At 53.9% G+C, this 57,671-nt stretch carries 53 protein-coding genes and 5 pseudogenes (1 of these 58 running past the window's edge); 23 read left to right on the forward strand and 35 right to left on the reverse strand.

Features of this window, described 5'->3' with window-relative positions; translation table 11 throughout:
• Positions 1-135 precede the first annotated feature (135 nt).
• The 3 genes from WH277_RS18035 (at position 136) to WH277_RS18045 (ending at position 1,923) form a co-directional block, all read left to right on the forward strand.
• On the forward strand, positions 136-603 hold the full coding sequence (locus tag WH277_RS18035) for a hypothetical protein (RefSeq protein ID WP_339506154.1): 468 nt from the start codon (positions 136-138) through the stop codon (positions 601-603).
• A gap of 108 nt (positions 604-711) precedes the next feature.
• Positions 712-1,434: a GntR family transcriptional regulator gene (locus tag WH277_RS18040; RefSeq protein ID WP_159338145.1), complete on the forward strand. Its 723-nt coding sequence runs from the start codon at positions 712-714 to the stop codon at positions 1,432-1,434.
• Positions 1,435-1,509: 75 nt separating this feature from the next.
• Entirely contained in the window at positions 1,510-1,923 is a 414-nt protein-coding gene (locus tag WH277_RS18045; RefSeq protein ID WP_339506406.1) for a GFA family protein, read from the forward strand.
• Between the two features lie 52 nt (positions 1,924-1,975).
• On the opposite strand, the gene katG is transcribed toward WH277_RS18045, so the two are convergent.
• The 4 genes and pseudogenes from katG to WH277_RS18065 all read right to left on the reverse strand — a co-directional run bounded on the left by katG (position 1,976) and on the right by WH277_RS18065 (position 7,500).
• The gene (katG, locus tag WH277_RS18050; RefSeq protein ID WP_339506156.1) at positions 1,976-4,138 is read right to left on the reverse strand and encodes a catalase/peroxidase HPI; all 2,163 of its coding nucleotides are present in this window, start codon (positions 4,136-4,138) and stop codon (positions 1,976-1,978) included.
• Positions 4,139-4,288: 150 nt separating this feature from the next.
• Entirely contained in the window at positions 4,289-4,855 is a 567-nt protein-coding gene (gene satP / locus WH277_RS18055; protein ID WP_339506158.1) for an acetate uptake transporter, read from the reverse strand.
• Positions 4,856-5,049: 194 nt separating this feature from the next.
• The gene (locus WH277_RS18060; RefSeq protein ID WP_339506160.1) at positions 5,050-6,246 is read right to left on the reverse strand and encodes an MFS transporter; all 1,197 of its coding nucleotides are present in this window, start codon (positions 6,244-6,246) and stop codon (positions 5,050-5,052) included.
• 205 nt (positions 6,247-6,451) lie between these two features.
• Positions 6,452-7,500 (reverse strand): annotated as a pseudogene (locus WH277_RS18065) (metallophosphoesterase).
• A 148-nt stretch (positions 7,501-7,648) separates the two neighbouring features.
• Between WH277_RS18065 and WH277_RS18070 the strand changes: the two are divergent.
• Together WH277_RS18070 and WH277_RS18075 are read left to right on the forward strand one after the other, a co-directional pair.
• Entirely contained in the window at positions 7,649-8,182 is a 534-nt protein-coding gene (locus WH277_RS18070) for a GrpB family protein (RefSeq protein WP_159338140.1), read from the forward strand.
• 615 nt (positions 8,183-8,797) lie between these two features.
• Positions 8,798-10,066, forward strand: coding sequence for a methyl-accepting chemotaxis protein (locus WH277_RS18075; protein WP_339506161.1), 1,269 nt, complete (start codon positions 8,798-8,800; stop codon positions 10,064-10,066).
• Positions 10,067-10,234: 168 nt separating this feature from the next.
• On the opposite strand, the gene WH277_RS18080 is transcribed toward WH277_RS18075, so the two are convergent.
• The 5 genes and pseudogenes from WH277_RS18080 to WH277_RS18105 all read right to left on the reverse strand — a co-directional run bounded on the left by WH277_RS18080 (position 10,235) and on the right by WH277_RS18105 (position 14,448).
• On the reverse strand, positions 10,235-10,663 hold the full coding sequence (locus WH277_RS18080; protein ID WP_339506163.1) for a hypothetical protein: 429 nt from the start codon (positions 10,661-10,663) through the stop codon (positions 10,235-10,237).
• Positions 10,664-10,728: 65 nt separating this feature from the next.
• Positions 10,729-12,010: pseudogene (locus WH277_RS18085) on the reverse strand (M24 family metallopeptidase).
• Positions 12,011-12,033: 23 nt separating this feature from the next.
• Positions 12,034-12,969 (reverse strand): nucleoside recognition domain-containing protein, encoded by a 936-nt coding sequence (locus tag WH277_RS18095; protein ID WP_339506166.1) that lies wholly within the window; start codon positions 12,967-12,969, stop codon positions 12,034-12,036.
• A gap of 99 nt (positions 12,970-13,068) precedes the next feature.
• On the reverse strand, positions 13,069-14,106 hold the full coding sequence (locus tag WH277_RS18100; protein ID WP_339506167.1) for a hypothetical protein: 1,038 nt from the start codon (positions 14,104-14,106) through the stop codon (positions 13,069-13,071).
• A gap of 75 nt (positions 14,107-14,181) precedes the next feature.
• Positions 14,182-14,448, reverse strand: coding sequence for a hypothetical protein (locus tag WH277_RS18105; protein ID WP_339506168.1), 267 nt, complete (start codon positions 14,446-14,448; stop codon positions 14,182-14,184).
• A gap of 225 nt (positions 14,449-14,673) precedes the next feature.
• Between WH277_RS18105 and WH277_RS18110 the strand changes: the two genes are divergently transcribed.
• Both WH277_RS18110 and WH277_RS18115 read left to right on the forward strand, forming a co-directional pair.
• The gene (locus WH277_RS18110; protein ID WP_339506410.1) at positions 14,674-15,999 is read left to right on the forward strand and encodes a glycoside hydrolase family 10 protein; all 1,326 of its coding nucleotides are present in this window, start codon (positions 14,674-14,676) and stop codon (positions 15,997-15,999) included.
• Positions 16,000-16,237: 238 nt separating this feature from the next.
• Positions 16,238-16,597: a cupin domain-containing protein gene (locus WH277_RS18115; RefSeq protein WP_133846566.1), complete on the forward strand. Its 360-nt coding sequence runs from the start codon at positions 16,238-16,240 to the stop codon at positions 16,595-16,597.
• A 70-nt stretch (positions 16,598-16,667) separates the two neighbouring features.
• Here WH277_RS18115 and WH277_RS18120 read toward each other — a convergent pair whose 3' ends face one another.
• Positions 16,668-17,012 carry a GNAT family N-acetyltransferase gene (locus WH277_RS18120; protein WP_339506169.1) on the reverse strand — a complete coding sequence of 115 codons (345 nt, stop codon included), beginning with the start codon at positions 17,010-17,012 and terminating at the stop codon, positions 16,668-16,670.
• 293 nt (positions 17,013-17,305) lie between these two features.
• On the opposite strand from WH277_RS18120, the gene WH277_RS18125 reads away from it, so the two are divergent.
• From WH277_RS18125 to glgX, 3 genes are all read left to right on the forward strand, one after another.
• The gene (locus WH277_RS18125) at positions 17,306-19,006 is read left to right on the forward strand and encodes a malto-oligosyltrehalose trehalohydrolase (RefSeq protein WP_339506171.1); all 1,701 of its coding nucleotides are present in this window, start codon (positions 17,306-17,308) and stop codon (positions 19,004-19,006) included.
• Entirely contained in the window at positions 18,966-21,500 is a 2,535-nt protein-coding gene (gene treY, locus WH277_RS18130; protein WP_339506173.1) for a malto-oligosyltrehalose synthase, read from the forward strand. Before WH277_RS18125 ends, treY begins: the two co-directional genes overlap by 41 nt.
• Positions 21,501-21,563: 63 nt before the next feature.
• Positions 21,564-23,639, forward strand: coding sequence for a glycogen debranching protein GlgX (gene glgX / locus WH277_RS18135; RefSeq protein ID WP_339506175.1), 2,076 nt, complete (start codon positions 21,564-21,566; stop codon positions 23,637-23,639).
• Between the two features lie 35 nt (positions 23,640-23,674).
• Here glgX and WH277_RS18140 read toward each other — a convergent pair whose 3' ends face one another.
• Positions 23,675-23,884 (reverse strand): glycine zipper 2TM domain-containing protein, encoded by a 210-nt coding sequence (locus tag WH277_RS18140; protein ID WP_339506177.1) that lies wholly within the window; start codon positions 23,882-23,884, stop codon positions 23,675-23,677.
• A 426-nt stretch (positions 23,885-24,310) separates the two neighbouring features.
• On the opposite strand from WH277_RS18140, the gene WH277_RS18145 reads away from it, so the two are divergent.
• On the forward strand, positions 24,311-26,068 hold the full coding sequence (locus tag WH277_RS18145; RefSeq protein WP_339506179.1) for a glucose PTS transporter subunit IIA: 1,758 nt from the start codon (positions 24,311-24,313) through the stop codon (positions 26,066-26,068).
• Positions 26,069-26,999: 931 nt separating this feature from the next.
• Here WH277_RS18145 and WH277_RS18150 read toward each other — a convergent pair.
• The 4 genes from WH277_RS18150 to WH277_RS18165 form a co-directional block, all read right to left on the reverse strand.
• The gene (locus tag WH277_RS18150; protein ID WP_339506181.1) at positions 27,000-27,488 is read right to left on the reverse strand and encodes a hypothetical protein; all 489 of its coding nucleotides are present in this window, start codon (positions 27,486-27,488) and stop codon (positions 27,000-27,002) included.
• A complete protein-coding gene (locus tag WH277_RS18155) occupies positions 27,463-28,062 on the reverse strand; it encodes a peptidoglycan recognition protein family protein (RefSeq protein ID WP_339506183.1) in 600 nt (199 codons plus the stop codon). The genes WH277_RS18150 and WH277_RS18155 overlap by 26 nt, the downstream gene beginning before the upstream one ends.
• A gap of 22 nt (positions 28,063-28,084) precedes the next feature.
• Positions 28,085-28,567 (reverse strand): Hcp family type VI secretion system effector, encoded by a 483-nt coding sequence (locus WH277_RS18160; protein ID WP_339506184.1) that lies wholly within the window; start codon positions 28,565-28,567, stop codon positions 28,085-28,087.
• A 169-nt stretch (positions 28,568-28,736) separates the two neighbouring features.
• Positions 28,737-29,663, reverse strand: a complete 927-nt coding sequence (locus WH277_RS18165; protein WP_197931279.1) for a DMT family transporter — start codon at positions 29,661-29,663, stop codon at positions 28,737-28,739.
• A 137-nt stretch (positions 29,664-29,800) separates the two neighbouring features.
• Between WH277_RS18165 and WH277_RS18170 the strand changes: the two genes are divergently transcribed.
• Entirely contained in the window at positions 29,801-30,301 is a 501-nt protein-coding gene (locus WH277_RS18170) for an Lrp/AsnC family transcriptional regulator (protein ID WP_339506187.1), read from the forward strand.
• Between the two features lie 116 nt (positions 30,302-30,417).
• Here the strand turns inward: WH277_RS18170 and WH277_RS18175 are convergent, their stop codons facing one another.
• Positions 30,418-31,371 carry a GlxA family transcriptional regulator gene (locus WH277_RS18175; protein ID WP_339506189.1) on the reverse strand — a complete coding sequence of 318 codons (954 nt, stop codon included), beginning with the start codon at positions 31,369-31,371 and terminating at the stop codon, positions 30,418-30,420.
• Between the two features lie 28 nt (positions 31,372-31,399).
• A complete protein-coding gene (locus tag WH277_RS18180; protein ID WP_133846582.1) occupies positions 31,400-32,176 on the reverse strand; it encodes an MBL fold metallo-hydrolase in 777 nt (258 codons plus the stop codon).
• A gap of 342 nt (positions 32,177-32,518) precedes the next feature.
• Here WH277_RS18180 and fhuE point away from each other — a divergent pair, with 342 nt between their 5' ends.
• Entirely contained in the window at positions 32,519-34,705 is a 2,187-nt protein-coding gene (gene fhuE / locus WH277_RS18185; protein WP_159336674.1) for a ferric-rhodotorulic acid/ferric-coprogen receptor FhuE, read from the forward strand.
• A 49-nt stretch (positions 34,706-34,754) separates the two neighbouring features.
• Here fhuE and WH277_RS18190 read toward each other — a convergent pair whose 3' ends face one another.
• The 10 genes and pseudogenes from WH277_RS18190 to WH277_RS18230 form a co-directional block, all read right to left on the reverse strand.
• Complete coding sequence (locus WH277_RS18190; RefSeq protein WP_339506191.1) at positions 34,755-35,471, reverse strand: substrate-binding domain-containing protein; 717 nt, start codon at positions 35,469-35,471, stop codon at positions 34,755-34,757.
• A 17-nt stretch (positions 35,472-35,488) separates the two neighbouring features.
• On the reverse strand, positions 35,489-35,641 hold the full coding sequence (locus WH277_RS18195) for a hypothetical protein (protein ID WP_339506192.1): 153 nt from the start codon (positions 35,639-35,641) through the stop codon (positions 35,489-35,491).
• Positions 35,642-35,764: 123 nt separating this feature from the next.
• Positions 35,765-36,172: a Gfo/Idh/MocA family protein gene (locus WH277_RS18200; protein ID WP_339506193.1), complete on the reverse strand. Its 408-nt coding sequence runs from the start codon at positions 36,170-36,172 to the stop codon at positions 35,765-35,767.
• A gap of 23 nt (positions 36,173-36,195) precedes the next feature.
• The gene (locus WH277_RS18205) at positions 36,196-36,681 is read right to left on the reverse strand and encodes a Gfo/Idh/MocA family protein (RefSeq protein ID WP_339506194.1); all 486 of its coding nucleotides are present in this window, start codon (positions 36,679-36,681) and stop codon (positions 36,196-36,198) included.
• Between the two features lie 102 nt (positions 36,682-36,783).
• Positions 36,784-36,888 (reverse strand): annotated as a pseudogene (locus tag WH277_RS18210) (Gfo/Idh/MocA family protein); the annotation flags it as partial.
• Positions 36,869-37,207, reverse strand: coding sequence for a hypothetical protein (locus WH277_RS18215; protein WP_339506412.1), 339 nt, complete (start codon positions 37,205-37,207; stop codon positions 36,869-36,871). The pseudogene WH277_RS18210 and the gene WH277_RS18215, both read right to left, overlap by 20 nt.
• A 30-nt stretch (positions 37,208-37,237) precedes the next feature.
• On the reverse strand, positions 37,238-37,963 hold the full coding sequence (locus WH277_RS18220) for an HpcH/HpaI aldolase family protein (RefSeq protein ID WP_339506196.1): 726 nt from the start codon (positions 37,961-37,963) through the stop codon (positions 37,238-37,240).
• 10 nt (positions 37,964-37,973) lie between these two features.
• Positions 37,974-38,813, reverse strand: coding sequence for an aldehyde dehydrogenase family protein (locus WH277_RS18225; RefSeq protein WP_339506197.1), 840 nt, complete (start codon positions 38,811-38,813; stop codon positions 37,974-37,976).
• Positions 38,761-38,961: an aldehyde dehydrogenase family protein gene (locus tag WH277_RS28775; protein ID WP_445235331.1), complete on the reverse strand. Its 201-nt coding sequence runs from the start codon at positions 38,959-38,961 to the stop codon at positions 38,761-38,763. Before WH277_RS28775 ends, WH277_RS18225 begins: the two co-directional genes overlap by 53 nt.
• Positions 38,919-39,383 carry an aldehyde dehydrogenase family protein gene (locus tag WH277_RS18230; RefSeq protein ID WP_339506199.1) on the reverse strand — a complete coding sequence of 155 codons (465 nt, stop codon included), beginning with the start codon at positions 39,381-39,383 and terminating at the stop codon, positions 38,919-38,921. Before WH277_RS18230 ends, WH277_RS28775 begins: the two co-directional genes overlap by 43 nt.
• Positions 39,384-39,700: 317 nt before the next feature.
• On the opposite strand from WH277_RS18230, the gene WH277_RS18235 reads away from it, so the two are divergent.
• From WH277_RS18235 to WH277_RS18265, 7 genes are all read left to right on the forward strand, one after another.
• Positions 39,701-40,621, forward strand: coding sequence for a MurR/RpiR family transcriptional regulator (locus tag WH277_RS18235; protein ID WP_212812677.1), 921 nt, complete (start codon positions 39,701-39,703; stop codon positions 40,619-40,621).
• A gap of 150 nt (positions 40,622-40,771) precedes the next feature.
• Entirely contained in the window at positions 40,772-41,950 is a 1,179-nt protein-coding gene (locus WH277_RS18240; RefSeq protein ID WP_339506202.1) for a thiamine pyrophosphate-binding protein, read from the forward strand.
• Positions 41,947-42,327, forward strand: coding sequence for a thiamine pyrophosphate-dependent enzyme (locus WH277_RS18245; protein WP_339506204.1), 381 nt, complete (start codon positions 41,947-41,949; stop codon positions 42,325-42,327). Before WH277_RS18240 ends, WH277_RS18245 begins: the two co-directional genes overlap by 4 nt.
• 20 nt (positions 42,328-42,347) lie before the next feature.
• The gene (gene iolE / locus WH277_RS18250; RefSeq protein ID WP_445235332.1) at positions 42,348-43,265 is read left to right on the forward strand and encodes a myo-inosose-2 dehydratase; all 918 of its coding nucleotides are present in this window, start codon (positions 42,348-42,350) and stop codon (positions 43,263-43,265) included.
• Positions 43,266-43,399: 134 nt separating this feature from the next.
• On the forward strand, positions 43,400-43,687 hold the full coding sequence (locus WH277_RS18255) for a hypothetical protein (RefSeq protein ID WP_159336666.1): 288 nt from the start codon (positions 43,400-43,402) through the stop codon (positions 43,685-43,687).
• A gap of 459 nt (positions 43,688-44,146) precedes the next feature.
• On the forward strand, positions 44,147-45,403 hold the full coding sequence (locus WH277_RS18260) for an SfnB family sulfur acquisition oxidoreductase (protein ID WP_445235339.1): 1,257 nt from the start codon (positions 44,147-44,149) through the stop codon (positions 45,401-45,403).
• A 47-nt stretch (positions 45,404-45,450) separates the two neighbouring features.
• Positions 45,451-45,591 carry a hypothetical protein gene (locus WH277_RS18265; RefSeq protein WP_339506208.1) on the forward strand — a complete coding sequence of 47 codons (141 nt, stop codon included), beginning with the start codon at positions 45,451-45,453 and terminating at the stop codon, positions 45,589-45,591.
• A 43-nt stretch (positions 45,592-45,634) separates the two neighbouring features.
• On the opposite strand, the gene WH277_RS18270 is transcribed toward WH277_RS18265, so the two are convergent.
• The 4 genes and pseudogenes from WH277_RS18270 to WH277_RS18285 all read right to left on the reverse strand — a co-directional run bounded on the left by WH277_RS18270 (position 45,635) and on the right by WH277_RS18285 (position 48,817).
• On the reverse strand, positions 45,635-46,294 hold the full coding sequence (locus WH277_RS18270; protein WP_339506210.1) for a DUF2931 family protein: 660 nt from the start codon (positions 46,292-46,294) through the stop codon (positions 45,635-45,637).
• A 57-nt stretch (positions 46,295-46,351) separates the two neighbouring features.
• Positions 46,352-46,960: pseudogene (locus WH277_RS18275) on the reverse strand (DUF2931 family protein).
• Positions 46,951-47,187 carry a hypothetical protein gene (locus WH277_RS18280; RefSeq protein WP_339506212.1) on the reverse strand — a complete coding sequence of 79 codons (237 nt, stop codon included), beginning with the start codon at positions 47,185-47,187 and terminating at the stop codon, positions 46,951-46,953. Before WH277_RS18280 ends, WH277_RS18275 begins: the two are co-directional and overlap by 10 nt.
• A gap of 22 nt (positions 47,188-47,209) precedes the next feature.
• On the reverse strand, positions 47,210-48,817 hold the full coding sequence (locus WH277_RS18285; RefSeq protein ID WP_339506214.1) for a phospholipase effector Tle1 domain-containing protein: 1,608 nt from the start codon (positions 48,815-48,817) through the stop codon (positions 47,210-47,212).
• A gap of 224 nt (positions 48,818-49,041) precedes the next feature.
• Here WH277_RS18285 and WH277_RS18290 point away from each other — a divergent pair, with 224 nt between their 5' ends.
• The 3 genes from WH277_RS18290 to WH277_RS18300 all read left to right on the forward strand — a co-directional run bounded on the left by WH277_RS18290 (position 49,042) and on the right by WH277_RS18300 (position 52,644).
• Positions 49,042-50,058 (forward strand): lipoate--protein ligase A, encoded by a 1,017-nt coding sequence (locus WH277_RS18290; RefSeq protein WP_339506215.1) that lies wholly within the window; start codon positions 49,042-49,044, stop codon positions 50,056-50,058.
• A gap of 321 nt (positions 50,059-50,379) precedes the next feature.
• On the forward strand, positions 50,380-50,916 hold the full coding sequence (locus WH277_RS18295) for a hypothetical protein (RefSeq protein ID WP_339506217.1): 537 nt from the start codon (positions 50,380-50,382) through the stop codon (positions 50,914-50,916).
• A gap of 132 nt (positions 50,917-51,048) precedes the next feature.
• Positions 51,049-52,644, forward strand: coding sequence for a putative mucin/carbohydrate-binding domain-containing protein (locus WH277_RS18300; protein WP_339506218.1), 1,596 nt, complete (start codon positions 51,049-51,051; stop codon positions 52,642-52,644).
• 64 nt (positions 52,645-52,708) lie between these two features.
• Here the strand turns inward: WH277_RS18300 and WH277_RS18305 are convergent.
• The 4 genes and pseudogenes from WH277_RS18305 to WH277_RS18320 form a co-directional block, all read right to left on the reverse strand.
• Positions 52,709-56,120: pseudogene (locus tag WH277_RS18305) on the reverse strand (ATP-binding protein).
• A gap of 91 nt (positions 56,121-56,211) precedes the next feature.
• Positions 56,212-56,847, reverse strand: coding sequence for an urea amidolyase associated protein UAAP2 (locus tag WH277_RS18310; RefSeq protein WP_133842059.1), 636 nt, complete (start codon positions 56,845-56,847; stop codon positions 56,212-56,214).
• Positions 56,848-56,858: 11 nt separating this feature from the next.
• Positions 56,859-57,566, reverse strand: coding sequence for an urea amidolyase associated protein UAAP1 (locus WH277_RS18315; RefSeq protein ID WP_133842058.1), 708 nt, complete (start codon positions 57,564-57,566; stop codon positions 56,859-56,861).
• Positions 57,550-57,671, reverse strand: partial view of an ABC transporter ATP-binding protein gene (locus WH277_RS18320; protein ID WP_133842057.1) — the 3' portion only. Its footprint extends 697 nt past the window's final position; the window shows 122 of its 819 coding nt (coding positions 698-819); its start codon lies beyond the right edge, outside the window; its stop codon occupies positions 57,550-57,552. Before WH277_RS18320 ends, WH277_RS18315 begins: the two co-directional genes overlap by 17 nt.

Genomic DNA, 57,671 nt, shown 5'->3' on the forward strand with positions numbered 1-57,671 from the left:
CGCAACTCTGTGCGAATTAAATTACACCTTATAATTCGAAAGAAAATTCCTTACGTGAAATGACGATTGTGGTGCAGAAAGGGCATTATTTTGGTGCAAATAATCACCAGGAGCGCGCAGAAACAGACACCCTGGGTGCGTCAGACCCATATTAAAGATGCGTACATTGGACGCGCTCCGGGGGGACTGGATTTTCAGCCGCGCCCATGTGGCAGCGGCGTGGTGGATTTTGCTGCTATTCTGTCGATTCTGGCACAGGTCAACCCACAGCTGAATCTGTCGCTGGAAATCGCCCAATCGACCGACGATAATCGACGCCGTCCTCATCCGCGTCAGTGTATTCAGATTGACGATCCGCTCTGGCGCGCCGGGCATCCCGACCTGACGGCCAGCGAGCTGGAGGCGTATTTTGCCACCATTGATGCCTGTGCTCAGCGCGTTGCCGCTGGCGAGGTTGAAGACTGGGAAAGTTATGAACGTAGCCGCTACGGTTACCCAAGCTACGAGCATCAATCTTACGGGTTTAATGAAGCGATTCGTTTTATTCAGCAATCGGCAGCACATATCCGGGCCACCTGTCGCGCTCAGGGTATCGTGTTATAACCCGGTTACGTATCAATATCATTATCACGATATAGAAGGCAGTCACCGTTGTGTTGCGGTAACGTACTCAGCATGCGGTCAGGGTTCAGACAGAGGATGAACAAGCTAATGAAAAAAACGCGTGCCAGGGCGACACCGGTTGCTAGCGCCGACAGTCATGATGACGTATCCGAGCGGATTCGCGTCACGCTGGCGGCGGCAATTGGTGAAGGGGCGCTGAAGCCCGGCAGTAAAATTCTTGAGGAAGCTATCGCCGAACATTTCGGCGTGAGCCGGACGGTGGTGCGGGGCGCGCTGGGCGTGCTGGAAAGCGATCATCTGCTGGAGCGCAAAAGAAATCGCGGCACTTTTGTTGCCGAACCGAGCGTTGAGCAGGCCAGGCACTTGTTTGAAGCCCGGCGTCAGTTGGAGGGTATCCTGCTGGCGTTCGTGGTGGATCGGGCCACCCCAGAGCAGCTGGATAGCCTGGAAAAGCTGGCAGATGAAGAAGAACAGATCCATCATCATGGCGACGAGAAATCGAAAACAGTGTTGTCCGGCAAGTTCCATATCGTTCTGGCAGAGCTGGCCGGTAATCCCGTGCTGACCGAGATGCTGACGAAGATTGTTGCGCGGCTGTCGCTGGTGATGTCGCTGTATGAGGAGGATCGCAAAGATGATTGCGGTGCTGACCATCATCGCCAGATTGTCGCGGCGCTCAAAGCGAAAGATTTAGGTAAGGCCCGGGCGTTGATGGACCACCATCTTGCCGATATTGAGGGGCGGGTGCGGCTGACGGAAGGCCATGGTGACCGGCATTCCTTTATGTCGATGTTGGAAAATTTTTCCTGAGCCGACATCACAGTATTGTCACCAGGAGCGCAGATAATGTTAGCTGGCTCCTCAACTGATAACGGGATTATGACGATGACGGAGAACATTTCTGCTCAGTGCCACTGCGGCGCAGTGGCCTTTAACGTGACACTTATTGATGGCCTGAATAGCGCGCGGCGCTGCAACTGCACTTTTTGCCGGATGCGGGGCGCCGTGGTGGTGTTTGCGTCAGCAATCGATGTGATAAAGGGCAAAGAAGCGCTGACGGAGTATCGGTTTAACAGCCGGGAAGTGGCACACTATTTCTGTTCTGTCTGCGGCATCTATACCTTCCATCAGAGCCGCTCGAATCCTCATCAGTACGGGGTCAATGCGGCCTGCCTCGAAGGCGTATCGCCGTTTGATTTTACCGCTTTGAATGTCACTGACGGAGTAAATCATACGAAGGATGGCGGTGCAGGCGGGGTGGCGGGAGTATTATCGTACGTCCCCAGCGAGAGGAAATAACGCAGGCGTTGAGAAAAAGGGTAAGCGGCATGGATCCGCTTACCCGCAGGAATTACTGAACGTCGAAACGATCGAGATTCATGACTTTCGTCCAGGCAGCGACGAAATCGAGCACAAACTGATGCTGGTAACTGTCGCTGGCATACACTTCCGCCAGTGAACGCAGTATTGCGTTGGAACCAAACACCAGGTCTGCACGTGTTGCGGTGTATTTCAGCTGACCAGTGGTACGATCATGCCCTTCATAGTGTTCTTTAGCGTCATCACTTGCGCGCCAGACGGTGCCCATATCTAACAGATTGACAAAGAAATCATTGCTGAGCACACCCACCCGGTCGGTAAACACACCGTGCGGGGTGTTATCGACGTTCGCCCCGATAACACGCAGCCCACCGATTAACACCGTCAACTCAGGTGCGGTCAGCGTAAGTTGCTGCGCTTTGTCGATCAGCATATTTTCTGTCGATGCACTGCTTCTGCCACTTTTGTAGTTACGGAAACCGTCAGCAACCGGTTCAAGTACCGCAAAGGAAGCCACATCCGTTTGCTCAATGCGCGCATCCACCCGGCCAGGTAAGAAGGGCACATCAATCAGGACGCCCGCAGCTGCGGCCGCTTTTTCAACGCCCACGGTACCTGCCAGAACAATCGTGTCGGCGAGAGAGAGCTTCCCTGACTGCTGTTGAATCGCCTCAAGCTGAGGTAGCACACGACTGGCGATACGGTTAACTTCCCAGTGACGTTGCGGCTCAAGGGCCAGACGCGCACCGTTGGCACCACCGCGTTTATCGCCACCGCGGAAGGTGGAAGCAGAGGCCCACGCCACTGATACCAGCTCACTCACCGAAAGAGAGGAGTCCGCAATCCGCTTTTTCACCGCGGCAATATCCGCAGGCACCGGGTGATGCACCGCAGCAGGCAACGGATCCTGCCAGATAAAATCTTCCGCCGGGATTTCAGGCCCCAGATAGATACTTTTCGGCCCCAGATCGCGGTGGGTCAGTTTGAACCAGGCGCGGGCGAAGGCGTCATTGAACGCATTGTGATCGTTCAGGAAACGACGTGAGATTTTCTCAAACTCAGGGTCAAAACGTAACGTCAGGTCGGTTACCAGCATCGTCGGTTTACGTTTTTTCGTTGCATCAAACGGATCGGGGATCAGGTCTTCCGCATCTTTAGCTTCAAACTGGATCGCGCCCGCCGGGCTGCGGGTCTGCACCCACTCATATTTGAACAGGTTCTCGAAAAAGTAATGGCTCCAGTGCATTGGCGTCTGGCTCCAGATCACTTCCAGACCTGAGGTGATGCTGTCCGCGCCGATGCCCGAACCGTGAGTACTGACCCAGCCAAGTCCCTGCTGCTCAAGCGATGCCGCTTCAGGTTCAGCGCCAACGTGGGTCGCTTCGCCCGCGCCGTGGGTTTTGCCCAGCGTATGGCCACCGGCAATCAGGGCAACGATCTCTTCGTCATCCATCGCCATATTGCCGAAGGTTGCCCTGATGGCCGCCGCTGCCGAGGCCGGGTCGCCGCTGGCGTTCGGGCCTTCAGGGTTAACGTAAATCAGCCCCATTTCAGTGGCAGACAGAGGATTGCTGGCGAGACTTTCCGGGTGACGGTGCGTCAGCCATTCTTTTTCATCGCCCCAGTTCACGTCCAGATCGGGTTCCCAGACATCCTGGCGGCCCGCCGCAAAGCCAATCGTCTGGAAACCGGAGTTTTCCAATGCCACATTCCCCGCCAGAATAATCAGGTCAGCCCAGGAGATCTGTTGACCGTATTTTTGCTTCACCGGCCACAGCAGACGTCGTGCTTTATCCAGACTGACGTTATCCGGCCAGGAGTTGAGCGGGGCGAAACGCTGCTGACCGCGCCCGGCACCGCCACGACCATCCACCATGCGGTAGGTGCCAGCACTGTGCCAGGCCATACGAATAAACAGCCCGGCATAATTACCCCAGTCAGCGGGCCACCACGGCTGAGAATCGGTCAGTAATGCTTTGAGATCGGCTTTAAGGGCAGGGTAATCAAGCTTCTTGAATTCTTCAACGCCGAGGGGATTGGAACGGTTGGAATGCTGGCTCAGAAGATCGACTCTTAGCTGTTTTGGCCACCAGTCATTGCTACTGGTGCCACTGCCTGCAATGGGTTTGGCGGCTCCCGCGTGGAAAGGACACTGCGCGGCTGAAGCATTTGGGTTTTCCGACGATTGGCTCATTTCTCTATCCACCTTTTTATTGTGTGGTTTTAAAATAGTGCATTCTGAGCTTGCGGTACATCTGGATAACCCTATTAATGTGATAGAGAATAAGTACGTGGCTAACAAAGGGGCTGAGTGGCCACGTTGCCGATGGCCACTTAAAGTAAGTTAGTGTTTTTCACCCACAGGCAGGATGCTGCGACCGAATTGCTCATTCAGCACTTCAGCCATCGCCAGATAAAACGCGCTGCCTCCGCAGACAACACCAATCCAGCCAGCAACGTGAATGATCGCCGGGTTATCCACCAGATGGCCAATCGCCAGCAGGGCGAACAGCACGGTCAGGCTGAAGAACACACATTGAAGTGCGCGGTTGCCTGCCAGGGTGCCGAAGAACATGAATAACGTAAACACGCCCCACACACCCAGATACGCCCCGAGGAAATGCCCGTTTACTGCCTCTGTCAGACCCATTTTCGGCATCAGTAAAATCGCGACCAGCGTCAGCCAGAAGCAACCGTAAGAGGTAAATGCGGTTAAACCGAAGGTGTTCCCTTTTTTATATTCCAGCAGACCCGCGAATATTTGCGCGATGCCGCCATAAAAGATGCCCATTGCCAGGATAATAACATCCATTTGGAAAAACCCTATATTATGCAGGTTCAGCAAAATGGTGGTCATGCCAAAACCCATCAGGCCTAGCGGAGCCGGATTAGCTAACTTAACGGTGCCCATAAATCCCCAGAAATATTGATTAAGATGTTGAAAGGGTTCAACCCTCGCCAGCACTCCCTGGCAGGGCGCGAGATCATAATCAGAGCACATCAAAGCTTCTTTGATCTAAAGAGGGTGAAACTCACTATTTATATTCTTATATGCTGCTGGGTATCTCAGCCAGTGAAATAGGTGCGTATAAAATAGATTGAGACTCAGGCTATCGTTCTTTTCATCGCCAACCGATGCCCATGGCGGAAGAACAGCAACCCGGCTGCGGAGAAGCCTATCAGGGCAATAAACATGACCGGTGGAGGGGTATAGCTGAGTAAGAATCCACACAGTACGGGGTTAACGGCACCGCCGATATTGCTCAGGTTCTGTACACCGTAGTAACTGCCTTTCATATTATCGGGCGCGATGAAATCGATGAACATATATTCCACGGGGATTACAATCAGCTCGCCGAAACTGAAAATCACCATCGCTATCATCCACAGCAGTATCGAAGGCCCCGCGAGCATAAAGCCGGCCAGACCGAGGATAAAGAATAACGTGCCGAAAAATAACCATCTCAGCAGGTTGTCCTGTTTCATGCGGCTGCTCATCACGTACTGAAAGGCAATAACAATTACCGCGTTGGTGATCATAATGGCGCCAATCACTTTATAGGCGTAAGCGGCATCCGCGATAATAATCAGGTACTGCGACAGATATCCGGTGAACTGCCCAAAAACAATCGCACCGAAGGTGCTGCCCAGAGTGAAATAGATCAGGCAGCGATCACGCATCAAGATGGATAAAGTCTGGCGTAAGTCGGGTTTTTCCAGTGGTTTCAGCTCAACATCGTTACGCGCAGGGCTGTTGGGGATATTGCGTAATCCCACCATCAGCGCAATAACCGTGACCAGCGCCAGAGTGCCCGAAATCATAAACGGTAGCGTTGGGTCAAACCCCGCCAGCCAGACACCTAATGAAGAGCCAACGGCCCAGCCCACATTGATCAGCGTGTAGTTCATCGAGAATGCTTTGACACGTTTCTCGACGGGAAGCCACGCGGCAATGCAGGCTTTGATGGTGATGCTCAGTAGCGCATAGGATGCGTTGAGCAGGGCGATTACCACGACCACACTGCCGACCTCTGGCAGTAGCGGCAGCAAGAAAAAACTGAGGGCGAACAGACTGATAGAGAAACCAATCAACAAGCGGTGGCTGAATTTATCGACCAGGTAGCCACCGTAGAGACTGCTGAAAATACCGATAGCAAGGCTTGCCCCCATAATGATGCCGACACTTTTGGGCAGCAGATTATAGTGCTCGGTGAGGTAAATAGTCAGAAAGGGCAGCGTGACAATTGTCAGCACCAGTGAGCCAGCAAGCAGGGCAAGAATAATTGGCGGCATTCCTTTCATTTATTACATTCATCCATCAATTTATTAACAACCAGACCCGTTACTCTACTCTGTTATCAGGCATTTTTTGTATCGTAAAACCATAATGTTTCAAGGTGTTAACTGGAGAAAAAACTATAGAAATATCTTATTCCAGTGGGGAATACTGCGCTGACGTCAGGCGTTCCCGCTCTCCCTTTTTCAGGGCGTGAGCGGGGTGCCGGTATTACTTCTTACGCGTCAAGGTGATACGGGTCAGTTCCGATGGGCGACCGACCCTCACCGCCATACCGGGCCAAAGGCCGGTACCGTTATTCACGTACAGCTGCATGCCATCCACATCATAACGGCCTGAAACAAAACCATTATTGGGTTTGGCAAACAGCCGATCGAATCCCCAGATTAAGCCACCGTGCGTATGGCCTGAAAGCTGGATATCGACGCCCTGTGTGGCATTTTCACGCGCATTTTTGGGCTGATGATCGAGTAACACAATCGGTGCGTTTTCCGGTGCGCCTGCTAATGCTTGGGTGAGATCAGGACCATCAGCACCTCGTGCGGTGGCTGACGCATCGGTCAGGCCGGCGATCACCAGTTTTGCCTCTCCGCGGGCGATCACCTTGTGGCGGTTGAGCAGGGGATCTAACCCTAAGGAAGCCAGATGCTCCGTCCACGCCTGTTGTTCGAAGAAGTATTCGTGGTTGCCGGTGATGGCCAGTACGCCATCCGGGGCATGCAAACCGCGCAGCGGTTCGACATCGTTACGGCGGTTTTCCAGGGTGCCATCAATAACATCACCGGTGATGACGATCAGGTCCACATTCAGCGACATTGCCTGTTTCACCATGGACGCCGTCCAGCTGGCATTGAAAAGCCGGGTGATGTGCAAATCGGTGAGCTGGAGCAGTTGATAACCTTCAAATGCCTGCGGCAAATTGGCGACCTCAAGAGTGACATCTTTCAGCGCGGGAACGCGGGTGGCCTGTTGAACGCCGTACGTAGCCAGACTGAAATCAGTGCGACCACATCAATCACCAACTGCGTGAGCGCGAGGAACAGCACCGCACTGAACGCCCAGTTGAAGAGAATAATCACCATGCGCGGCATTTCAGGCGCAAAAATGCTGCCAGAGGTGAACCGGCTAACCAGCAGATACTGAGAAGCCAGCAGCACCAGCAGCGATAACAGGATTTTTAGAGCAATGGGCATGGAAAGCGGGATAAGAAAACGGGCGATAACATACCAACTCGGTATGCTGAAGATAAGGTGAAACATGTCAATATTCCCTTAAAAAGTGGTGCACGATAATGCAAAGATGAAATGAAAAGCATCTGTCACTGAACAATCTGAAAAGTTGTAGCATAGATCCCGTATTAATCTAAGTGCTAAGGTCATTACACAGAGCAAAAGGAGGAGGGTACTCATGCGGACCGTGACTGTGACCGCTTACGACAAGCGGTGGCCCGATCTATTCGAGGCAGAAAGCGCGCTATTACTGGCCACCCTGGGCAATATTATTTTCCGCATTCACCACATTGGCAGCACGTCAGTACCCGAGCTGGCAGCAAAACCCGTCATAGACATATTGTTAGAGGTGAATGGGCTGACAGAACTGGATAACGCCAATGCTGCAATGAAGCTCAATGGCTACACAGCCCGTGGTGAAAATGGCATCCCCAATCGTCGATATTTCACTAAAGGTGGCGATCAACGCAGTCATCAGGTTCATGCTTTTGCTGTAGGCGACAGCCAAATCATAAAGCATCTGGCGTTCCGGGATTATCTGATCAACAACAAGGACGCAGCAGAAGAGTATGCCGAAATAAAACGTGCTGCGGTGCTGGCAAGTGGCAACGATGTTCATCGTTACAGTGCTTTCAAGACGGCGTTTATTGAACACCATCTTCGGTTGGCACTTACTGGCGCTGAGTGTTCAGCCAGTCACACCAAGCCTTAGCTGTGAGTTTCATCAGTGGAGAGAGAGCTTCAGACGGCATCAGTGAACAGTAGAGGATAAACCGCGGATAAACATCAGATTCAACGTACCGCTACGTTGGTGCGCATAATGTATATTATGTTAAATTGAATATCAGGAGGCACTCCCGCTGGTTGCAACCGGCTCGCCTTCTTTTCCTGACTGAATCTACATCTACTCTTCTCTCAGTGCCAACGGTACACCAATGTGGCGCTACGTGAAAAGTTGGGGATAACTCCCCTTCTCTTTTCGTAGAATTCGCGTAGCGACGCCAACTCTGCAATGCCGTGCAATTATTTTCATTTTTCCCTGAACCTTTCCACGCATTTGCCGATACCCGTTAAGGACACCAGTTACGTGCCCGTCACCATACTTGTTAGAACACCAGGAATGCACAGACAATCATCCCGGCAAGCACCCTTTGGGTGTAAAGAGATACCATCTTTCGTGACTGACTGATGACCAAGTGTCCCGCCTGGAAAAACATTCAGCCCACTATGGGCTTGCCGAGAAGAATTCAGTTGCGATGGCGATGTCCACAAACCGGCCTGCGCGTATCTGGTTCATCGAGATGTTGATAACTTCCTGAGGTGTTCTATGTTTGGTATGAAAAAATCGAGTTTTTCACTGCCCTCGTCCAAAAGTAACGGCATCACCCGGGACATCAATGCAATAAAACAGCATGTGGCATGGATTGAGTTTTCGCCTGATGGAGAGATTCTCAACGCCAATCAACAATTTCTCGATGTCACTGGTTACTCACTGAGTGAGATTCAGGGAAAACATCACCGGATTTTTTGCAAACCGGATTACTGCCGTTCAGCAAGCTACAGTGCCTTTTGGCAGACTCTCGCAACAGGCGAATCGGTAACGGGTATCTTTGAACGTTTCAGCAAACAGCATCAGCGCTTTTATCTCAGCGCCACCTATTTCCCTGTTACCGATGATAACGGCATTGTTTATAAAGTGATTAAGGTCGCCTCCGATATCACCGCCCGCCATCATGAGTTAGAGCAAAAAGAAGCAGTGATCACTGCGCTGGACCTATCCATGGCGGTGATCGAATTCACGCCTGACGGTCAGATTCTTACGGCTAATAGCAACTTTCTTACCCATATGGGCTTTAACTTGTCTGATATTGTGGGCCAGCATCATCGCATCTTTTGCTATGAAAGTTTTTATCGTGAAAACCCCGATTTCTGGAAAAAAATTGGCAAAGGTCAGCACTTTGTTGGGCGCTTTGAACGTAAAACGGCCAGCGGTGAGCGCATTTGGTTAGAAGCCAGTTACAATCCCGTCTATGACGCTGATGGCCATGTTTGTAAGGTGATTAAGATCGCATCTGATATCACAACCCGTGTCGAAGCCGCAAAACGGGTGGCCGATATCGCCGTTACCACCTCAGAAGAAACCTCGCAAATCACGCATAATGCCAATGAGGTGCTGGAAGAAACGGTGCGTAACTCCGGGCTGGTTGCTGTTCAGGTAAATGCCGCAACCGAGATTGGCGCAAAGCTCAATGCTTCGGCCAAAAGTATTACTGAAGTCGTTGATACAATTAACGTTATTGCCGCACAAACCAATATTCTGGCACTGAATGCCGCCATTGAGTCAGCGCGGGCTGGCGAAGCCGGACGCGGATTTAGTGTCGTCGCTGCGGAAGTCCGCCGACAGGCTGCATCGACCGCCAGCGCCACGCAAAAAATAACGTCCGTCGTAGAAGTGAATGTGTATCAACAGTTGGATGCGGTAAAACAATTCGTGGTCACCGAACAGGATAAAATCAGCGACCTCTCGCGGAGCCTGAAGGAAATTAATCGCGGCGTGCACCAGTTTGTCAGCGTCATCCATCGGCTGGATGTGTAATACACCCTGTTCAGTCGACGGGTTTAGATGGCGGAGAAAGAGCAATGATGAGCGAATACGGCAACAAGCTTATCTGGCCAGCAGCCCTGTGCTGCTGGCTTTGCACCACGTCCGGACCCGGCTGACATCAATGAAGAAGTGCCCCATCTCCCATGTTAAAATAGTATATTAATCGCATCTCTTAAGTTTAATCAGACCATTTTTCGTATGATCTTGCACAAAATCTGGACCATCAACCCAAACATATTTTTTCTTACTTTTATCAAAGAAACCGTACCATCTGAACAATCCTGAACTGCCCTTAATGGTCATTTCAGCCACCGATTTCGTTGTGCTGAAACTATCCCACGCAAGGTTCATTCCACCTGTACCAAGATCAAGCGGCTTATCAAAATACACAGCAACCTGATTAGCGGAGATCTCTTTTGAATGGATTGAAATGATAATTTGATTGTCATTCACAATAAACGGACTGGGGATCTTACTTAACTGAATTGAAAAACCCTCGTCATCACAGGTCGTTCCCCATGTGCTGAGATGAGACTGTGCATAAGACGTAAATGACAGAAAAAATAAAACAGCAATTGAAATTTTCATTAATACTCTTCAAGATACTTCAATAAAATGACGATGTTCTATGCGAAACAATAAATCCGGAGCAGTTAGCGCTCAACAAACAGTGACTGATTCTTTGCCAGATAGAAAGGCCTCAGATAAGCCACGGTATTGGACAATGGCAGTATTTCCTCACTCAGGTTGATGCCAATTTCCTCACGCAGATAACGCCGTCTCGTCTCAATACGATTCCATAACGCCGGATAGTGTTTGCTGATCTCTGCCTGAAGCGTGATATCCGCAAGTACCACGCACTCTTCCGCGCTAACGCCTGTGTAACCCGCGACCGAAGGGATGATATCAATCTGCATGATCATGCCGCTTTTCAGCGGTTCATCCGACCCCTCATAGACCGGGGAAGACATCCACTCTTCATCTGAAACGAGGTGACCCGGATTCAGGTGCCAGCCATAGCGTTCTTTCGGTAATACACGTTCCACCAACTGGTAAAGCTCGTCGCCGGTCATGCCACAGTGAATATTTTCCAGCCAGGCGACAACCGCAGCGAAATACGGTTTAGCCATACGCTGCAACCACTCTTCCTGCCCGGCAGGCAATTCACTCTCATCGGCAATGACAAAACCGGTTCTGCTGGACAATCCGCCTTTAAAGCCAGTGGTCAATGATAACGGATCACCCTTCTGCACTTTCTTATAGCTCGGGTAAATATTGGCTTTATCGAAGCGGCTACCAGTGGCGGCAATGGATACCACCGTGTTGTCCTGGCCTTCAGCGGCCAGCAGCGCGCCGAGATCAACTTCACGGACGCCAACCTCAATCGCATTGATGGCATCAAGAATACAGTTTGATGCGAGGTTAGCGCCGTATTCATAGTGAGCAATTTCGTTTGCATTACAGGTCGCACGCGCCCCCGACCGTTCCCGGCCGCCGGAGTGAACATCTTCCAGCCCACCAGCCCTACCTTACTTTTATTGTTAAGCCCGGCGTCGGTGAAGATACTTTCCAGCGGCGCTTCGTTATCCATTGGCTGATTTGGCAGAGAGAAGTACGGGCTGTGTGCCAGCGTGACCGGCACGCGTGAAAAGCGCGCAAGCTTCAGGTTTTCATTGCCCAGCACCAGCGTACATTTGCCACTGGTTTCCAGAATTAGCAGGCCTTCTTCAAAACGCGGAATAAATCCCGTCAGATAGGCGAAGTTAGCGCCATGCTCTTTGTCTGCGTATATCAATCGAAGCCTTCGTTCTTCATCCCATCCAGGATTTTTGCTTTTCGCGCCAGAATCGTGTCATCTGTCAGGAGAACAGGCTCAACCTGGGTAAATTTCACCGGGGCGACGGTCGCTCCTAACGTAATTTTTTTGGAAACCATAATGTACTCCCTCAGGTTATGTATTAATGGTTAAGCAGCAGATGGATCACAGTGCGCAGCAGGATACCCAGCAAAACACCGGGAATAACGTAACGAAACAGCCTGACAAAGCGACTGGCAATACCCAGAAAAATACCGATGCCAGGCAGATCAAAGGTCTGAATCATTAAGCCAGCAGAGGCGTTAATCTGCTGAGGTGTTATCAGCCCTTTCTGTATCAACTCCGTCATCACGCCGTAATATGCGGTGCCCCCTGCCAGCATTTTGGTCAGTGCCGGCATAACAAAGATCTCCGGGATATTGAACATGCCGAGCAGCGGGGCAAGCAGTGCGGTCAGCCCTTCAATAGCCCCTGCCGCTTTCAGTATGCCCACCACCGTCAGCGACAGGAGAAGCATGGGAACGGATCCCAACGCCAGGCGAATTGCGTCTGAACCGGCACCGTTAATGACGGCGATCAGCCCCTGAGGCGCATTACCCTCCAGTCTCTCTTTTTCCGCCAGCGGCAGGGAATCCGTCGACAGCCTGCGCCCGCTAAGGTGATAGGTGAACGCCGCCGCAGCCAGCCCCCCGACGATTGAAATGATCACGGCTTCGCCCCAGTGCAGGCCAAAAGGGATAAGGGGATAAAACACGTTCCCCTGGCCCATGGCAAAAAGCATCGCCAGGGCTGCCGCGAGGTGACGGTCGGAAGTGCCGCGTTTCTCCATAATCGCCAGCGCCGCCAGCGGTGCGGCGAAACTAACAAAGTTCAGCTGGATCAGCGAAAAAATAGCCAGTCCAGTGATGCCAAATGGCCTGAATATCGGCGTCATCACACGCACAATCGCGTCAAGCACGCCCTTCTGTTCCAGATATCTCATGATAATCAGCATGACTACCATCACCGGGATCAGGGTGTAAAGTGCAACATCAACAGAGGTTCGCCCTGCCGACATAATAATGCCAATGATATCCATTAACGGGTTCCACAAGGGTATAAGAAGAGCCGACTGCCCACTATTCGTTAGCAACGGGATAAGATATAAAATCCCGCTCTACTTCAACTCTTTCAAGTCTTACCAAAATTTATACCAGGGCCGTGGTTTTGCCATACTATCGGTGTGAAGTCTTTCAGGAGTTGGTGCAATGGTACCCCTGTTCGCAATTATCGTCTCACACAGCACACCGATGCATTCTGTCAATGCTGTTTCGAACTCCCTGGTGACATCTCCAAGACCTGTCCTTGCATGAATAAACTCATGGATCAGTACGCCGGAAAAAACATCAACGGATGTAAGGCACTTTCTGGATATAATCACGCAGCATGTTTGTGGTTCCCAACAACCCTGAGTTTCTACAGATGAGAAAATATCTGGCCGTAGTGTTTCTGATATTTTAATATCTAATACCCTTGCAGGAACCCCGCCAAAGATATCAATAATTTCATTCTTCAATGAGAAAATCTTTCGTTCGTAAGGCGTCAGATCTCTTTCTTCAATAAATTCAAACTGAAAACTGTCATTATAGCTCTGAACATAGTTCGTAATATCATTTATCGAGTTACCTTCTTCATCCACTTTATCGGCAAGTCTGAGGCGAAGGTTATCCGGTATTGTAATAATTTTGGTGCCATTTTTAATGGCATCATCAACCATGTTGGGATGTAAAATACTTTCTGTCGCAGTGATAAACACGACATTACCATTTTTATTTAGCAGTGTAACTGCATGCTCCTGAACGTCTATCCATGAAAGCTCATCATGCATAGTGCCAGAGCTAAATCCGGACATATCTTCAGCAAGGAGATCCGCAACATAGTTATTTGATGAGGATAATAGGATCTTCTTCACGGTATCCGTGTACGCACTTCTCCCAACATGGGTTCGTTCACGATTAATCGCTTTCTTCAATTGTGAATTGATATGAGTAATATTGTATGAAAAGAGAAAGTTCTCCTCCCGGGCAACGAGAACTCCGTTGATGAAGATTTTTCCAACACCAGATGAATTACTGATAGTCTGCCCATATCTGGTCGTATCTATGATGCTATCATTACTGAAAGTGAGAAACATATCCTTTGCTGCATGCACCTCATCATCAGAAATACCGGCCAAGGTTATGATTGTGCCTTCAAACGCGGTGTCATCATCTTCTTCTTCAATAACTGCATAATATTGAGATCAAACGCTTTAATTGACATACCTGATTCCTAATCCATCAATGGACGTGTACCTTCGGAAATATGAGAATTCTTTGAACGCTGCCAGCGTGTAATCCCGGCCGCGCTCAAGCCGCCCGTGCATGCCTTCACGCATCGGCAGATTGTCATCTGCAATGTTTTTCTTATGGCGCAGCCAGCGGTATTCACCGCCCGGGTGATTCTGCACCTGTCCCCATGTAGTGGTGTTCACCTTACGATAGAGCTTTTTAGGTTGATTCGAACGCTGGATCCGCACTTTCACCTCTGTTTGAAAAGACAGACTTTCATCAGTCGCCCCGCGGTCGCCAACTGTCGCAATTCGGGCATGATCAGAGCAGATGTAAGCATGCTAAAGGTTAGCCAGTGCGATATACGCTTCCCCGCCCCCTCATCCATTGACTTTACGGCCTGAAATAAGAGAATCTTCTTCTCACTCGACCACCAGAAAGAACCGGAGCATACCATCACCCGTTCTCGCCGTATTCCCGCCGTCATCGCCCTTAAAAGGTCGGCCGCACTGGCTATCGCCGCGCTGTTGCTGTTCAGTTGTTCTTCCGAACCGCCGAAATCGCTGGTCACCCCGCTCCCTCCGGTGGCAAAACAGCCGCTGCCAACCCGGCCTGAGCTGGCGAAGGAACCGATGCGTGGCGTCTGGCTGGCGACCGTTTCGCGCCTGGACTGGCCGCCGATCGCTTCGGTCAATGTCAGCAGTGCGGCGCTGCGTATCAGCCTGCAGCAAAAAGCGCTGACCGATAAGCTGGATAAACTGAAAAGTCTCGGCATCAATACCGTATTCTTCCAGGTAAAACCCGATGGTACGGCGCTATGGTCGTCAAAAATCCTGCCGTGGTCAGATATGCTGACCGGGAACATTGGCGAGGATCCGGGCTACGATCCGTTGCAGTTTATGCTCGACGAAGCGCATAAACGCGGCATGAAGGTGCATGCCTGGTTAAACCCTTATCGCGTATCGGTGAATACCCAATCCTCTACCGTTACCGAACTGAACCGCACGCTGTCGCAGCAACCTGCCAGCGTCTATGTACTGCATCGCGACTGGATCCGCACCTCGGGGGATCGTTTTGTGCTTGACCCCGGCATCCCGGAAGTGCGCGACTGGATCACCAGCATCGTCGCTGAAGTGGTGGCGCACTATCCTGTCGATGGCGTGCAGTTCGATGATTATTTCTATACGGAATCGCCGGGATCTGCCCTCAATGACAGCCAGACGTTCCGGCAATACGGTCAGGGATTTAGCAGTAAGGCAGACTGGCGGCGGCACAACACGCAGCAGCTGATCGAGCAGGTGTCGCGTACCATCAAACAGTTAAAACCGGATGTCGAATTCGGCGTCAGCCCGGCTGGCGTATGGCGCAATCTGTCACACGATCCGGCAGGCTCCGATACACGCGGCGCGGCAGCCTATGATGAGTCCTTCGCCGATACCCGCCGCTGGGTGCAACAAGGCCTGCTGGACTATATTGCCCCGCAGGTGTACTGGCCTTTCGCACGCCAGGCGGCACGCTACGATGTGCTGGCAAAATGGTGGGCGGAGGTGGTGAAACCCAACAGCACGCGCCTGTATATCGGCATCGCGCTGTATAAAGTCGGGGAACCGTCGAAGAATGAGCCAGACTGGACGGTGCAAGGCGGCGTGCCGGAGCTGAAAAAACAGCTCGATTTGAATGAGTCACTGCCGAATATTGATGGCACGATCCTGTTCAGAGAAAACTACCTCAATCAGCCACAGACTCAGGATGCGGTCAACTACCTGAAAAGCCGCTGGGGTAACGCCGCAGCCAAATAAGCTAACAGGATCAGCAGGGTAGCGCCCTGCCGATCCTGCTTTATCCCGATTGTCTCCCCGCAAAAGTTTCTACCAATCTCAGCCCGCTTTACACGCAAATCTGTTATTTGACGGCCGATAAATTCCGTAATCTGTTCAGTAAACCCCTTAATCTGGATAACGAACCGGGATAACACCCTTATGCGTTTTTTTAATCCTTGATAGCCGCCGTAATACCGTCACCTGAGGAATCATATTGATGAAAGTGCAGAAAATAGAACAGCCCGCCGCCATCGAATCGCTGGAGTCATGGGGAACCGTTGAAGGCCTGCCGGGCACCTCTGCCATCAAGCTCTCCGGCCTGCAAAAAGTGATTCCGGGGAAGGAAGATATTGATACCGGGATTTTTCAGTGTGGCGCGGGCAGCTATCGTCGCTCGGTTAAACAGGCTGAAATTATGCATTTCCTCGGTGGCTCCGGGTCATTTACACCCGACGGTGAAGAGACGTTAACCTTCAAAGCGGGTGATTCCTTCTTTTTCGAAGCCAACACCGAAGGCACCTGGGTGGTGGAAACCGAGATGCGTAAGCTGTATGTGATTTTTGATGCGGAAGTCTGAGTAATTCAGCCCTACCTGATCCCCTGTTTTGTCCTGCGGGGATCGGGTGTTAAACCCATAACCCCCCTTTTTACATCAACACCTTACGCAACCGATAATTGATAAAACTCTGGCCACGCACCGACACCTGCTGGGCTTCAACCAACTGGAAGCCGTGTCGGATAAAGAAGGGTTTCGCGGTAATGCTCGCCTCGGTATAGATAACCGGGATGTCCATCTTCACTACCGCCAGCTCCAGCCACTTTAGCAGCGCGGTTGCCACACCGCAGCGCTGATGCCGGGGATCGGTAAATAACATATCCAGATGTCCGTCATACTCCACGTTGCCAAACCCGGCGAGCTCCCCATTGCGGATCGCTAACCAGCACTGACTCTCTTTGAATCGTTTCTCCCAGGCCGTCCTGTCTACCTGCACCCAGGCGTCAATCTGTTACGGGTTGTAATCTTGTGAGGCTATCTGACGCACCGCGCCCTGAAACAGCGTAATAGCAGCATCAAGATCGCTGGCCTGGAATGCTCTGATAGTGATGCTCATCGGTTCTCCATCTTGCCTGGGGTTATCACTTGTCCCTACATCTTAGTCTATGATTGTTATGGCCTGACAGCTATCCCGATCCCGATAACACCTTTTCCGACTAACGCTCAGAGTAGCGGAGCGCCGTTGTGTTGCCAGCGATCCCCGAGCGCTGGATAAAACGAGGACAGTGAATGGAAACCCGATCATATTTAAAACATTGGGGCGCCGAGTATGTGGCCACCGATACCGTTCGTTTTCGCCTCTGGGCCACGGGCCAGAACAAGGTCAAACTCCGGCTCTCCGGTAAAGAAACGGACATGCAGCCCACGGGAAACGGCTGGTTTGAGCAGCTGGTCAGCGGCGTATTACCCGGTGCGGAGTATCAGTTTGTACTTGCCGATGGCATGACGGTGCCGGACCCCGCTTCCCGCGCGCAGCGTGATGATGTCGATGGCCCTTCGCTGGTGATCGACCCCACCGCTTACGTCTGGCAGAACACCCAGTGGTCAGGACGGCGCTGGGAAGAAACCGTGGTCTATGAGCTGCATATCGGCACCTTTACGCCGCAGGGCACATTCCAGGCGGCGGCAGAAAAACTCCCTTACCTGGCGGAGCTGGGCATCACGATGATCGAAGTGCTGCCGGTGGCGCAGTTTGGTGGCCGTCGTGGCTGGGGTTATGACGGCGTTCTGCTGTATGCGCCCCACGCCGCCTACGGCACACCGGATGATTTTAAAGCCTTTATCGATGCGGCGCACGGTTACGGCATCTCGGTGGTGCTGGATATCGTGCTGAATCATTTTGGTCCGCAGGGGAATTATCTGCCGCTGCTGTCCCCCGACTTCTTCCACCCGGAGCGGATGACGCCCTGGGGAGCGGGTATCGCCCATGATGTCGAGGCCGTGCGTCAGTATATTGCAGAAGCACCGCTTTACTGGTTGCGGGAGTTTAACCTCGATGGCCTGCGTTTCGATGCCATCGACCAGATTGAAGACACCACCGACCCCCATATCCTGATTGAGATTGCCCAACGCATCCGCGCTGAACTGCCTGAGCGGCCGATCCATCTGACGACCGAAGACTGCCGTAACGTGATTTTCCTGCATCCACGCGACGCTGACGGCAACGCCCCGCGTTTAACGGTGAATGGAATGAGGGCGCTGACGGAGGGCTTTGTCTATCAGGGTGAGGTTGCCGTTCAGTCTGGCGAAGCGCGCGGCGTCGACAGTCGCGGTCAGCCCCCTGCGGCGTTTTTTGATTTTTTACAGAATCATGATCAGGTGGGCAACCGCGCGCAAGGCGACAGGCTGATCACCCTGACCGGGGCCGACCGTAACAAAGTGCTGCTGGCCACACTGCTGCTCTCACCGCATATCCCGCTGCTGCTGATGGGCGAAGAGTATGGCGAGACCAACCCGTTCCTGTTCTTTACTGATTTTCATGGCGATCTGGCGCGGGCCGTACGCGAAGGGCGAGCCAGAGAGTTCGAAGGCCACGCGGGGCATGAAGGGGAAGTCGTCCCCGATCCGAACGCGGAAACCACCTTCACCCGTTCTAAGCTCGACTGGCATAAGCCTGACAGCGCAGAGGGCAAAGCCTGGCTGGCGCTGACCCGACAGCTGCTGACACTGCGTCAAAACGTTATCGTGCCGCTGCTGGGGACTGCGGGCGGTCATGCAGGCCAGGTGCTGAAGACCGCACCGGGGTTTGTGGCCGTCAGCTGGACCTTCCCCCGGGGCCAGTTGTCCATCGCCCTGAACATCGGTGCCACTACGCAGCCATGCCCGCCTGCCCGGCAAAAGGATCTCCACAGCACGCCATCGTGGTTCGTCTTCTGCCAGGAGAGGAAAAATGACCATTCCAACCGCCACATGGCGTATTCAGTTTCGTAACGGCATGACATTTGATCGCGCTGCCAGCCTCGTGCCCTACCTGAAACAGCTGGGGATCAGTCATCTCTATGCTTCCCCAATTTTTACGGCGACCGCCGGGTCAACTCACGGCTATGACGTCACGGATGCCAATGAGATCGACCCGTCGATTGGTGGCCGCACGGGCTTTGACCGTCTGGTCAGCGCGCTGAAAAATGCCGGGCTGGGACTGATCCTCGACATCGTGCCGAACCATATGGCGGCCTCGCTGGAAAATGCCTGGTGGCGCGATGTGGTTGAACACGGTGAGGCAAGCCGCTACGCGCGACATTTTGATATCGACTGGTCCCGCCGTTTGACGCTGCCGTTCCTGGGCGATGCCTTTGAGACGGCGCTGGATAACAATGAGATCACGGTGCAAGCCGATCCCGACAGCGGTAAACCCGCGCTGGCGTATTACGACACCTTCTACCCGCTGAAACCGGAAACCTGGCAGGAATGCGAAGCCGATGTACTGGCACTCACCGATCGGTCGGAGATTGCGGCACTCCACCAGCGTCAGCCTTGGCGGTTGATGTGCTGGCGTGATGCGGCCAATGAACTTTCCTACCGCCGTTTCTTTGAAATCACCGGACTGGTGGGAATGCGGGTTGAGGATCGCGGCGTGTTTGATGATACCCACCGTTTGATCCTCGAACTGGTCCATTCCGGTGCCGTTAACGGGCTGCGGGTTGACCATGTTGACGGGCTGGCAAACCCTCAGGCGTATCTGACGCGTCTGCGCCAGCAGGCAGGCCCGGACTGCTATATCACGGTAGAGAAAATCCTCGGCAAAGATGAACAGCTGCCGACTGACTGGCCGGTTTCTGGCACCACCGGGTATGAGTTTATGGCAGCGCTCTCCGATGCGCTGGTCGATGGCAGTAATATCAGTGCCCTGCGCAAAATCTACAATGATGTGCTGGATAAGCCGGTGAATATGGCCGCCGAACTGCGCGAAGCCAAGCGGCTGATGGTGGATAAGAATTTCGCCGGGGAGTTTACCACCCTGCTGACCCTTGCCCGTGAGATTGCCGCAGAAGAAAGTGCGCTATTGCCGGAGAACAATCTGCGCCAGGCGTTGCGTGAACTGTTGATTGCCTTCCCGGTATATCGCACTTACGGCACGGAAAACGGATTGCCTGCGGCCGATAGCGAATTATTGCAACAGGTAGCAGACCGCGTCAAAACCCGTACCGATGCCCCCGATCCGGCCGCACTTAATCTGATTCTGCGCATTCTCACGGGCGACATCCCGGCACACACGCGTCAACAGGCGACGACGTTCCGCATCCGTTTTCAGCAACTGACTGGCCCGCTGATGGCGAAATCGGTCGAAGATACCCTGTTCTTCCGCCAGCATATGTCGCTGGCGCTGAATGAGGTTGGCGCAGAACCGCTGCCGCGTGCCTTCTCGCTTGACCGCTTTCACGCAGAGATGAAAGTGCGTCTTGCACGCCAGCCGGATGCCCTTTCCGGCACCACCACGCACGATACCAAACGCGGCGAAGATGCCCGGGCACGGCTTTATACGCTCTCCGAGGCCCCGGCACACTGGGCGGCGTGCGTGGCGCGCTGGTGCGAGATGAACCGCAGCTGCGTGGTGACGCTTGACGATGGCCTGGCGCCAAAACCCTCTGTCGAGTGGATGCTCTACCAGGCGCTGGCCGGTGTCTGGCCTGCGACGCTTCAGCCCCGGGATCACGCCGGGCTGGCGGCGCTGGAAGAGCGTTTTCTCGCCTATGTGCAAAAAGCACTGCGCGAAGCGAAGCAGCATACCAACTGGACTGCCGTAAACGATGACTACGAGAATGCGGTGCTCGACTATGCGCGTCACCTGCTCTCACCGGCTAATACCGACTTTTTACATGATTTCTCCGCCTCGCTGCAACCGTTTATCCAGGCCGGGCTGGTGAACAGTCTTACCCAGACGGTGGTGAAACTGACTGCGCCAGGCGTACCGGATATTTACCAGGGCAGTGAAACGCTCGATTTCAGTCTGATCGATCCGGATAACCGCCGGGAGCCGGACTTTCCCGCACTGCAACAGATGCTGACGGCACACAAAACGCCGCTGGATAGCGATCCGGCGCACTGGCTGAGCGGCCAGCTCAACCAGCATGTGATCGCCAGCCTGCTACAGCTGCGTCAGGCCCGTCCGGCACTGTTTCGTCATGGCGATTATCTGCCGCTGAGTGCACAAGGCCCGGGCGAAGATCATCTGATCCTCTTCGCCCGGCTGGACAGTACCCATGCGCTGATGGTGATTGCCCCGCGTCTGGCGCTGAAGCTGCCGGATAACGCCGGAGAATCTGATCAGACGGCGCCTTCTGCCTCGACCACCATCGCGCTGACGGCACCGCTTTCCCACCGTCGCTACCGTAATATCCTCAGCGGAGAAGTGATGTTTGTGACCGATCAGATCACGCTGGCTGTCACAGACACGGGTTTGCCGCTGATACTCAGCAGTGAATAGCATCCAGAAAAGTGAATAACAGACGCTACCGCTTACCATTTGCCAAGGGATGAAAAGAACGCTATGTCGAACGCAACACCTTATGTCATCGAAGCCGGGTTAAGCCACCAGCTGGGGGCCAATTTTGATGGTGAAGGGGTGAATTTCGCCCTCTTCTCCGCGCACGCTGAGCGCGTTGAGCTGTGCCTCTATGACCCCAGCGGACAGCAGGAGATCGCCAGGCTGGAACTGCCGGAATACACCCATGAAGTGTGGCATGGCTATGTGCGGGGGCTCCAACCGGGTGCACTCTACGGCTACCGTGTTTATGGTCCCTATGAACCGGAGAACGGACATCGTTTTAACCCGCATAAGCTGCTGATCGACCCGTATGCCCGGGAACTGTCAGGGGATATTGAGTGGAATGAGGCGCACTTTGCTTACGATTTGTATGATGATGAGAAGGACCTGACCTTTGATACCCGGGACAGCGGCCCGTTTACCCCCAAATGCCGGGTCATCGATCCGGATGAATTCCTCTGGCATGATGAAAATCGCCCGGTGGTCCCCTGGTCAACCACCGTGATCTACGAAGCGCACGTCAAAGGCTTTACCCAGTTGAACAGTGCGGTACCTGAAGCGCTGCGCGGCACCTATGAAGGCATGGGCCATCCGGCCGTCGTGGATTACATCAAAAGCCTTGGCGTAACGTCAGTTGAATTGCTGCCAGTCCACTGGTTCCCGGACGATCAGCACCTGCTGGACAAAGGGCTGAAAAACTTCTGGGGCTATAATTCGCTCGCGTTCTTCTCTCCGGCTTCGCGCTATTTTGGCCCTAACGGCATTCAGGGTTTCCGCGATATGGTGCGCGCCTTCCACGAGGCCGGGATCGAGGTGATCCTCGACGTGGTGTACAACCACACGGCAGAAGGTAACGAACTCGGCCCGACGCTGTCCTTTAAAGGCATTGATAACTTCTCTTACTACCGCACCTTGCCAGATCAGCACCGTTATTACATCAACGACACCGGCACTGGCAATACGGTCAACACCTCTCATCCCCGGGTATTACAGATGGTGATGGATTCCCTGCGCTACTGGGCAGAATCGATGCATATCGACGGTTTTCGCTTCGATCTCGGCACTATTTTGGGCCGTGAACCGGGTGGCTTCGATCCCCGCGGCGGTTTCTTCGATGCCATTATGCAGGACCCGGTATTGTCCCGTCTGAAGCTGATTGGCGAGCCCTGGGATATTGGCCCGGGCGGCTATCAGGTTGGCGCTTTTCCACCCGGCTGGGCGGAATGGAACGATAAATACCGTGACACGGTGCGGGAATACTGGAAGGGAGACAATGTCTCAACCGAGTTCGCGGCTCGTCTGCTGGGCTCAGGCGACCTCTACGATCAGCGCGGGCGTCGTCCCTGGGAGAGCGTCAACTTCATCACCGCCCACGACGGTTTTACGTTGAATGACCTGGTGTCGTACAACGATAAACATAATGATGCCAACGGCGAGGACAATAACGATGGTCATAATGATAACCGCTCCTGGCATTACGGTGTGGAAGGACCAACGGAAGATGAAGGGATCAACGCGATACGCGAACGGCAGAAGCGTAACTTTCTCGCCACCCTGTTGTTCTCCCACGGGACACCGATGCTGCTGGCGGGTGATGAATTTGGTCGCAGTCAGCGCGGCAACAATAACGGCTACTGCCAGGACAACGACATCTCATGGATTAACTGGGACGATGTGCCGGAAAGCGGCGAAATGCTGCGTGAATTTACCCGTCAGCTGATTGCCCTACGCACCGCTCAGCCGCTGCTGCGCCGTGAAAGCTGGCGCGATAATATGGATATCAAGTGGTTTAATGCAGGCGGCGGTTTTCAGCAGCCGGAACAGTGGGATGAAGGTTCAACGCTCGGGGTCTATATTGGCCGGGCAGACCTGACGGAGAAGGAGGGCATCTGGCATGATGTGCTGATGTTGTTTAACCCGTTTGAGGGCAATGTGCCCTTCCTGATCCCGCAGTTTGGCGAAGGTGGCTGGGTACTGGAACTCTGCACATCGGACAGAGCCAAACCCGGCCAGGTGATCACCAAAGAGAAAAATGTCGAGCTGGAAGGTCGCAGCATTGCCCTGTATCGCAGGCCTTAGCTGTACGCTTTCTTACCGGGTTAGCGCAGGTCAGCTTAACGGCTGACCTGATGCCCAATCACACCACCGATGGCTGCACCGCCCAGTGTTCCCCAGGTGCTGCCTCCGGTCAGGACCGCACCACCCACCGCACCCACGCCTGCACCAATAGCGGTGTTTCTGCCGCGATGAGACATGCCACAGGCCGTTACTGAAAGAGTCACCAGCAAAACAATGACGATAGTACCGCTGCGTTTTAACAACATAAAAACCTCATTACCATTACGCATAATGGAAGGCAAAAAGTTAACGTTTTATTGTTCTTTTCCATCCCCTGGAAGAACAGCTGCTCCAATGCTGCGAATATAGGCCTTGTTGTTGACCTCGGGCAGGTAAAAATTCTTATAAAATGGCACTATTTTTTGCCGCCCCTGACACCCCGGCAGCCCCTGCTACAAGCGACCTGTACGCGATTTAACCTCTGGATTCGTGATGATGCATAAGCCCCCCTTCAGCGTTTCCGCCGTGGTTTAGCTCTCACATCCACTGCCCTGTAGCCCGAAATGAAACCCTGTGAAACAGCTCACGCTCTGATATGAAACCGGTTGCAGAAATCGGTTTCACTGATAGCATCAAATCAGTTTCACCCTCTGTTACATAACCAGCTACCCATAATAAAAAGGTCTGACAATATGGCAGTTATCAGGGATTACAATAAGTTAAATGAAACGCCGGACGGCGCTAAGGCGAAAGTCCTGATCGGCACCCACGTGGCCGATGTGTTCAATGCCCTCTCGTCTTTGATTGGCGAGCAGCACGCCGGCGGCACCGTTAAACAGAAAACGCGCGTGCTGGATGCCGTCATCGGCACCATGTCGGCGGTGTTCGCGCCCATCGTTTATATTCTTGCTGCTGCCGGTATTCTTCAGGGGATCTTAATTGTCGTCGGCCTGATTGATGCGGATATTAAAACCTCCGGCACCTTTGCCATCTTCAACTTTATGTCGTGGACACCGTTTGCCTTCCTGCCGGTGTTTATTGCGATTACCGCGGCCAGACACTTCAAATGTAATCCGTTTATCGCCGTGCTCTGCTGTTGCGCCCTGATTAACCCGGAATGGACATCCATGGCAGGCCGGATTGCCGGGGGCGAAACCATCAGTTTCCTGTTTATCCCGCTGGCCAAAACCGTGTATACCTCATCGGTATTACCGCCGCTGTTCCTTGTCTGGGCGCTCTCCTGGCTTGAAAAACGCGTTGAGAAAATCCTGCCGGAGGTGATCAGCGCCCTGTTCACACCGCTGATCTGCTTCGTGGTGATTGTGCCCCTGACGCTGATTGTGATTGGCCCGATCACCACCTGGGCGGCGATGGGCATTGCCAGTGGTTATAACGCCCTGTTTGCTTTTGCCCCTGCCGTTGCGGCTGCCGTTATTGGCGGTGTCTGGCAGATTATTGTGATCTTCGGCGTTCACTGGGGCATTACGCCGGTGATAATGGCGAACTTCGATACACAGGGTTATGACTCCTTCCAGGCCTACCAGACGATTGCGGTGATCGGTCAGATGGCCGCCGTGTTCGGTGTGTTCCTGAAAACGCGTAACCGGGCGCTGAAAGCGACCTCCTTATCAGCCGGTGTCACTGCGATTTTCGGTATCACCGAACCAGCTATCTACGGTGTGACGCTGCGTTTCAAAAAACCGTTTATCTGCGGCTGTATTGGTGGCGCCATTGGTGCCGTCGTGGCCAGTATGTTTGGCTCACTCTACTACGCGTATGCCGCCTTGCCGGGTCTGTTTACCCTCGTCAATGCCATCAGCCCCGATGCCCCGATGTCGTTTATTGGTGAACTGGCGGGCAGCGCCACGGCCATTATCCTGACGATTGTCATGGTTCAGTTTGTCGGCTTTGAAGATCCGATTGATGAAGAAATCCTGAGTGAAAAAAGTCAGCAGGCTCCTGCTGCGACTGCAACTACCGCTACTGCGGCTCCGGCACAGAGCCTGGCGCTGTTCAGCCCGCTGTCGGGTACGGCCATCGCGCTGGAAAGTGTTAACGATGAAACGTTTGCCGGAAAAATGCTGGGTGACGGCATTGCCATCAGCCCGAGTGAAGGCCAGGTGGTGGCACCATGTGATGCCGTGGTGGCCACGTTGATTGATTCTCATCATGCTATCGGGCTTCTCTGTGATAACGGTGCCGAGCTACTGATCCACGTGGGCCTGAACACCGTTAACCTGCAGGGCAAGCACTTCCACCCGCTGGTGAAAGAAGGTGACAGGGTCAAGGCCGGGACGCCGCTGCTAACATTTGATAAGGCCGAAATCGAAGCGGCGGGTTACGACCTCACTACCCCGGTGCTGGTGGTTAACAGCGACGACTATCAGCTGGATAAACATCAGTCACAGGGCGTTATTAAGCCACTGACACCGTTGATGACCCTCTCCTGATGACATAAAACCCCCGGCGTGCCGCGCAATGGCACGCCGGGGTTTCAACCTCATCTTCCACCGCTGATTGCCAACACCCCGGGTATTCTGCTGGGGCTGATTACTTTTAGTACCGGGTTGTAATGTTTTTATGTCTGCGATATCTCCAGTCTTTAGTCGCTGGCTATTTAGTGTAAGGTCCGGGGCCAGTTTGAGCACGCCGGATCGGCAAAACACGCATCCCTGCGGGCCTCGGCACGCGACGTCCTGTCGCGTGACGTCCGGCTTACCTCAAACTGGCCCCATCCCCTCAGAAAATGTACTTGCGGTGGGTTCTTATATCCCGAGATATTGAGACAAGATGTTTACAATTTTCATTCGTCCTCCCAAGCGTTATCCAGATAAAGAAACGACTTTCTCTTCCCAAAATTATTTTTATCTTGAAAAGTGACGCCACCAAGACCACTGGAGTGCAACCCCCAGGTCCCATAGGACCCATCTTTGAAAGTCACAGTACCTGATGCTACACAAGGAGAATAATGTTCATGAAGCCACTCGCCGATATAATCAGCTTCTTCAGCCTTAGCAAAGTAATTAATTAACTGTGTAGAAAGCATTTAGACTGAATTAGACCAACATGCCAGGTCATTTTGAATAATGAAGCCGTTTGATAAACCTTGCCATCCTTGTCGATCAAAAAATGTTTTATACTCCTTTATAAATGTACTAAATAATCGCGTTAGCTTTAATGTCATAACCCATCGCTACCACACCCAGTTTATTTCCTTCTGCACTCTGTGGATCGGCAAAATCCGCCTCCCTGCGGGCCTCGACTTCCGGCATTCATGCCGCGTGACGTCCGGTTTACCTCAAGCTGGGCCGCTCCGCGCATAACTTGTGCTTGCGGAGGGTTCTTAAATAGCGAGGCATCGAGACAGGATACTTACGATTTTCATTCTTCTTCCCATGAATTGTCGATGTAGTAAAAATACTGTCTTTTCCCTTTGGTAAAATCTACCCATCCAAGTCCGCTGGAGTGAATTCTCCACTCGCCAGAAGAGCCATCCTTAAATGTGATTGTGCCGGATGCCACGCAAGGTGAATAATAGTCATCCATCCACTCGCTGTTAGAGGCTGATTCTTCGGCTTTAGTGAAGTAATGGATAAGCTGCTCCTTAGTCGGGTTAAATGTCTTACATCCTTCCTTTTCGTACTCATATCTGCCCTCGCTATCGTAAGCACCTGTCTTAACGATGTTAATCTGGCTTACTTCTCTTGCCTGAGTAAATACAGGAACAAGTAATAAAAATAAAAAAATGACTTTTATTATTCCCATTTGGCTGTGCTCATATCCAGTAGCATTAGTCTTCCCATGCATTATCAAGATAAAGAAACGATTTTTCTTTTCCGTAATTTTATTTATCTTTAAAAGTAACGCCACCAAGACCACTGGAGTGCAACCCCCATGTCCCATATGATCCATCTTTGAAAGTTACGGTGCCAGATGCTATGCAAGGGGTGTAATGATTTTGTTCATCAGTGACAGATTCGAAAACTTTTTTATTCTCAGGCCCAACAGCCATTCCAACGATTTCAATGCCTATACTGTCAGTATTATTTGGGAACCGGTCAGGGAAGTTCTTCCCTCTCTCTATATTGGATATTTCTTGAGAAATCTCTCTTTCCCAAAATCTTTGGGTATGTAATGCCAATAAGCGCACTTCAGTCGGTTGGCATACTTTCTGTAAAAAACATTTTGACTGCACCAGACCAACATGCCAGGTCATTTTGAATAACGAAGCCGTTTGATAAACCTTGCCATCCTTGTCGATCAAAAAATGTGCACCGTTGGCCGATTTGTTGCCATAACTGTTAAAGGTGCTTTGAGCTGTCGGACTGGCAGTTTGATGCACCACAATACCATTAACGCTATCGAGAACCCCTCTCTCAATCGTTTTAAATATTTTTCGCTCAATGCGATCATCATAAATATAACCATCTTCATCGATATACATTTTATACTCCTTTATAAATGTACTAAATAATCGCGTTAGCTTTAATGTCATAACCCATCGCTACCACACCCAGTTTATTTCCTTCTGCACTCTGTGGTACGTATTCGAATTTCACTCTTGAAAAACTGAGACCTACTTTCTCTATTGGTATTGGCATGTGGACCATGCCAATCGGCTCGACACAAGTAATAATCAGTTCTTGCAATGTTATTTTTAAGAAGTCTAATGGAGAACCACCGGCTTTTCTGACGGTCAGAATAGCCTCCGGGATATGTTTTCCCGCAAGGCAATATTGAATGAGAGTGGTCGAGGATTTATCAATGTAATGTTTGAAATATAAATCGTGTACGGTTGATTTTCCCGAACCTCCGCCACTTCCCGAGTGCATATTCGCTGGCTGAGCGACTGACCAGTTCCATCTTAAAATCTCAATTTCCCCTTTATGAGAATGATCGAGTGATTCGCCCTCAATACCATTGATTTTGATAAACATATCCTGAGCCATACATCCTCCTTGTGGTGGGCATCCGGTTATAACGTGAATCTTTCCTCTGTTTGGGTGCTGCGCGCATAACCTGACAGGCCCCATAACGAAATGGGGACCCTATCAGTTATATGTGGCAACGTCAGTCATGGTTTTGCCTGGAATATCAGAAGTTCTGGTGCGATCGCATTCAGGAGTGCGGTCGGGTTTTCCCGGCGGAAAAGGCGGTCATACTCACCCCGGCGAACACCAGAGCCAGACCTGTCATAAACAGCCCTGATAGCGAGGTACCCAGAAAGACCACCGATGCCAGCGCGCCAATCAATGGTACGCCCAGCGTAAAGCTGGACATGGCAAACACGCTGATGCGCCGCCCGTGTTCAGACGAGATGACAAAGCAGACTGAGGTGGCAACCGGGCCAATAAAGAACAGCAGCCAGAGAAGGCCGGAGCTGAAATGGATCGCCTCAACGGGGCCATCAAGTAAACGGGCAAAGAAAATCAGTGGAATGGTGGCAATCAGCATTTGCCAGGGGGCCAGTGATAGCGGCGTTGCCGTCCACTTATGGTGCTTCACATGGATAATCACCAGTGACCACGAGATGGCACCGGTAATCAGAAACGCACAGCCCATCACGGCGCCAGGTGCGGACCAGTTCATTTCCAGCGGAGAGCAGATCAGCCCGATACCCACCAGCCCGGTTAACAGCGCAATGATCTGAATGAAAGATGGCGTATGGCGCAACAGCAGCCAGGAAGAGAGGATCCCCCACAGCGGCGTGGTATACGCCAGCAGTACTGCATGGCTGGTATCAGTGTATTGCATGGCGATCATCCCTAATCCGGTGAAGACCACCATCTGGAAAATGCCGATGCTAAGGATCACGGGCATATCGCTTTTGGCCGGCAGTTTCAGCTCTTTTTTAACCGCGACAAACAGAAACAGACAGGCTCCGGCGCTGCCGAAACGGATCGCCGCAAGCCATAACGGCGGCACATCGTTAAGCGCCATCTTGGTGGCAGGCCAGCTAAGCCCCCATAAAACCACCATCACCAACAGCCACAAAACCGTGGTTTTCATTGAATGCTGCCCGGCATTCTGTACGGCTGTTTTCACGTTACTCATCATCATCACTCACTGTGCATCGATGTGATGATTTTATTTTCCCGTTACAGGAAAAGCTGTTCTAATTACCCGCCATAACGCTGAAAAAAGAAACGGTTTCCGTCAAAAACACAATTTGCAGGTAAAATATGCCCCAACACACGATTGAACTGGATGAAACCAGTCTGCGCATACTGGATCTGTTGCAGCAAAATGCGGATATCAGCAACGCTGAGTTGGCGGAACGCGTGGGCCTGTCCACCTCCCCCTGCTGGCGCAGAGTCACGGAAATGAAGGAAAAAGGCGTATTAAGAGGCGCGGTGATGCTGGCCGATCCACTGAGCCTTGGCCTGGCGGTGAACGTCTTTGTGCATGTCTCGCTGAAGCAGCAGGATAAAGTGTCACTGCGGCATTTCACCCCGGAGGTCATGGAGTGCTATCTGATGACCGGGGAGTCGGATTTTCTGCTGCGGGTGGTGGTGGAAAATCTGCAAAAATATCAGTTGCTGATGATGGATTGCCTGACGCAGATAGAGAGCGTATCCAGTATTCGTTCCAGCTTCGCCTTAAGCCAGGTGAAATACACCACCGCCCTGCCAACGCAGCATCTCAGAACGTCACCAGGGCGATCGGCGGCGTCGTCTCGTTAAGGGGGCTTGATAACCTGGTCGCGCATAAGTCAGAGGTTCCCCAGTACCAAGAAAGTCGAATTTTCTTCGTACTGACGTTAAAATGGGCGGAAAATCGCCCCTTTTAACGTCCTGTTTTATTCCGTGAGACGAAATGTTTTACGCCACTCACTCGGGCTGACGCCGAATTTTTCGCGAAACAATTGTCGAAAGGTCACAGCGGACTGAAATCCTACCTGCCCGGCCACCTGTTCTACAGGCATCGCCAGCGTTTCAAGGAGTTCCTGGCTACGATAGAGTCGCGCCACGGTTAGCCATTCGACCACGGACATACCGGTGGCTTTATTAAAATGCCGGGTTAACGTCCTGCGGCTCATTGACGCCCTGTTAGCCAAAGAATCAAGATCGTGGGGTAACTGAAGGTTCCTTTGCATATAGTCGAGTAGCATATTCATTCTGTTATCTGTCGTATTGTGCGGGATTGACTGTTCAATGAACTGAGCCTGGCCACCGTCACGATGCGGAGGCGTCACCATTCTCCTTGCGATCTGATTCGCGATCTGGCTTCCCAAACGCTGCCGAATAACGTGCAGGCAACAGTCCAACGCGGCAGCGGTCCCTGCAGAAGTGATCAGGCCGTCGTCTTCCACATAAAGCGCATTCACATTCAAATGAACGTTCGGGAATAATGTGCGGAAAATCGCTTCATATTCCCAGTGTGTCGCGGCCTGGTGCCCATCAAGCAGCCCGGCATAAGCCAGTACAAACGTCCCCAGACATAATCCCACAATCTGGCTGCCCCCTGCTCTCGCCTTGACCAGGGCATCAAGCAACGGCTGCGGCGGGCGTTGCTCAACCTCGTTCCAGAAAGGCACGATAACAATATCCACCTGCGCCAGCGCATCAAACCCGTGGTCCGCCTGGATTGCGGTTGCTTCTTTTGACCAGATGAGTCCCGGCGTCTCGGCACAGATAAGGCGTGTAAACAGCGTGTCATCTGTCGTGGCATCCCCAAACAGAATCAGTGGAACTGACACGTGAAAGGTGCTGAACCCTTCAGTAACAACAATCGCAACCGATGCCACAGACATACAACACTCCCGGACTGATTTGAGGATATTAGAACGTGACTGACTCTCCGTCTGCAGGTGCGCTGACAAAATCCTCCAGATGATTAATCCGTGCATACTCCAGCAATGCCTGGCGAGTCACCAGGCAATGATTGATGGCTTCCATATGGGTAGCAACAATCTGGGCTTCTGGCAGCACAAGATGGGCTTTCAGGACATCTTCTTTACCGAAGATAATCGAACCATATCCCAGAACATGCGCCCAGCCCGTGTTCATTATCACCACGCCGGGCAGATATTTACGCATATTATCCTCCACGGCATCGATCCAGATGGAGTCACCCACCAGATAAAGTGATTTCTCATCCGGGTGCTGAAACACAATCCCACTGGACTCTCCCAGCCGCTCTGCTAATTGAGGGTTGGCATAAGCTTCATCAGACCCATGCTGACAGCGGGTCTTGATGAGCGATATGTCGCCAAACTGACTGGTTTCAGCCAGCACCACCAGGTTACTGAACCCTTGCGATCGCAGAAGCTGTTCATCACTGTCATTTTGCACAAAAATCAGCTTCTCTTTTGGAATGAGCGCCACGGCCGCTTCGTCCCAATGATCCTGATGCGTATGCGTAACAATGATGGCGTCAACGTCCAGCAATACTGGCACATCGAAGGGCAGCTCAACCATCGGATTACGGATTTCTGAGCGGACAGTGCCTGGAAACCCCGGCCATGCCTCTTTTTTGGATAGCATGGGATCGATTAGAAACGTCTTTCCTGCATAAACAATCCGTTGAGTCGCATTGCGTACCTGAGTAATTTTCATCGTTATTTACCTTAATGTTATGCCTGTTGGCAGTGTCGGTGCTTAATCTGGCCCGAAACACATTATCGATGATATCAGGACAATCAGCGATCCCCCTTGAGGCCATATTGCGATGGGATAGGGTCAACATCACTGTCAAACCACTGATCTAACAACAAACACACACCGTGTTTCAGGTGGTGTCAAAAAAATAACAATGATTCCATAAAAGAAAATGATTATCATAATCATTAGTATTGAACTTTAGCTGCGCCACCCTGTCTCCGGGCTATCTGGCCCGTGACTGACCGATAAAAAATGGCCACGCTTTTTGTTATTCCCTATTATGCACAAGGAAAAACCATGTCTTCCCGCACCTTCTCATCCCACACCAGGGGAAAGGGCTCGCCTCTGCGCGTGCCGGGCCAAAAAACGACGTTGTCCGTTTCACTGCTTGCGCTGATGATTCATGCGCTGGTTAACCCGGCCATGGCACAGGAAGCCGCCTCCCCGCAGGAAATGGTGGTGGATGCCACGGCAGATGACACCGCCGCCAGCGAGAAGCAGGATTACACAGTCAAAACCACCCGCGCCGGCACCAAAATGCTGATGACCCCGCGCGATGTCCCGCAGTCATTAAGCGTCGTCACCGAGCAGCGAATGCTGGATCAAAATCTGCAAACCGTGGGCGAGGTGCTGGATAACACCACCGGGATCGCCACCCAGCTGGTTGACAGCGAACGCTCCTCTTACTTCTCTCGCGGTTTCCAGATCACCAACTACACCTTCGATGATATCCCTACCTCAGCGGCAGATAACTGGAACTACGGCGATGCCGGAGAAGACACCGCCATCTATGACCGCATCGAAGTCGTGCGCGGCGCAACCGGGCTGATGAGCGGTGCGGGCAGCCCGTCGGCGTCGGTCAATATGGTACGCAAACATGCCGACAGCAAGACCGTGACCGGCAATCTGAGCGCCAGCTATGGCCGCTGGAACACCCAGCGTTACGTGGCCGACCTCTCTGCCCCGCTGAATGAAGAAGGCACCGTGCGTGGCCGCGTTATCGCCGGTTACCAGGATCAGGACGGCTGGCTGGATCGCTACCATAAAAGCAAAAAGTTCCTCTACGGCGTGCTGGATGCCGATGTGACCGACAACACCACGGTGTCGCTCGGCTACGACTATCAGGAGAGCAACACCGGCAACCCGACCTGGGGTGGATTGCCGACCTGGTACAGCAACGGTTCGCGCACCCATTACAGCCGCAACCTCAATCCGTCAGCCGACTGGACGCGTTACAGCCTCGACTCGCGTAAGGTTTTTGCCAACGTCAAACATGACTTTGATAATGGCTGGACCTTCCGCGTCAATGCCACGCACGCTGAGCAGACTTTTGCTGACAAGCTGCTGTATGTGATGGAGTTCCCCGATGCAGTGACCGGGACCGGGGTCAGCGGCTATGGCAGTCTGGATCGCGGTAAGCGCACGCAGGAATCCATTGATACCTATGCCAGCGGTCCGTTTGAACTGCTGGGGCGTAACCATGAGTTGATGGCAGGCGTCAGCTACAGCCGCCAGCATAACCAGACCTACAGCGTGGACGGTGCGCTGGATTATGCGCAGATGGGCAGTTTTGATAATAACTGGAACGGCAACGTTCAGGAGCCCGAATGGGGTGACTGGTATCTGAATGCCGATGACGTGATCCGCCAGAAATCGGCCTACACCGCCGCGCGCTTCTCGCTGGCCGACCCACTGTCGCTGATCCTCGGCGCACGCTATACCCAGTGGAGCACCGTTGGCAGCAGTGGCAACATGAACAAAAATAACATCACGCCATACGGTGGCCTGGTGTATGACATCGATGACACCTGGTCGGCTTACGCCAGCTACACCTCGATCTTCCAGCCACAGACCTACCGCAGTACTGATGGTGCTTATCTGTCGCCAGTGACCGGGAAAAACTATGAAACCGGCCTGAAGTCTGACTGGTTTGATGGGCGTCTGACCGCCACCTTTGCGGTATTCCGTATTGAGCAGGAGAACGTGGGTCAGGAACTCAGCGGCACGTTTGTGAATGGCTCCAGCGAGCAGGCGTATGTTGCGGCTAAAGGCGCGGTCAGTAAAGGCGCGGAGTTTGAGCTGAACGGTGCCGTCACCGACAACCTGCAAATGACCTTCGGGGCAACGCGCTATGTGGCGCGAGATACCTCCGGCCGTTTCAACAGCAATATGCCGCAGACCTCATTTAAACTCTTCTCCCGCTATCGTTTACCGATGTTGCAGGACCTGACCATCGGCGGCGGGCTTAACTGGCAGAACCGCACCTTCCAGGATGCCACCGGCCCGGATGGTGAAGTGCAGCGCGTCTACCAGGGCAGCTATCCACTGGCCAACCTGTTTGCCCGCTACCAGTTCACCAAACAATTGGCGGTACAGGCCAACGTCGATAACCTCTTTGACCGCTCTTATTACTCATGGGGCAGCGATTATGTGGTTTACGGCGAACCGCGTAGCTACTCGGTCAACCTGTCGTACGCCTTCTGATAAAAAAAGCCCCGGCACGATGCCGGGGCTGATCATACAGAAAAGGCGATTACTGCATAAATGTCTGGTAATTCTCCGGTGTAACCAGCCGGAACGGGATCATCACTTCATCCTGCACTTTCTCTCCCCTGGCAACACTGGCCGCCATATCTACCGCCTGATACGCCTGGGCTTTAGCATCCTGGAAAACCGTTACTGAAAGCAGCCCGCTTTTAATCGACTGCAAACCGTTAGGGCCGCCATCGGTTCCCCCCACCAGAATGTCCTTACCGATTTTTATGCCATTGCTTTTCAGCGCCATCGCGGCGCCAATCGCCATTTCATCTGCATTAGAAGAAAGGATATCGATTTTACGTCCGGAGAGTATCCAGTTGTTCATCAGATTCATGCCATCCTCGCGCATCCATTTGGCGGTATCTTCCACCACCACATGCATGTTCGGATGCTGAGCAATCACCTCTTTAGCGCCCTGTGTACGAAAACGCGTGGCATCATTACTGAGCAGTCCTTTCATAATGGCAACATTCACCTCCTTTTTATCCTTCACCTTTTCCGCCAGATACTGCATTTGCAGGCGTCCTGCCTCAATTTCATCACTACCGGTATAGCTGATCCCGTTGCCCAGTGTCGAATCACCCGGTTTACGGTTCAGATAAATGAGTGGGATTTTTGCCGCGCGCGCCGCTTCAGAAATGTTTTTTGTGCCCTGGGTATCCACCGGGTTCACGATAATCACGCTAACCTTCTGGTTAATAAAACTCTGCACCTGGGTAAGCTGTTTATCTACCGCGTTTTCGCCCGCTCGCTGATATAACCACGCAGGCGTGAGAGAAAAACATCATCCATTTGCGCCATGCTTACACCAACGCGCGTTTCGGAAAAAGCAGGAGGGACAACAGTTAACAATGCGATAAAGGCAATGAGTGCTTTTTTCATATTATTTTCCATACTTGTAGGGTCAGGATTTTATAATAAGCCAAAGTAAATTGGCTTATTTACGGGTCATCCCTGCCATCGGTATACGGCTCATCATTATCGAAATACAGGCTGGGGAATTTATTATTCATGCCGATTGCACATTACGTTACAGAATGATCTTCTGAATTTCCCAGGCATCGCGGAAATCAGGGCCACTGACGGCTTGCCCCGCGACTGCACGCAAAAACTCTGCGATTTCGATGGTCTTGAGCCCAACTGATGACCCGGTGCGGGGCAAAACGCACCATAAGGAGCATGTTGAGGCCCGGCCTCAATTTTCTGGAAGCCACGATGTTTACCTTCGCTGTTGGTGCTGTAAAAATGCAGCTCATTGAAGCGTTCTTGGGTAAAATGCAGCGCCCCTCGGGTGCCATAAATCTCAAATCCCAGCTGCATATTGCGTCCGGTGGCGACCCAGCTGGCTTCAATGCTGCCTTTACATCCACGAGCGAATTCCACGGTGAGCCGTGCAATATCGTCTACTTCCACCTGCCGCAGCCCTTGTGCACCATTCAGAATCGGCCGCTGTTTAATCTGACGATATCCCCCAGTTCACCACTATCAATCATGGTGCGCGCCAGCTTAATCATTGGGTTTTTCAAATAGTTAAAACCGACCTGCGTCACCACCCCCTGCGCTTCGGCTGCCTGCGTCATGATGCGCGCATCGTCGCTGTTTGGGGCGATAGGCTTTTCACAATGCACATGTTTACCCGCTTTTATCGCGGCCAGCGCCTGCTCCAGATGGAAACGGTTTGGCGTGGTAATCGATATCACGTCAATATCCGGGTCGTTAATCAGCGACTGCCAGTCATCTGTCGCACGTCGGAAACCAAACCGTCTGGCGGCATTTTCAGCCGCTTCCTTATCAATATCGGCCACCGCAATCAGTTCTGGCGTCACTTCATCCGGTAAAATCGCGGCGGCGGCGCGGTAGGCCAGCGCGTGTGACAACCCCATAAACCCGGTACCAATAATGCCAATGCCAATTTTTTTCATCGGTTCATTCTCCTGAGGGAACATTAATCAACGCTGACCGGCAGCCCGGTTTCAGCAGAACGCTGCGCACACTCGGCAAGTTTCAGCGCCCGCACACCGTCATACGGCGCGGCTGCCTGTGGCATAGACACTCACAGGCTCTTCTCCGAGCAGCCAGCGTGCCATATCAAAATCGTGGATCACCATGTCACGGAAAATACCGCCGGAGTGCCAGCTCGGTGCGTCCCAGCAGCGGCTTACTGTCGCTCAAAGGCAGATGTACCGTCAGGGCATCGGCCATTTTCAAACCGTCGGTCAGCTCTTCCGCGCGCCGAACATTGAGCGCACTAAAGGTTTCTGCGGCAACAAACGGGTCCCTGCCAGCATCATACACGCGCACCTGTTTCGCCACCGCCAGCAGCAGAGCCAGGGTGTGTTCCGCCACCGACAGCGAGTTAACATCGCCCACGATAGTCAACGGAATACCGCGCTGGTTCAGTGCGGTCACATCGACCGCGTCATAACCCACACCGTGACGTGACACCACCTGCAAGTTGACGCCCTGACATGGGGCATCTCAATATCCTCCTTCAGGCTGGTCCATTGTGGCGCTTGCCGCCCCTGTTAGCTGGCGAAACTGCCCGACACTGGCGGTAGCCGCTGAACGCAGCAGTTGCACATCATTCGATACCGTGACGAGGTCAAATCCCCACTGCGCCGCCCGTGCAGCATATTCCGGGCTGAACCCGGTGCGGTACTTGCGACCGGTCAGCCCCAGGGTTAAATCAGCAGGGCCAATATAGATGCCATCCAGCCCCGGCGTATTCACGATCGCCTCGATGTTTTTCACTGCGTCAGCCGTTTCGATCATCGCAAAGCACAGCACTTCGTTATCCGCATGCTGGCCGTAGTCCTGCCCGGCGGAAAAGGTCACACGCGTTGGGCCAAAGCTGCGCGCACCCAGCGGTGGGTAACGCACGCAGGAGACCAGCTGCCGCGCCTCCTCCGCGTTATTGATCATCGGGCAAATAATGCCGTAAGCCCCGGCATCCAGCGCTTTCATAATGTCACCGGGCGACAGCCAGGGAACGCGGACCATCGGCGTTACCCCGCTGGCGCGCATCGCCTGCAACATAGTGGTGGCGGTTTCATAGCCCACCAGCCCGTGCTGGATATCAATCGTCACAGAGTCATAACCCTGCGCCGCCATGATTTCAGCGGTAAACGGACTGGCGACCGACAGCCAGCCGTTGAGCACCGTGTGCCCCTCTGACCATAAGCGTTTTACGTTGTTGGCAATCATTGCGGTTTCCTTACAGGACCACCTGCGTCAGTTTGACAGTCATATATTCGTAAATCCCTTCGCTGCCCCCTTCACTGCCCATTCCGCTGGCTTTGATGCCACCGAAGGGCACATCGGCGGAGGCCAGTGCAAAGCTGTTAATGCCGACCATGCCCGCCTGTAACTGCTCAGACACGCGGCGAATGCGTGCCGCATCGCGGGTAAAGGCATAAGCGGAGAGCGCATAATCGCTGCGATTCACCCGCTCCAGCACCTCGGCTTCATCGCTGAAAGTGGTGATGGCGGCAATCGGGCCAAAGTTCTCTTCTGCCAGCGCCAGCGCATCGTCCGACACATCGGCCAGCACCGTTGGGGCAAAATAGAATCCCGGAGCATCCGTTAAACGGTGGCCGCCCGTGACCACGCGAGCCCCCTTCTGCCGCGCATCCTCAACGATTTTTTCAATCGCGTTCAGGCGGCGCTGGTTAATCAGCGGCCCCATCTCACTGCCCTGATCCTGACCGTAGCCAACCTTGATCGCGACGGCACGCCTGGCAAAGCCCTCAATAAAGGCCTCCGCTACCGAGTGATGGACATAGAAACGATCCGGCGTTACGCAGACCTGGCCACAGTTGGCAAACTTGGTCGGCACCGCCATATCCAGTGCTTTTTCGATATCAGCATCGTCAAAGACGATCATCGGCGCGTTGCCGCCCAGCTCCATGCTCAGGCGCTTAATGGTGGCCGCAGAGTCGCGGATCATCTGCTGACCAATAGCGGTCGATCCGGTCAGCGTCACTTTGCGCACAACCGGGGAATCAATCAGTGGCTGATAAGTATTGGCGGTGACACCCACCACCATATTCACCACGCCTGCCGGGATTCATGATCAGGCTGGCACAGCCCGGCACTTCGCTGGAGGGGCGCAGCACCACGCTGCAACCCGCCGCCAGTGCAGGCGCAACCTTGCGCGCAATCAGTACCACCGGGAAGTTCCACGCGGTAAAGGCCGCCACCACGCCAACGCCCTGATCACTTCACAGCGCCCACCCGGCACACGGCTTTCCACTATGCGGCCATACACGCGGCGCGCCTCCTCGGCGTACCAGGTGAACTGATCAATCGCCAACGTCCATTCACGGCTGGCCTGCGCCAGCGGCTTACCGCTTTCCAGAGAGATAATCAGCGCGGCCTGTTCACGCACCTGTTCCATCTCAGTTGCCACCCGGTGCAGTGCGCTGGCACGGTCCCAGGCGGAAAGTTGTTGCCACAGCGGCAGTGCAGCCTGAGCACTGGCGATGGCATCCAGTGTGTCCTGTTGTGAAGCCCCCCGGATCTCCCCGAGCTTTTCATTACGGCCGGGATCGGTCACCACGATGGTTTCAGCTCCCTGGCCCTGACGCCAGACGCCATTAATAAACTGCCCATAGTTTTCGTACATCTTGCGCTTCCTGTTTGCTGAAGGTGTTGCAATTACTACAACCTCGCAATAAAAATTGCAAAGACTTTATTCTGCACAATTCCTGTTGCCGCGCATCGGTGGGTTGGTTTTTATATCATTGAAAAATAACAACTTAATTTGGATATAAAACGTTTTACTCACCCTAAAAGAGCCGATGGAATGAAAAATCCAAATGTTGATTATCTGAAACAGATCACGCTTTTCGCTATTGGCATTGCAACGGAAATTGAATTGCAATTTTAGTTGCGTTAGCCTGATGGCAGGATAAGCAGATGTGAATGTAAGGGCATGACGTTATGGCGAGTCGCAAAGAAACCTCCCGCAAGGATTCTCCTCCTCCTCATCGTAATTACGAGCAGGTGGTGAATGACATTACTGAGCGCTACCCGCAGCTGTCCGATCGTTTTCAGCAGGTTGCCCGCTTTATTACCCAAAACCCTAACGCTGTGGCGCTGGAGTCCATCAACGCCATCGCGGCAAAGTGCGAACTGCACCCTTCCACGCTGGTGCGTTTTGCTCAGCAGTTTGGTTACAGCGGGTTCAAACAGATGCAGTCGGTGTTCCAGACGCGGCTGGCAACCACCGCACCTGGCTACAACGAGCGTATCGTCGCGCTGGAAAACGACCTGCAAAAGAACGATCAGCAAGGCAGCCTTGGCTTCTTGCAGAACCTGGTGGTGCGCGATATCGCCACATTACAGGGGATGCTGGAAGGGATTGCCGCCAGCGATCTGGACCGCAGTGCACAGCTGCTCAGTCGGGCAGAAACCATCTTTATTGCCGGGCAGCTGCGCTCCGAACCGGTGGCGATCCTGCTGCGTTATCTCCTGACCATGCTGAACCGTAAGGTGATCCTGCTGGATACGCCGGGTGGGCTGGCGCCGCATATGGCGATGAACATGACGCATCGCGATGTGCTGGTGGCCGTCTCCTTCCGTCATTACGCCCAGGAAGTGGTGAAGATCAGCGAGATCGCCGAGCAGAAAGACGTGCCGACCATCGCCATCACCGACAGCGTGCTGTCACCGCTGGCACGAAGTGCGAACGTGCTGTTTACCATTCCTGAAGAGGAATACAGCTTCTCGCGCTCGCTGGCCGCCCCGGTGTGCCTGGTGCAATGCATCGCGCTGGCGCTGGCCGCCGCCCTGCACCCGGAAGAAGAGCAACCCCGTATTGAAACACTAACCGAACGTACTCAGCGGTCGGCGTTGAAATAAACTGACTCTCTCTGCGGAAGGCGGCCTTCGTGCCCCTTCCGGCCGGGATCAGTACGATCTTTTTTTGCAAAGAAAATTGCTTAAATATAATTATAGCAACGTAAATTCCAAAACCAGCCTGTTTTCCAGGCCCTACAGCAGGTAGAAATTATGTCGACGACGCGTTGTACCACCGCGCAGGCTGTGGTTCGTTACCTCAGCAACCAGTTTATTGAAGTTGATGGCGAGGAAGTCCCGCTGTTTCCCGGGGTATTCGGCATCTTTGGCCACGGCAACGTCACCTGTCTGGGTGAAGCGCTGGAAAGCGTGCAGGATGTGCTGCCGACGTGGCGCGGCCAGAATGAACAATCCATGGCCTTTGCCGCTGCGGGGTTTGCCAAAGCCCGTCTGCGCCAGCAGATCATGGTGGTGACCGCCTCAATTGGCCCCGGCACAACCAACCTGCTGACCGCCGGCGCACGTCAGTCGCCCCCGGTGATGCAGCAGATTGAACACTTCAACGACCCGACGCAGACCGTCAATGATGCGTTTAAAGCGGTGACCCGCTACTGGGATCGCATCACCTGGCCTGAACAGATCCTCTCCTCCCTGCCACAGGCGGTCGCCACCATGCTCGACCCCGGCGACTGCGGCCCGGCATTTATCGGCCTGTGCCAGGACGTGCAGGAGATGGCGTATGATTATCCTGACGCGTTCTTCGCCCGCCGGGTGCATGTGATCCCGCGTCCACGCCCGGATCAGCAGCGGCTGCAACAGGCCGTAGAGCTGCTCTCGCAGGCAAAACGCCCGCTGATTATCTCCGGCGGCGGTGTGCGCTATTCCCGTGCGGAAGCCGAACTGGAAGCCTTCGCACTGGCGCGGGGGATCCCGGTAGTGGAAACCATCGCCGGAAAAGGCACCTTCAGCCATGATCACCCGCTGAATATCGGCCCGGTGGGGATTCTTGGCTCCACCTCGGCCAACGCGCTGGCGGCAAAAGCTGACGTGGTGATTGCCATCGGTACTCGCCTGATGGACTTCGTGACCGGTTCCTGGACGGTATTTGCCGATGATGCTCGCTTTATCGCGCTGAATGCCGCCCGCTTCGATGCCAATAAGCACCTTTCTCTGCCGCTGGTGGCGGATGCGCGTGAAGGTCTGCGCGAACTGCATGCCGCACTGGGCAACTACCGCGCCGACGCGGGCTGGCTGCAAAGCGGTCAGACTGCCTTTGCAGCCTGGAATCAGCTGATTGCCGAACGCCAGCAGCGCACGGTGAAGGAAGGCGTCCCGAGCTATGCGCAGGTAGTGGGCGTGGTGATTCCAGCGTGCTCTCCGGCCACAAAATGATCCTGCTGGTCTGCGATAACGGCGGCTATGCGGTGATCAACCGCCTGCAAAATGCCAAAGGCGGCGCCTCCTTTAATAACCTGCTGAAAGACTGCCGGGTGACCGAACCCTTCCACGTTGATTTCGTTGCTCATGCGCAGGCAATGGGCGCACTGGCGCGTAAAGTCAGCAGCCTGGACGAACTCTCCGATGCCGTGGACTGGGCGAAATCCAATGACCGCACCACGGTGATCTGCATTGACACGCATCCGCACCAGTGGACGCCGGGCGATGCCTGGTGGGATGTCGGCGTGCCCGAAGTCAGCGCACGGGAAAGCGTTAACGAAGCGCGCCGTGAACACGAAGCCGGACGTAAAAAACAGCGTATTGGTATTTAACTGATTCAGGAAGCGACAACATGAAGCTGCACGCTCAACTTGGTATTGCCCCGATTGCCTGGTCCAACGACGATCTGCCGCAGTTAGGCGGAGACACCCCGCTCTCCGTCTGCCTTGCGGAGAGCCACCAGGCCGGATTCTCCGGCGTGGAAACCGGCGGCAAATTCCCGCGCACCAGCGCTGAACTGCTGCCACAGCTGGCGGAACACCAGCTGCAACTGGTGTCGGGCTGGTATTCCGGCACCCTGCTGGATAACGACCTCGCCAGCGAGATTCAGAAGGTCACCCCGCAACTTGAGCTGTTTAAAACCTGCGGTGCCGCCTGCCTGGTGTACGGTGAAACCGCTGGCACCATTCAGAACCAGCAGCATATCCCGCTGAGTCAACGCCGCAGGCTGAGCGATGACGAGATCAAGGAATATGGTGCGCGACTGACCCTGTTTGCCCGCTACTGTGAAGATTTCGGCGTTCCGCTGGCCTTCCATCACCATATGGGTACCGCGATTGAAGATGAGCGCGATATTGATTTGCTGATGGCCGCCACCGGGCCGGAGGTCGGGCTGCTGTTTGACTCCGGGCATCTGGTGTTTGCTGGGGTTGACCCGCTCAGCATCCTGAAAAACCACGGCCAGCGCATTAACCATGTGCACACCAAAGATATTCGCGCCGATGTTCGCGCCTCGCTGGACTGGAACCGTGACTCCTTCCTGGATGCGGTGCTGAAAGGGGTTTACACCGTTCCCGGCGACGGCTGCATTAATTTTGACGCGCTGATTGCCGAGCTGGCACGCATCGGCTATCAGGGATGGTTCGTGGTCGAAGCCGAGCAGGACCCCGCCCTTGCCCCGCCGCTGGAGTACGCCATCATCGGCTATAACAGCCTGAAGAAATCACTTAACGCTGCCGGTTATCACCTGCATGCGGGAGAAAACACATGACTCATTCGCTTAATGGACATATTGCCGTAATCACGAGCGGCTACGACAACACGCCTGCCCCGGCCAATCCGCTGTAACCTTCAGTTGCAGCCAGCTCCGCGCTGGCTGCCGTTAATGGAGCCTGACGTTTCGCTATGATGAATGTTGATAAAATGAAAGATATCACCGAGTTTTATCAGGAACTGCTGATGGTAATTCATGACGCCATCGGTAGCTCGCTTTCCCGCCAGGAGGAGGAGAAAAAAGCGATGATCAACCGCTGGCTGGCAAAAGCAAGCCGCGCACGCCACTGTCGGGCGCACCGTAAAAACGAAATCATCATCATGTTCGACGAGGTCGAAACGCATTCACTCAAGACCCTTGAACGCCGGGTCAGAACATTGCATGAGAACTGCGTGGTTATACTGGAAGAGATTGGCTGACGCGGTTGATCAGTTTTTTTTAGAGAAAAAAATCCTGACAGTACCGACTGCAACGATGGTTAAAAGACTACTTAAAAACCAATAATCCGGCACAACAAAATAATAAAAAACAAACAAGAAAATAACCACCATATTCACGATAAAATCAGATGCCGTATCCTTTAAGAAATATAACAATGTCTTCATTTTTATTTATTTCCTTTTTAGCTATTGTTAAACTATCACAAACAAAATAACCAATAAAAAACGAAGAATAAAATCATAAAATATCCAATAACGTTGGCGATAAAACTCAACTGTTGTAACTACTCTATACCCGTTTCCCAACCCGCGCCTTATCAGCGCGGTAACAATCGATGCGATGAATCCTTATAACCGACGTGAACACAGTGTGACAGGATGGTGTTATCCGCGCCAATGCGGCCCTGTCACCGTCATTAAGGAGTGCCTGTGTCTGCTATCGAATCCCTGGCTGAAGCCACTGAATTTTATGTTAACTCCCCGGAACACTTCGATCCGCTGCCGCGACCGTCACAGCCTGCGCATATCATTAGCAGTGATGCTGAAGCGATTGCTGTCGCGGAACGGCTGGCGCAGCAGTTTGCACCGGGGGCTGCCCGCCGCGACCGTGACGGTATTTTACCGGTGGCCGAGCTGGACGCATTCTCCCAAAGCGGCCTGTGGGGCATCAATATCCCGCGGGAATACGGCGGCGCGGGCGTTTCCTATGCCACGGTCGCGAAGGTGATTGCCATTATCTCCGCTGCGGACTCGGCGCTGGGGCAGATCCCGCAAAATCATCTGGCGGGGGTGGCTCATCTGCTGGAGGACGGTACGGAAAGCCAGAAGCAGACGCTGCTGGCAGGCGTGTTATCGGGACTACGCTGGGGCAACGCGTTCTCCGAAAAAGGCACCGCCACGGTGGCCGATTTCAAAACAACAGTGCGTCCGCATAACGGTGAACTGGTGGTGAATGGCGAGAAGTTCTACGCCACGGGCGCGTTGCTGGCGCATCTGGTGCATACCGTGGCGGTAGATGAAGAAGGTCGCGCTAATCTGGTGGTGCTGGATCGCGATGCAGCGGGCCTGACAGTGATCAACAACTGGTCGAGCTTTGGCCAGCGCACTACTGCGTCCGGCACCGTGCTGCTGGACAATGTTCATGCACCGCAGGAACGACTGATTCCCGTCTGGCAGGCATTTGAACGCCCAACTGCCGCTGGCCCGATTTCTCAAATTATTCAGGCGGCAGTGGATACGGGGATTGCACGCGGTACGCTGGCCGATACACTGGCCTTTGTGCGCGAGAAATCACGCCCGTGGATCGACAGCGGCCAGGAACGCGCCAGCGATGATCCCTTTACTATTGCTGCCATCGGCGACCTGCAAATCCGTCTGCATGCCGCCGAAGCGCTGCTGTGGCGCGCCGGAGAGCTGATCGACGTTGCTATCACCACACCCAGTGAAGAAACGGTGGCCGCCGCTACCGTCGCCACAGCCGAAGCCAAAGTGCTGTCCACCGAGATCGCCATTCTTGCGGGTAACAAGCTGTTTGAACTGGCCGGCACGCGCTCCACGCTGGCGGAATATCAGCTTGACCGCCACTGGCGCAATGCCCGCACGCACACGCTGCACGATCCAGTGCGCTGGAAGTATTTCCATGTCGGGAACTACTATCTGAACGGCGTTAACCCACCGCGCCATGCGTGGAGTTAATGCAGAAAAAAGCCCGCATCAGCGCTGAGGTATCCCCACAAAAATGAATGGCTTCCCGTCTGGCGTCAGGTCCGGGGCTGGCGGTGGTTTATGCCATTGCCCGGGCACACGGAGGCACCGCACGCTGCCTGCGCAGTCGGCTTGGCGGCACCTGTATGCAGATTATGCTTCCGGCGAGTGGGAAATAGAGATGCAGGCCAACGGGGTCACTTCCCTGGCCTGAATCAGCGACTACCAGTTGCCGTAAGGGTATTTTTTCCCTTTGATAAACGCTTCGATGTCTTCGTCGTAACCATAAGAAAAATCGCTCTTAGTTATTCCTTTGCACAGCGCTAATTTATCCCCAGAAACCGTCTTTAGCACTGACGGCGTTATACGGTAGTTATGCTCAAAACGGATACCATTTACCCAGACGGCCACCTTTCCTTCAGGGGCCAGCCCCATCTGTACACTGTCGTAATACGCAGCCTTACCAAGATAGTCCTTGTGTACGCTGGGTTTGCGCATTTTATCCACTATGTCCCAAGGGAAAGTCAGATGGGTTTCATAGACCTTTTTATCAATCACTGAATCCCAGCAAAAAATAATATGCTTGGGCGGTTTTTCAACGTGATTCCAGTAACCATTGAGAGCCCGCGCACTGTCGTTCCACTCACCCGCCACATCATGTAATGGCTGCGTACTGTCCAGGGTATTGAAGCGATACACGGTGCCAGCGGCATCCTGTACCACAACAAAGGTCACCAACGCGGGTAAGTATATGGGCGTGAAAAAGTTAAATTTCCACTCCGTTGGTTCCGTGTTTTGAGCCGTCTTGTTTGCCTGGTCTACCCCCAGGCAGGCCGTCAACGTCAGTAGTGAAAGCAGCACAGCGATCCGTTTTATTTCCATATTCAGTTCCCGTCCTTGCTCTAAAAATCACCAGAAATTCCTTACCTGAAGCAGGCGTTACCACTTGCCGTAAGGGTATTTCTTTCCTTTGATAAAATCTTTTATGTCTTCGTCGTATCCATAAGAAAAATCGCTTTTAGTTATTCCTTTGCAAATCTCTAATTTTTCCCCGGAGAGCGTTTTCAGGACAGACGGGGTGACACGATAATTAGGCTCAAATCCTACCCTGGATATTGTCGTAATACGCCGTTTTGCCAAGATAGTTTTTATATACGCTCGGCCTGCGCATTTTATCTACTACTTCCCAGGGGAAAGTCAGATGGGTTTCATAGACCTTTTTATCAATCACAGAGTCCCAGCAAAAAATAATATGCTTGGTTCAACGTGATTCCAGTGTCCGCCAGGTGCCCGCGAAATGTCGTTCCACTCACCGATGACCTTATCCAGATCCGGGGTGTTGTTGAGCGTATTAAATTGATAAACGGTGCCAACCGCATCCTGGACCACGACAAAGGTCACCAGGGCAGGCAACGCTTTGGGTGTAAAAAAGTTAAATTTCCACTCTTTTGGCTCCGTGTTTTGAGTCGCTTTGTTGAGTTGTCCTGCTCCCTGGCAGGCCGTCAGGATCAATAGCGAAAGCAGCCCGGCAATACGTTTTATTTCCATATTCTGTTCCCGTCCATATCGTAAATCGTCCGTTGCCAGCGTTCATCCGGCCGGTTAGTAAAAGTCACCAGTTTCGCGGGCTTCACCGCCCCGGTGATCCTTCCCTGACTGTCCCGTATCACGCTGTTCCAGTTGGCCGAGCAGTGAAGGTATTTTCCCGCCAGCGCAGTAATTTCCGTGGTGGTAAAGCCGCTGGCCCGCTGGCCGTTGCGAATGGTACGCCCCATCACAATGGCTTTTTTATAGAATTCATAAGCTCTGATGGCAGTTTAATTCTGTATTCGTACTTCGAATGGGTTCAAACACCACCCCCGCATCCTGCGCGGCGTCGATCATTACCCGTAGCGCCACCTTTGACCAGTCATTGCGCGTCGGGCGCTCAAGAATTAGCGCGGCACCGCTGCGTTTTTGCAGCATACCGAAGCGGTCGGCGGGCATTCGGTCGTCATGCCAGGCTCTGAGTTTAATCACGTTACCCTCAAGCAGCGGCGCTATGGCCGGATAACGCGTCATGATCCCAAACTGTGAACCGGCATGACGATACGTTGCGGTCTCCTTATCAGAAACAGAAGCCTGAACCGTTTCAAACTGCGGGCGGGTGAGGAAACAGGCTTCGTGCTCGTCAGGATTATACCCGCCGCCAATATCCGAGTGCGCCCCCGGCAACACCAACTCCGGCCACGCGGGTTTTACGCTGTTCAGCGCAAAGTTAAAACGGCACTCGTGCTGCGCGGTGATATGAAAAACCTTCTCCGCCACGCCGGGACGCAGCGCGATATTCACCTCTCCGGTATCCGCGCTGTGCGGGTTAAAACCGTTAAGCGGCGTACCGATGCCAGCCACAGTATCAAATATCCCCAGAAAACGTGTTTTCCCACCGGGGGTACCCGTAAATTTAATCTCGCCCAGACCAGCGTTAATGGCCGCCATAATGGCAACATCCTGCTCGAACACCCGGTTGGCAAAATGCCGTGCTGCCGCTGCCCCCCGGCTAAAACCGAAAATATCAAACTGTAATTCTTTGATAATACAATCTTTGGCTTCAGGGAATCTGAAAAGATAATCCTCGATACCCGTTACCAGCAACGCCACCGCCTTATCGGTTTTACTGGCTACGCCAGTGTTACCTCTACCGGTTCCCATCCCGTAAGAGCTGTCACCCTTTCCGCTTTCTGTACCAATTCCTTCGATATAAATGGCACTCTGTCCATGTCCGGTATCGGTGGTAATTTTCTGGTTATACAGCGTATTCAGCCAATACACATTGGTGTAATAACCAAGATAACTTCCTGCGGCAATACCGCTATGACTCCGTTTCAGCCTTACGCACTGAGATAACGTAGATTCGGCATCCCCGTCACTCATGCCATAATGCTCGCCTGCACAGGCATTCTGACGGTCAGCACTGTTATCCGCATTATTCCCCGTCCCATCAAAAAACACCCCGATCGTCAGCGTGATTTCGCGCCGCTTTATCTTCGCGGACTGGGCGTGTTGTTGCGGTACGTCTGCCTGAGAGGGAGCAAACAGGGGGATATCAATCGGCGCAACGGGTTTTCGTTGCGTTACGCTGGCGGGTTCTTTACCGTAACCGTCAGGAATCGAGGAAATAAACGTCGCCCCGCAGGGGCAGGAACTGACGCTGTCGAGCGTGCCGGCCAGCGGCATCCCGCCCACCCTGATTTTGCCCGGCCCACTGATGATGCTGTACGTCATACCCGGGTTCTTACCGCAGGAGACCAGACTGCCCTCCCGCGGAAGCTCCGCGCCACGCAGAAAGACGGTCGAGTGACCGCTCAGTATTTCCCCACCGCAGCTGGTTTTATCGCCGACGCGAAGAAAATAGCCCTTTGCCATATGCTGTCCTTAGCCCGTTTACGTTGAACATAAAATGTGCGAAGGACAACTTAACCAGATATTTTCATAAAAAAAATACGCGTACCGCTAACACACCCCCTGTTATTTACGATTTATCGCCTGTAACGCTGCCCCGCACTGATGAGGTTCAAAGTCCGCAATCTGGACGTTTTCCCCGATGGTGGTATTATCCCTGCGCCGCCAAAACTTCAATGGAGTCAAGCATGTCCACACTGCGTTTACTGTTATCGGATTCCTGGGACCCCTGGTTTAACCTGGCCGTGGAAGAGTCTATTTTACGCCAGATGCCGGCGACTCAGCGAGTGCTGTTTTTGTGGCGCAATGCCGAGACAGTCGTCATTGGCCGTTCGCAGAACCCGTGGAAAGAGTGCAATACGCGGCGCATGGAAGAAGATGGCATCCGCCTGGCGCGACGCAGCAGCGGCGGTGGCGCGGTGTTTCATGACCTGGGCAACTGCTGTTTTACTTTTATGGCCGGGAAACCGGAGTACGACAAAAGCGTGTCGACCGGGATTATTCTGCGGGCGCTGGCGTCACTGGGTATTCAGGCTGAAGCCTCAGGCCGTAATGACCTGGTGGTGAATACGGCCGACGGGGTGCGTAAAATTTCCGGTTCTGCTTACCATGAAACCCACGATCGCGGTTTCCATCACGGCACCATCCTGCGCGATGCCGACCTCTCCCGCCTGGCCGATTACCTCAATCCTGACGTCAAGAAATTGCAGGCTAAAGGCATTACCTCCGTGCGCTCGCGCGTGGCGAATCTGGAAGAGCTGGTGCCGGGGATTACCTTTGAAGCGATTTGCAGCGCGGTGAGGGCGGCCTTCTTCGACCATTTTGGCGAAGCATGCCAGCCCGAGCATATCTCTCCGACGTCCCTGCCCGACCTGCCCGGCTTCGAGGCGCAGTTCGCCAAACAGAGCAGCTGGCAGTGGAATTTCGGCCAGGCACCGCAGTTCCAGCATCTGCTGGATACCCGTTTTAGCTGGGGTGGCGTGGAGATCCACGTCGATGTTGAGCGCGGCAAGGTCAGCCGCTGCCAGATTTTCAGCGACAGCCTGAACCTGACGCCGTTAGAACAGCTGGCAGAGCAGCTGCCCGGCACCGAATATCGCCCGGAGGCGCTGGCCGCCAGGGTGGCACGGCTGAGGGAGGCGTTTCCTCAGCAGGCGGTGGAGCTGACGGAGCTGGAGTTGTGGCTGGCGGAGAGTGTACGGTGATCGATGTACTGGCAGAGACGGTGTAATTTATTTCCCATTATCTTTTTCCATGCCGTTGAGCCTGTCTCAACGGCACCTGAAGATATTTACAGCTGATTTAACTGAATTAAAAACCCAGTAAAAATCACTCCTGAAAAACATATTCAGCGATCTGTTTTTTTCGACCAGGAATCTATCCATAAAATAAAACAAAAATAGATAATAAGTATCACGCCTGTTGTGCCACCTGCCAGCAATCGACATCACTTAGCCAATACACAAGGTGGTGAGTTAATTTCCTCATTGTTGTTAATGATGACAACATAATTTTAGGAATATAACATGTCAAATATTACCAAATCAATATCCATTTATACCTTGCCACGTCCTGTATGGTTGAAAGCGGCCGGAATGACCAAAGGAATTACTCACGATCGCCAGCATCTGGGTATTATTCTCGCTGCGGGACAATCGGTGAGAATTCGGCAAAGTAATGCCGCGTTCAAAGAAAAACTTACAATGCACCTGCTCAATGACGATAGAAAAACGGAAGCCAAATTCAGTATTGGCAACGACTGGGTTGAGGCCAGCGCCCTTGCTGCGTCGGTTCCGTTTATCGATACGCCTTTCGTACAGGGTAAGCCTGTGCTGGAGATTGAGTACCCGGACAACGTGAAAATCTTGCCGGTATTCCGTAAAGGTGAGAACGAAGCAGCCTACTTCAGCCGCTGGGACAGCCAGGACGCTGAATTCGGACTGGTTGAATCTGAATATGGCATGAAATTGCCCACGGGTATCAAGGTCACTTTATGGAAGATAACTTTTTCTCTACCAAAGAAATGTGGAACAATATTTACGCCGCCTGTTATCAGGACGTAATGCTGGGCGATCGCAAATACAAAGAAGGCTGGTTGTATGACTACGGTAATATGACGAACTAAAATCGTCGAACTTCTCACCACAGCGACGCCGCTGAACCAATGGGACTTACGCTCAAAACTGTACTTCGCCATGTTGATGATAGACAAGGCCGGCAAAAATGCCTTTACGCATTTCAATCAGCAGTACCGTAAGCGCTGTAATACGCCGGGCTTTGTTCCTTCCGATCACGCACTACTGGATATGCTGTCTGACAGTTTTGCGACAACCGGAGAGCAGGTGGACGTTACGCCATTCATCCAACTGGCAGGCGGCCATATCAACCAGACGCAGCGCAATCGTAATCTGTTCAGCCACGCTAAGGCAGTGTACCCACTGTATCAGTTGGTCGATAAATCGCAGCTGGAAGCCGTGAAAACACAGCTTAAGCTGGACTCCCCGCTCCGGCTGGTGGATGCCACTCAGTTGAAAGCCACCCATCTGAAAGGCAACGTCAGCCTGCGTTTTAACATCGATGACTTTGCGCAGATCTACGGTGAAGATCTGATCCTGATGGAAGGGGCGCGTTATGCCTGTAAAATACGCATCAACAACCCGACGATAACGTTGAGTGAACTGCCGATTGGTGTTTACAACCTGCGTATACCTGGCGGTAAAGATCGCAAGTACGCGCCGTCGGTGGACTATCTGGTGGTCAGGCAGGGGGATAATAAGGCGGAGATTAACTTTGTTGAGAAATTTTCTTCGGCCATCGTCTCGCAGCAAATCAATCTGCTGGGACTGGGAGACGACGTTTTCGCCACGCTGCGGGTTGATCACGCTCGTGGCAAACTGGTGTTTGACGTGACCACGACTTCACCGCATTCGTATTACAAAGGAGAACTTTACGCCCGGATTATTGTGCGTAATCAACAAGGAAAGGTCACCTTAAGCAGAGATATTTACGGCACCGATGAGAGCAAAAGCCATGATGAACTGGCATTCAGTGCAGGCGACCAGATTGAGATCTATCATGCGGAACCCCAGCGCGTACGCCCTTATCCGGCCAATGCAGGCATCATTGACAGCAAAAACAAACTCAACGTCGTGACGATCACCCGCACAGGGCTGAAAAATACCGCCCTGCAGAGCGATCCCGAACTGGCCCTGCAGGTGCAGTTGGAGAGTGCAGTAGAGCAGTTGCGTCACTATCCTCAGGCCTGGTACTCCGTGTTCTCGCCGTTCAAAGACGACATTTACCTGGCGATCAATACGTTTGCAAGCCCACAACGTGAGCAACTTCTGGCACGCTATCATGACTGTATTCCCGCTGATAATGCCCCTCCGGGTGATAACGCAGGTAATACGTTTATTATTGCCGGCAAAGGGATCTACGATCGGCAGTTCATGACCGCGACCCTCAACCTGGTGCAAAAAACGCTGACGGTGAAGATAGAGGCCGGGATTGCACACCATTATTTCCCCGAGGCTTACGCCTCCCTCGTTTATGAAGATGTGGACGGAAATATTCTGTATCGCGATGAAGTGATTGGCAGTCAGACGCAGAAGGCGCGCTCAGTGGTATTGCCGTTATCCGGGTATGGCGGTGAGGTGATCCGTGTACATCATGAAGAACCGAAAAACCGTTTAATCATCACCAACGCGATGCGAGGCGTGACGTTGGCCGAAAACGGCAAGCAACAGTCCTACCGTATTTCGACAGTAGGACTGGAACGAATAACTGATTAATGGGTGAGTTGTGCGGTGGCCATGCTGCCGCACTTCCTTGGGTATATAACCCGAATGCCGGGCGTTAAACGCCCATCACCACCACACATTGCCCTGCCCGCACCGATGACCCCGGTTCCACCCGGATGGACTCAATCACCCCACTGACGGGTGCCAGCAGCGGGATCTCCATTTTCATCGCTTCGATAATCACCAGCACATCACCTTGCGTGACACTGTCACCCACTGCGCACTTCACCTGCCACAGATTGCCGGTAATCGCGCTCTCCACGGCCAGCATGCCTTCCGGCAGTACCGCTTCTTCGGTAACATCCCCTACCGCCTCCTGACTGTCAAAATGTGCCTGACCGCTGGCGATCCAGCGCTCGCGTTCGGCATTAAAGGCCGACTGCTGATGCTGACGGAAGTCGCTGATGCCCGTCGCCTGCTCCGCCAGGAACTGCTGATAGTCGGCCAGCGCCAGTTCGGTCTGCTCAATACGCAGCGGGTAGCGACCCAGCGGGAAATCACGGCGGATGCGCAGCAGCTCTTCGGATGACACCGGGTAAAACTTAATCTGGTCAAAGAAGCGCAGCAGCCAGGGCTTGCCGCCAAAGTCGGCGACGTCGCGGTAGCGATTCCACATTTGCAGCGTGCGCCCGACAAACTGATAGCCGCCCGGCCCTTCCATGCCGTAAACGCACAGATACGCCCCGCCGATACCGACCGAGTTTTCCGCCGTCCATGTGCGCGCCGGGTTGTATTTGGTGGTGACCAGGCGATGGCGCGGATCGAGCGGTGTGGCTACCGGTGCACCAAGGTAAACATCCCCCAGCCCCATCACCAGATAGTTTGCGGCAAACACCGTGTTGAACACCGCATCGATATCCGGCAGATCGTTGATGCGGCGAATAAACTCCAGATTGCTCGGGCACCAGGGGGCGTCGCGGCGCACCGTGGTCATGTATTTATCAATCGCCAGCTGACAGGCCGGATCATCCCAGGAGAGCGGCAGCCAGACCACGCGGGAAGGTACGCGCAAATCCTCCTGACTGCTTACCGACTGCCGTCCCGAACTATCGTCAGCAGTTCCTCCTGCGGCAGTACGTCCGGCTGATAGTGGATTTGCAGTGAGCGGATACCGGGCGTCAGGTCGATCATCGCCGGATGGGTAAGCGCCTCCAGCGCCTGCATCAGCGCATGACCGCGAAAACGCAGCACCAGGTCCAGCTCCGGGGCACCAATCTCCAGCAGCAGATGAGTATCCCCGGAGAGCCGGGCTACCAGGGCGCTGAGGCCTGCCAGACCGCTTCCACCGGGGCGAGCTGTTGCAGTTCGGTATGACGTGCAGCGTTCAGCTGGCGCGCTGTGGTGATATTTACCGGAACAAAGCGCAGACGGTCGCCCGCTTTAAGCTGGCCCACCTGCCACAGGTCGGCCTCGATGATGGTGACCGGGCAGACAAAACCGCCGAGGCTTGGGCCATCCGGGCCGAGAATAACCGGCATATCCCCGGTAAAGTCGACCGCGCCCACCGCATACGGGTTGTCGTGAATATTGGAGGGATGCAGCCCGGCCTCGCCGCCGCTGTCACGCACCCACTCCGGTTTCGGGCCAATCAGGCGCACCCCGGTGCGGCTGGAGTTAAAGTGTACTTCCCAGTCGGTGGCAAAGAAGGTGTCGATATAGCCAGGGGTGAAATATTCCGGTGCCGCATGGGGTCCGTAGATCACTCGCAGCGTACGGATGGCGGGCAGCGCCGGGGTCAGTGCCGCAGGCAGCGTTACACCTGCCGAGCTATCGCTGAGTTCGGCAAGGTGCAGCACGTCCCCGGTGCGCAAAGCCCGGCCCGCGTGGCCACCAAACTGGCCAAGGGTAAAGGTACTTTTGCTGCCCAGATAATCCGGCACCGCGTTGCCATCCAGCGTAATCGGCAGCGTTGCACCACACACCACCGCCACGCTGGCGGTGTTAAAGCGCAGCGTCGGGCCGCTCAGGGTGATCTCGAGCGCAGCCGCATCGGCGGCGTTGTTCAGCAGGCGATTGCCGAAGCGCAATGCACGATCATCCATCGGCCCGGACGGCGGCACACCAACCGCCCAGTACCCCAGGCGACCGGGGAAATCCTGCACCGTAGTCTGGGTTCCGGCGCTCATCACCTCAACGGTGGTGGCCTGATAGTGCAAGGCATCCAGAAAGCGCGTCCAGGGTTCTCCGCTGGCAAATGGCGCGGCGTGCAGGATCTGTTGCAGGTACTGACGGTTGACCTCCACGCCGTACAGACGCGTATCGTTCAGTGCGCTGTCCAGCGCGGCGATGGCCTGTTCGCGGGTGGCGCAGCAGGTGATGATTTTCGCCAGCAGCGGATCGAAGAACGCCGGAACGTCGCAGCCGGACTCCACCCAGGTATCAATACGCAGTGCTTCGCCGTCGGCAGGCGGGAAACTGACGTCGGTGAGCAGCCCAGGTGAAGGCTGGAACTGGCGGCCCGGATCTTCCGCATAGACACGGGCCTGAATGGCATGACCTGAAGGTGACAATGTCACGGAAAGTTCCTTCAGCGGCGGCAGCGTGCCTGCGGCCAGCGCAATCATCCAGTGCACCAGATCCACGCCCCAAACCTGTTCAGTCACGCCGTGCTCTACCTGAAGCCGGGTATTCACCTCCAGGAACCAGAACTGCTGCACCGCACTGTCGTAAACAAACTCCACCGTACCTGCACTGCGGTAGTTCACCGCTTTTGCCAGCGTGATGGCCGCGCTGCACAGCGCCTCCGCCATCCCGGCCGGCAGATTCGGTGCCGGGGTTTCTTCAATCACTTTCTGATTGCGGCGCTGCACGGAGCAGTCGCGCACGCCCAGCGCAATCACCTCGCCCTGTCCGTCACCGAAAATCTGCACTTCGAGATGCCGCGCGCGTTCGATGTATTTTTCGATAAACACACCCGCATCGCTGAAGTTGTTCTGACCAAGACGCTTCACTGCATCAAACGCCTGGCTCAGCCCCTCGGCATCGTGACAGACGCGCATACCGATGCCGCCCCCGCCGGCGGTGCTTTTCAGCATCACCGGGTATCCCACCTGGCGGGCCGCCGTCAGCCCTTCCAGCAGCGGGATCTGCTGCTCTCGCGCCAGCGCACGCGCCGTATGTTTTAAGCCAAACAGCCGCAGTTGTTCTGCCGTGGGGCCAACAAAGGCGATGCCCGCTGCGTCACAGGCGTCGGCAAAGGCGGCATTTTCCGAGAGAAAACCGTAGCCGGGGTGGATCGCCTGGGCACCACTCTCCAGAGCTGCAGCAATGATTTTTTCCACCACCAGATAGGTTTGCGCCGCCGGACCGTCGCCGAGGCTGATGGCCTCATCGGCCTCGCGGATATGCAGGCTGGTGGCATCCGCTTCGGTGAAGACCGCCACGCCAGTAACGTCCATCGCACGCAGCGTACGCAAAATACGGCACGCAATCGCGCCACGATTAGCAATTTGTAAACATAGAGGCAGACTCACATCAGGGCGGGCCGTCCCGCCAGAATCCTGGCCGCCTGAGGTCGTCCTCAGGGGAAAATGCATTTTCTCAGCTGAGTATCAGCAATCAGTTCCACACCAGCACTTCGGCAGCGGTGGGGTTCCAGCCGTTGCAGGGATTATTCAGCTGCGGGCAGTTGGAGATCAGCACAATCACGTCGCATTCCGCGCGCAGTTCCACGTATTTCCCGGCGGCAGAGATCCCGTCTTCAAACGTCAGGCCGCCCTCAGGCGTCACCGGTACATTCATAAAGAAGTTAATGTTGGCAGTGATATCGCGCTTGTTCAGCCGCCCGTCGTGCAGGCAGGCGCAGAGGAAGTTATCGCGGCAGCTGTGCATATAGCGCGTATCGGCGTGATAGCGCACGGTGTTACTTTCCTGCGCACAGGCTCCGCCAAGCGTATCGTGGCGGCCACAGGTGTCGGCAACAAGGGTCAGCAGCGGGTTGCCGAGGTTGGAATAAAGCACGCTGCCGCAGGTCAGATAAGCATTGTTTTGACGGCGTAACGTGCGCTGGGCGTCATAGCGCTCACGCGGGCTGGCGGCGCGGTAAAACAGCGTATCCACCGCCTGGTTACCTTCCAGATCGTGCAGACGCACCGTCTGGCCTTTTTTTACCTCAAACAGGAACGGCTCTCCCGCCGGGATCGTGTGGCGATAGACCGCATCGGCAGGGTTTTTGTCACTGGTGGTTAACGTCATCGGGTGGCTCCTTATACGACAAAGCGCTCAATATTCTGGAAGGCGCGCAGATTTTCCGGGCGCGAGGTTTTGCACAGCGTCAGCCCTGCCGGATCGCTGGCAGGCATCAGCGCAAGCCGTACCGGACGTGGCGTGTATTCCTGGTTTGGGTCCATCGGGTGCGGCAGCGCAGTCAGCACCACCAGGATATCCATCGGCGCATACAGCTCTACCACGCTGCCGGGGGCGGAGTGCTGCGGATGGAAGGTGAATGCGCCCTGCTCATCTACCGTCACTTTGCTGAACAGATTGAGCACCATGTGCAGATCTTCGAGGTTGAGATTCCATTTACCCATCTCGATCAGCAGGTTATCCATCCCGTTGCGATGGAAACCATTGCGCCGTTCCTGATAGCGCCCCTGACCGTATTTTTCCGCCACTTCCTCCGCGTTCAACACGCCACCGAAGCTGTCGTGCCAGCCACAGGTGTCAGTGACGATGGCCGCCAGCACGCGGCCCATATCGGAGTAGAGGCAGTGCCCTGCGCCCAGCCGCGCGGTGTGTTGCCCTTTCAACGTGTCCGGCAGGTTCAGCCGCTCGCTTTTCTCATGGGCGTTAAACAGCATCAGGCTGACATTGGCGCCCCCCTCGATGTCCGTCAAACGCAGGCTCTGCCCCTGTTTCACCACAAACGAGGTATGACCGCCGCCGGGTAACGTTTCTTCATAGGGATGTGTCATGTGAAATCTCCGGGTTAAATGATTGTGCTGCCAGTGCCGGGTACGGGATCACCACACCCGGCTGCTGACGCTGCCGCAGGCGAGTTTCATTCAGCGGCAAATCGT

This window comes from Erwinia sp. MYb416, from assembly GCF_037479575.1.
GTDB classification, from domain to species: Bacteria; Pseudomonadota; Gammaproteobacteria; order Enterobacterales; family Enterobacteriaceae; genus Erwinia; species Erwinia rhapontici.

Excerpts from the sequence above, each read along its gene's own strand:
- WH277_RS18195 (WP_339506192.1), bottom strand. The coding sequence starts at position 35,641 with ATGAAAAAAGCACTCATTGCCTTTATCGCATTGTTAACTGTTGTCCCT.
- WH277_RS18140 (WP_339506177.1), bottom strand. The coding sequence starts at position 23,884 with ATGTTGTTAAAACGCAGCGGTACTATCGTCATTGTTTTGCTGGTGACT.
- WH277_RS18235 (WP_212812677.1), top strand. The coding sequence starts at position 39,701 with ATGGCGAGTCGCAAAGAAACCTCCCGCAAGGATTCTCCTCCTCCTCAT.
- glgX (WP_339506175.1), top strand. The coding sequence starts at position 21,564 with ATGTCGAACGCAACACCTTATGTCATCGAAGCCGGGTTAAGCCACCAG.
- treY (WP_339506173.1), top strand. The coding sequence starts at position 18,966 with ATGACCATTCCAACCGCCACATGGCGTATTCAGTTTCGTAACGGCATG.
- WH277_RS18095 (WP_339506166.1), bottom strand. The coding sequence starts at position 12,969 with ATGGATATCATTGGCATTATTATGTCGGCAGGGCGAACCTCTGTTGAT.
- fhuE (WP_159336674.1), top strand. The coding sequence starts at position 32,519 with ATGTCTTCCCGCACCTTCTCATCCCACACCAGGGGAAAGGGCTCGCCT.
- WH277_RS18290 (WP_339506215.1), top strand. The coding sequence starts at position 49,042 with ATGTCCACACTGCGTTTACTGTTATCGGATTCCTGGGACCCCTGGTTT.
- iolE (WP_445235332.1), top strand. The coding sequence starts at position 42,348 with ATGAAGCTGCACGCTCAACTTGGTATTGCCCCGATTGCCTGGTCCAAC.
- WH277_RS18155 (WP_339506183.1), bottom strand. The coding sequence starts at position 28,062 with ATGTATATCGATGAAGATGGTTATATTTATGATGATCGCATTGAGCGA.
- WH277_RS18175 (WP_339506189.1), bottom strand. The coding sequence starts at position 31,371 with ATGTCTGTGGCATCGGTTGCGATTGTTGTTACTGAAGGGTTCAGCACC.
- WH277_RS18230 (WP_339506199.1), bottom strand. The coding sequence starts at position 39,383 with ATGTACGAAAACTATGGGCAGTTTATTAATGGCGTCTGGCGTCAGGGC.
- WH277_RS18245 (WP_339506204.1), top strand. The coding sequence starts at position 41,947 with ATGATCCTGCTGGTCTGCGATAACGGCGGCTATGCGGTGATCAACCGC.
- WH277_RS18125 (WP_339506171.1), top strand. The coding sequence starts at position 17,306 with ATGGAAACCCGATCATATTTAAAACATTGGGGCGCCGAGTATGTGGCC.
- WH277_RS18295 (WP_339506217.1), top strand. The coding sequence starts at position 50,380 with ATGTCAAATATTACCAAATCAATATCCATTTATACCTTGCCACGTCCT.
- WH277_RS18080 (WP_339506163.1), bottom strand. The coding sequence starts at position 10,663 with ATGAAAATTTCAATTGCTGTTTTATTTTTTCTGTCATTTACGTCTTAT.
- WH277_RS18205 (WP_339506194.1), bottom strand. The coding sequence starts at position 36,681 with ATGAAAAAAATTGGCATTGGCATTATTGGTACCGGGTTTATGGGGTTG.
- katG (WP_339506156.1), bottom strand. The coding sequence starts at position 4,138 with ATGAGCCAATCGTCGGAAAACCCAAATGCTTCAGCCGCGCAGTGTCCT.
- WH277_RS18060 (WP_339506160.1), bottom strand. The coding sequence starts at position 6,246 with ATGAAAGGAATGCCGCCAATTATTCTTGCCCTGCTTGCTGGCTCACTG.
- WH277_RS18310 (WP_133842059.1), bottom strand. The coding sequence starts at position 56,847 with ATGACGTTAACCACCAGTGACAAAAACCCTGCCGATGCGGTCTATCGC.
- WH277_RS18300 (WP_339506218.1), top strand. The coding sequence starts at position 51,049 with ATGTTGATGATAGACAAGGCCGGCAAAAATGCCTTTACGCATTTCAAT.
- satP (WP_339506158.1), bottom strand. The coding sequence starts at position 4,855 with ATGGGCACCGTTAAGTTAGCTAATCCGGCTCCGCTAGGCCTGATGGGT.
- WH277_RS18240 (WP_339506202.1), top strand. The coding sequence starts at position 40,772 with ATGTCGACGACGCGTTGTACCACCGCGCAGGCTGTGGTTCGTTACCTC.
- WH277_RS18280 (WP_339506212.1), bottom strand. The coding sequence starts at position 47,187 with ATGGGGCGTACCATTCGCAACGGCCAGCGGGCCAGCGGCTTTACCACC.
- WH277_RS18265 (WP_339506208.1), top strand. The coding sequence starts at position 45,451 with ATGGCTTCCCGTCTGGCGTCAGGTCCGGGGCTGGCGGTGGTTTATGCC.
- WH277_RS18170 (WP_339506187.1), top strand. The coding sequence starts at position 29,801 with ATGCCCCAACACACGATTGAACTGGATGAAACCAGTCTGCGCATACTG.
- WH277_RS18075 (WP_339506161.1), top strand. The coding sequence starts at position 8,798 with ATGTTTGGTATGAAAAAATCGAGTTTTTCACTGCCCTCGTCCAAAAGT.
- WH277_RS18270 (WP_339506210.1), bottom strand. The coding sequence starts at position 46,294 with ATGGAAATAAAACGGATCGCTGTGCTGCTTTCACTACTGACGTTGACG.
- WH277_RS18255 (WP_159336666.1), top strand. The coding sequence starts at position 43,400 with ATGATGAATGTTGATAAAATGAAAGATATCACCGAGTTTTATCAGGAA.
- WH277_RS18220 (WP_339506196.1), bottom strand. The coding sequence starts at position 37,963 with ATGATTGCCAACAACGTAAAACGCTTATGGTCAGAGGGGCACACGGTG.
- WH277_RS18040 (WP_159338145.1), top strand. The coding sequence starts at position 712 with ATGAAAAAAACGCGTGCCAGGGCGACACCGGTTGCTAGCGCCGACAGT.
- WH277_RS18145 (WP_339506179.1), top strand. The coding sequence starts at position 24,311 with ATGGCAGTTATCAGGGATTACAATAAGTTAAATGAAACGCCGGACGGC.
- WH277_RS18180 (WP_133846582.1), bottom strand. The coding sequence starts at position 32,176 with ATGAAAATTACTCAGGTACGCAATGCGACTCAACGGATTGTTTATGCA.
- WH277_RS18160 (WP_339506184.1), bottom strand. The coding sequence starts at position 28,567 with ATGGCTCAGGATATGTTTATCAAAATCAATGGTATTGAGGGCGAATCA.
- WH277_RS18070 (WP_159338140.1), top strand. The coding sequence starts at position 7,649 with ATGCGGACCGTGACTGTGACCGCTTACGACAAGCGGTGGCCCGATCTA.
- WH277_RS18115 (WP_133846566.1), top strand. The coding sequence starts at position 16,238 with ATGAAAGTGCAGAAAATAGAACAGCCCGCCGCCATCGAATCGCTGGAG.
- WH277_RS18045 (WP_339506406.1), top strand. The coding sequence starts at position 1,510 with ATGACGGAGAACATTTCTGCTCAGTGCCACTGCGGCGCAGTGGCCTTT.
- WH277_RS18315 (WP_133842058.1), bottom strand. The coding sequence starts at position 57,566 with ATGACACATCCCTATGAAGAAACGTTACCCGGCGGCGGTCATACCTCG.
- WH277_RS18285 (WP_339506214.1), bottom strand. The coding sequence starts at position 48,817 with ATGGCAAAGGGCTATTTTCTTCGCGTCGGCGATAAAACCAGCTGCGGT.